Source organism: Spongiactinospora sp. TRM90649, assembly GCF_029382225.1.
Classification (GTDB): domain Bacteria; phylum Actinomycetota; class Actinomycetes; order Streptosporangiales; family Streptosporangiaceae; genus Spongiactinospora.
Genome location: NZ_JARLTC010000032.1, coordinates 57,672 through 114,695 on the forward strand (window position 1 = coordinate 57,672; position 57,024 = coordinate 114,695).

Below are 57,024 nucleotides of genomic sequence, written 5' to 3' on the forward strand. Positions count from 1 at the left end.
CGCAGCCACTCGGCCTGCGCGGGCCCGCGCAGGTGCGCCTCCGCCCGTACGGCCAGCGCCACGTAACACTCCACGTACGCCCGGCGGATCCGCTCGGCCTCGCCCGCGTCCTCCAGCCGCCTGCGGCAGTAGGCCGCCACCGACTCCAGCAGCCGGTAGCGCACCCCGGAGGGCCCCGCGACGACGGTCACCAGCGACCGGTCGACCAGCCGGGTGACCAGGTCCATCACGTCGAGCCCTGGGTCGCCGTCGCCGCAGACCACCTCGGCCGACTCCAGGGTGCAGCCGTCGGCCTGCACCGACAGCCGCCGCAGCACGACCCGCTCGGCGTCGCTGAGCAGCGTCCAGCTCCAGTCGATCATCGCGGACAGCGTCTGCTGGCGGGCCGGGGCGCCGCGCTGCCAGCCGGAGAGCACCCGGAAGCGGTCGTCGAGCCGGGCCACCAGCTCTTCAACGCCCAGCGCGCGCACCCGGGTGGCGGCCAGTTCCAGGGCGAGCGGCAGGCCGTCCAGGCGGCGGACGAGCTGCGCGACCACGGGCGCGTTGTCGGCGTTCAACGTGAAACCGCGCGCCGAGGCGGTCGCCCGCGCCACGAACAGCCGGACCGCCTCGGACCCGGCCACCTCGCCGAGATCGCCGCCCTCCGGGAGGACGAGCGGGGGCACGCCGTACAGGACCTCGCCCGCCACGCACAACGGCTCGCGGCTCGTGGCCAGCACGCGCAGGCCGGGGGCCGAGCGCAGCAGCGCCTCGGCCAGCTTGGCCGCCTGGTCAACCACGTGCTCGCAGTTGTCCAGGACCAGCAGCAGCCGCCGGTCGCGCAGGGCGTCCACGAGGCGTTCCGCAGGGTCGCCGGGGCCCGCGCCGTCCCGGATGTCCAGGGCGGCCAGGACGGCGTCGGCCGGCGAGCCGGTGTCGCGGTCGTAGGCCGCCAGCTCCACCAGCCAGACGCCGTCGGCGTGGTCGCCGGCGAGCCGGGCGGCGATCTCCAGCGCGAGCCGGGTCTTGCCGACGCCGCCGGGGCCGGTGAGCGTGACCAGCCGGTCGCCGCCGAGCAGCGCGGACACCTCGGTCACCGCCTCCTCGCGCCCGATCAGGCCGCTGACCGGGGCGGGCAGGTTCGTCGTCCGCCGCGGGGCGGGGCCGCGCAGCGCGGGGTCCTGCCGCAGGATCGCGGCGTGCAGCTCGGCCAGCTCGGGGGAGGGGTCCAGGCCCAGTTCCTCGGCGAGGCGTTCGCGCAGCTCGCCGTACGCGGCCAGGGCGTCGCTCTGGCGTCCGGCCCGGTAGAGCGCCTTCATGTGGACGGCACGCAGCCGCTCGCGCAGCGGATGCTCCGCCACCAACTCCGCGACGTCCATGGTCTCGCCCGCCGCCAGCCGCGTCTCGGCCAGCTCCTCGGCCGCCGACAGCCGGGCCTCCTCCAGCCGGGTGATCACCGGCCGGGCGAACTCGAAGTCGGCGAAGTCCGCGTAGGCGGCACCCCGCCAGAGGTCCAGCGCCTCGGCGAGGCGCTTGTCGGCGAGCAGGCGGGCGAACCGGGCGGCGTCCACGGCCTCGGGCTCGACCCGCAACTGGTAACCGGGCGCGCGGGACACGACGAGAGCCTTGCCGCCCGGTTCGGCCTCCTCCAGCGCGCGGCGGAGCTGGGAGACGCGCACCTGGAGCGCCGCCGCCGGGTTGCCCGGCGGGTCGTCCCCCCACAGGTCCTCGACCAGGCGATCGACCGACACCACCCGGCCCTCGTTGGCGAGCAGGTCGGCGAGCAGCGCCCGGACCTTGACCCCGGGGATCGTGACGATCTCTCCGGCGTCGGTCCAGACGGTGAGCGGGCCGAGGGTCCCAAAACGCATACGACCGACCCTAAGTGGCGGGGGGGGGGGGCCGCCCCCCCCGGGGGGGCCCCCCCCCCCCCCCCCCCCCCCCGCGGCGGGGGGGGGGGGCCCCCCCGCGGGGGGGCGGCCCCCCCCCCCCGCCACCGCGCACCCCTACGGTCGTAGCGGGAGACGCGGCCATCGGCGGATTCCCTTCGCCGCGAGATGCCGGACCGTGGGGGGTAACCAAGGAAAGGAATCCGCACATGAACACGCTCGCCATGGCGCCGCACTGGGGCGGAGGGTTCTGGCCGATCTTCCCGGTCTTCTGGCTGGTCTTCTGGGCAGCCGCCGTGACCCTGTTCGTCCGCGCCCGCCGCCGGGGCTGGAAGCCCCCGTTCCTCGCCACCGCCACCGGGTCGCCGTCCGGCCCGACCGACGCGGCCGAACGCCTCCTCGCCGAACGCTACGCCCGGGGGGAGATGAGCGACGACGAGTACCTTCAGCGGGTCTCGGTACTCAAAACCGGTTCATCCTGATCATCAGGGTGCCGCCGGTGGCAGAATCACACGATGACCTTGGATCCGGATCCACGCTTGCCGGGCCGTGGCGTCCGAGCCGCCTGCGGGGCCGTGGCCGGGATCCTGCTCCTGACCGCCATCGCGGTGTGCGTGATCCTCGGGATGGTTCTCTTCCCCGACATCGCCGGCTGCTGGGACAGCGAGTGCTGGCCGATCTACGCCCAGGCCCGCTGGGCGGCGTACATCCTCATCTGGCCCCTGCTCTACGCCATGTACGTCCGCCCGGCCTGGCCCGTCGCCCTGCTGGGAGCCGCCTTCACCGAGGCCGTCTGGGACATGGCCCGCCCGTTCGCCTGGGACCGCGACCTCAACTCCTTCTACCTGCTCATCGCCCTCAGCGCCATGATCGCCTACCCGATCGCCACCCTTGCCGCCGAGCCCCGCCTTCCCCTCCGCTACAGCGTCCTGCCGCCCGCGGCCTTCGCCGTGCTCTACCTCCTCGCCACCGCCGTGGAGTAGCCGCGGGCCGTAGGCTGAAGTTCGCTCGTGATGGACAGGAGGCTCAGGTGGCCGAGACGACGCTGACCGAGACCGCTGTGGGCGAGGTGCTGGCCGAGCTGGCCGCGCTCGACGACCCGAAGATCCGTGTCGTGAACCAGCGGCACGGCGACGACCACGGGGTGAACCTCGGCAAGCTCCGCGCCGTCGCCAAGCGGCTGAAGACGCAGCAGGAGCTCGCGATCCGGCTCTGGGCGACCGATGACACCGCGGCCAGGCTGCTGGCCCTCCTGATCTGCCGCCCTCGTGCGTTCGGGCGCGACGAGCTCGACGCCATGCTGCGCGAGGCCCGCGCGCCCAAGGTGCACGACTGGCTCGTGAACTACGTGGTGAAGAAGAACCCGCACGTCGAAGAACTGCGGGCGGCCTGGTTCGCCGACCCCGACCCGGCGGTCGCGAGCGCGGGCTGGGCGCTGACCACCGATCGGGTGGCGAAGAAGCCCGACGGCCTCGACCTCAGCGGACTGCTCGACACCATCGAGGCGGAGATGAAGACCGCCCCTGACCGCCTCCAGTGGGCGATGAACCACTGCCTGGCGCAGATCGGCATCGAGCACCCCGAACACCGCGCCCGCGCCCTCGACATCGGCGAGCGCCTTGAGGTCCTCAAGGACTACCCGACCTCCCCGGGCTGCACATCCCCGTTCGCCCCCACCTGGATCACCGAGATGGTGCGGCGTCAGCACGCCTAGACGCCCGTAAAAACTTGATGAACCTTCCCGGGTTCGGTGTGAGGGTGGGCTGGTGAGCGACACGCGTACCGTGGTCCTGGTCGAGGGGGCCAGCGACAAGGCGGCCGTCGAGGCGCTGGCCCGGCGCCGGGGGCGTGACCTGGACGCCGAAGCCGTCTCCGTGGTGGCGATGGGCGGGGCCACGAACATCGGGGCGTACATCGGGAGGTTCGGGCCCCTCGGTCGCGGCTTCCGGCTGGCCGGTCTGTGCGACGCCAGGGAGGAAGGCGTCTTCCAGCGGGCGCTTGGGCGCGCGGGGTTCGGGCCCCTGGCGGGCCGGGACGATCTGGAGGCGCACGGGTTCTTCGTGTGCGTCGCCGACCTTGAGGACGAGCTGATCCGCGCGCTCGGCACGGACACGGTCGAGCGCGTCGTCGAGGCCGGGGGCGAGCTCGGCGCGTTCCGCACTCTGCAGAAGCAGCCCGCCTGGCGCGGCGGCGCCACCCATGACCAGTTGCGCCGGTTCATGGGCTCCGGCTCCGGCCGCAAGCTCCGCTACGCAGCCCCGTTCGTCGAGGCGCTCGACCCCGATCGCGTGCCACGGCCGCTGGACGCCCTGCTGGCCCACCTGCTGGGCAGCAGGCGGTAGCGCCGCCCGCAGCAGGTTCATCGGTGCTGTTGCGGATATGAGGAAAAATGGTGAAATGCGCGAGCCGATGCCAGGGGCGATGCCCCTTCCACCGGGCGGATACGAGAGTAAGGTGAGCGGGTGAGCAGGGCAGGCGGGAACGCGCGGTGACCACGGAGGTGCGTGAGCCGCTCGATCTCCCCGAGCCCCCCGCGAAGGGCGGGCGGCCCGGCAGGAGCCCCCGTGGGCGGGTGCCGTGGATGCTGGTGGTGCCCGCGCTGCTCGGGCTGGTGTTCCTGATCTTCCCGCTCGCGGGGCTGGTGATCCGGGCGCCGTGGTCGACCATGGGGGAGCGGCTGGCCGAGCCGCACGTGCTGGAGGCGTTGCGGCTGTCCCTGGTCACCGCGACCATCGCCACCGCCGTGTGCGTGGTGCTCGGGGTGCCGCTGGCCTGGTTGCTGGCCCGGGTGCCGTTTCCCGGCCGGGGGCTGGTCCGGGCGCTGGTCACGATTCCGCTCGTGCTGCCACCGGTCGTGGGCGGCGTCGCGCTGCTGCTGGTGCTCGGCCGCAGGGGGCTGGCGGGGCAGTGGCTGGAGACGGTCTTCGGGTTCTCACTGCCGTTCACCACCGCCGCCGTGGTCGTCGCGGAGGCGTTCGTGGCCATGCCGTTCCTGGTGATCAGCGTGGAGGGCGCGCTGCGCGGGGCCGACGATCGGTACGAGGAGGCGGCGGCCACCCTGGGGGCGTCACGCTGGACGATCTTCCGGCGGGTCACCGTGCCGCTGGTCGTGCCGGGAATCGTGGCGGGCGCGGTGCTGTGCTGGGCCCGCGCGCTGGGGGAGTTCGGCGCGACGATCACGTTCGCCGGCAACTTCCCCGGGGTGACGCGCACCATGCCGCTCGCCGTCTACCTGGCGCTGGAGACCGACCCCGAGTCGGCCATCGTGCTGAGCCTGATCCTGCTGGTGGTCTCGGTGGCGATCCTCGCGGGGCTGCGCGACCGCTGGGTGGCGGCCCCGTGACCCTGCACGCGCGCCTGATCGTCGAGCGCCCCCGGTTCCGCCTCGATGTCGAGCTGACCGTCGCGGCGGGGCAGGTCGTGGCGCTGCTCGGCCCCAACGGGGCGGGCAAGACCACCGCGCTGCGCGCGATGGCCGGGCTCACCCCGATCACCGACGGCCGGGTCTACCTGGACGGCAGGCCGCTGCACACCATGCCCGTCGAACAGCGCCCGATCGGCGTGGTGTTCCAGGACTACCTGCTGTTCCCCCACCTGTCCGCGCTGGACAACGTGGCCTTCGGTCCGCGCTGCCAGGGCGCGTCCAAGCGGGAGTCGCGCCGCACGGCGGGCGAGTGGCTGGAACGCGTCGGCCTGTCCGAGTACGCCGGGGTCCGCCCGCGCCGCCTGTCCGGGGGGCAGGCCCAGCGGGTGGCGCTGGCCAGGGCGCTGGCCGTCCATCCGCGCCTGCTGCTGCTCGACGAGCCGCTCGCCGCACTCGACGCGCACACCCGCCTGACCGTGCGCTCCCAGCTCCGCGCCCACCTGGCCGACTTCGACGGCGCCACCGTGCTGGTCACGCACGACCCCCTGGACGCCATGGTGCTCGCCGACCACCTGGTGGTGATCGAGGAAGGCGCGATCGTGCAGCAGGGCACCCCGGCCCAGGTGGCGAGGCGGCCCCGCACCGACTACGTGGCCCGGCTGGTCGGGCTCAACCTCTACCGGGCCACGGCGCACGCCGAGGGCGTGACGGCGGGCGGCGTGGTGTTCAGCGTCGCCGAGCCGCTGCCGGAGCCCGCCACGGGACCGGTGTTCGTCGCGTTCCGGCCGTCGGCCGTGGCCCTCTACCGGTCCCGTCCCGACGGCACGCCGCGCAACCTGTGGCGGGCGGTGATCGACGGCATGGAACGCCATGGCGACAACGTGCGGATCCACCTGAACGGGCCGATCGCGGCGGGAGCCGACGTCACCCCGGCCGCCGTGGCCGATCTCGGGCTGGCCGCCGGGCAGGAGGTCTGGGCCGCGGTGAAGGCGACGGAGACGTACGCCTATCCCGCCTGAGATCGCGTGATCTCTGATCATTTCCGACCGCCCGAACCCCGGGATAGCCGCAGAGTCGTTCACGAACACGATCTCACTCGTTCATCATCGATCGAGTGAGCGATCGTTCCAAGCCGCCGCGACATGCTTCCGCAGGGTTCGCCACCTGCGGCCGGACGGTCTATGATCGGATTCGACCGGACCGTGCGGAGCATGACCATTGAAAGACGTGACGACCGTGGGCGAGACCCAGGCGCCGGGCGACGGCCGCCGTCCGGTGTTCGCCGCCGAGCGCCGCCGGCGCATCATCGAACTGCTGCGGACCAACGGAGCCGTGTCGTTGCGCGAGCTGGCCGACGCGGTCGGCTCCTCCGAGGTCACCGTCCGGCGCGATCTGCGCGCCCTTGAGGGCGAGGGGCTGATCAGCCGGCACCACGGCGGCGCGACCCTCCCGGGCGAGTCGTCCAGAGAGCCCTCTCACGCGCAGCGGGCGCAGGTCTCCGCCGCAGAGAAGGGCGCCATCGCCGACCTCGCCGCCTCTCTGGTGGCCGACGGCGACGCCATCGTGGTCGGCCCCGGCAGCACCACCCAGGAGTTCGCCAGGCGGCTGACCCGCCACACCGAGCTGGCCGTGGTCACCAACTCGCTGCTGGTGGCGCAGGAACTGGCCGGGTCGCCGCGCATCGAGGTGGTCCTCACCGGCGGCACGCTGCGCGGCTCGATCCACGCCCTGGTCGGCAGCGCCGCCGAGCACTCGCTCGCGGGGCTGCGGGTGCGCCGGGCGTTCGTCTCGGGCAACGGGCTCACCGCCGAGCGCGGCCTCTCCACGCTGAACATGCAGGTCGCGGGCATGGACCGGGCGCTCGCGGCGGCGGCGGAGGAGGTCGTGGTGCTGGCCGACCACACCAAGATCGGCGTCGACACGCTGGTCCAGACGGTCGCCCTGGAGCAGGTCGGCCATCTGGTCACCGACACCGGCGCCCCTGGCGACGTTCTGGACGAACTGGGCGTCCGAGGTGTCCGCCTGCACGTCGCCCACGCCTGATGTGAGGTAGAAAAGGGGGCTGACGGTAGGTCCGCTGATCGGAATTGATCGTCCGTGACGGGATCATGGCCCTTCCGTTACTGGATCGTTTCCTCGTCGGATCAGCATCGATCCCAGCGAGTCAGGAAAAGAGCGATGAGCGGTACGGTTCTGCAAGCCGCCGGGGTGTCGAAGACGTTCGAAGGGGTTCGCGCCCTTGACCACGTCTCCTTCGCCATAGGGCCCGGTGAGGTGCACGCGCTCGTGGGAAGTAACGGCGCGGGCAAGTCCACGCTGGTCAAAGTGCTGTCCGGGGTCTACCAGCCGGACGCGGGCGAGTTGCGCATGCACGGCGAGCCGATCGAGTTCGCCGCGCCCGCCCAGGCCCGCCGCGCCGGTATCGCCACGATCCACCAGGAGAACACTCTCCTCCCACCGATGAGTGTGGCACGCAATCTTTTCCTTGGAAAGGAACCGCGCAGCCGATTCGGTTTGATCGACTTCGCCCGGATGCACGCCGAGGCCGATCAGGTCATCCAGTCGTACGGCATGCGCCTCGACGTGCGCCGCCCGCTCGACTCCCTGCCGCCCGGCACCCGCCAGCTCGTCGCGATGGCCAAGGCCGCCTGGGCGGACGCCCGCGTGATCATCATGGACGAGCCGACGGTCGGCCTGGATCCGGGGGAGTCGGAGACGCTGTTCCGCGCCATCGCCCGGCTGCGCGACCACGGCCGGTCCGTCATCTACGTCAGCCCCCGGCTGGAGGAGCTCTACCGGATCTGCGACACGGTGACCGTGCTGCGCGAGGGCAGGGTCGTGCACACCGGGGCCCTGTCCGAGATCGACCGCGTCGGGCTCGTCTCGCTGATGCTCGGCCGTCCGCTCCGGCAGGCCCCTCCGGGCACCGGCCCCGCCGACGCGCCCGCCGCCTCGCCCGTCGTGGATCTGGGCTCGAAGCCGGTCACGATGAGCGCTCCCGTCGTCCTCGACACGCCGTCCTCTGGGCTGCACACGCCCAAGCAGACGATGATCCCCACCTGCTGGAGTGCGGGGTGAAATAACCCCGCTCTTTCCCGTATCGGACATGTCGGACGTTGTCATGACCCGCCATGCCGGGACATCCTTGAGTGTGACTGGAAAATCGGGCTCCAGAAGGACTGGAATGACCAGAGTTCAGACTCTCGGAATCATGCGCCGATTAGCCGTCGCCATGCTCGCCCTCCTGTTTATCCCGGTCGCGTTCGCCGTACCGGCGAGCGCGAGCAGCCCCGTAGTGGCCTGCGGCGACGTCCTCACCACCAGCGTCACGCTGACGACCGACCTGATGTGCCCCGGCGCGGGGCTCACCGTCGACGCCGACGACGTCGTGCTCGACCTGAACGGCCACACCGTCACCGGCACGGGCCAGGGGGCGGGGGTGACGGTCGACGGCAACACCGGCACGGTGGTCAAGAACGGCACGATCGTCGGGTTCACCACCGGCGTGAACGCCTGGCGGTCCACGATCACGCTGTCCGCCGTCCGCCTCATCGGCACGAACCTGTACTCCAAGGCCAGCACGGTCCAGGTCGGCGGCACGCTCTCCACCTGCCGCCTGGACGGCCTCGTCTACCGCGAGGGCCAGGGCCTCACCATCGACCGCTGCACCCTGCACGGCGACGCCTGGATCTTCAGCACCCGCGGCCCGCTCGCGATCAAGAACAGCGTGCTGTCCGGCGGCAGGCTGGACATCGGCCAGGCCGACAACGGCGAGTACTCGGGCAACGTCTTCGACAACTTCCCGGTGTCGCTGGGCATCGAGAGCCGCCGCAACGTGTTCTCCGCCAACCTGTTCAGGAACGCGGTCACCGCGCTGAGCGTGGACGCCGTGATCGTCCCCGCGAACGCCACCAGGGTCGAGCGGAACGTGTTCTCAGGCAACGACATCGGCATCCGCGCGGAACGGCGGATCCGCAACATCGTCATCCGCAACAACCTGTTCCGCGCCAACCGCAGCGCAGGGGCGCTGCTGGAGAACACGGTCACCTCGGCCAGCCCCGACCCGATCTCCGGCAACCTGTTCATCGAGAACGGCCACGACCCGAGCGGCATCAGCGACGGCGCCGGCACCCTGGTGCGCGGCGGCCTGCACCTGCGCACCGTCGTCACGGCGCCCGCGCGGATCGCCCTGGAGCGCAACACCGGCTACGGCAACGCCGGCTACCTGATCTGGGCTCCACCCGGCCAGGTCATCGACAGCGGCGGCAACAAGGGATCCTGCCTGCCGCTCCCCAACCCCGACCTGACCTGTTCCTGAACCTCTGGCTCCTCGACTTTCTGGCTCCTGAACTCTCTGGACCGCTTTCCCCGGTCCGCGCGGAAGCGTCGGTCCGGCATGTCCGCCAACAGTAGGAGAAGGAGATCCATGATCCCGTTACGCCTCCGAGCGCTCACACTCGTGTGCGCGCTCGCAGCCGCCCTCGCGGTGGCTCTGCCCGCGAGGGCGCACGCCCTGGTGGTGAACTGCGGTGACACGCTGACCGGCAGCGTCACCCTCACCGCGGACCTGACCTGCGCCGGTCACGCGCTCACCGTAGACGCGGACAACGTGACGATCGACCTGAACGGTCACGAGATCATCGGCAACGGCACCGGCAACGCGATCACCGTCAGAGCACGCAAGGGGATAAGCGTCAGCAACGGGGTGATTCGCAACTTCGCCAATGGGGTGCACGCCTCGTTCGGTTCCACCGTCGTCCTCACCGGCGTCCGGCTCCTCGCGGCGCGGATCTACGCGAATCCCGGCGGCAACGTCACCGCCACGGGAAGCCTCAGCACCTGTGCGGTCAGCGGAGCGTCGATGAGCCTGCGCAGCCTCCTGGTCATCCAGGGCTGTCGCGTGACCGGAACCTTGAGCCTGTCCGAGTCCGGTGGTTCGGCAATCCGCGACAGCGTGCTGACCGATGGCGAGATCACGCTCTTCCAGACCGGCGGAAGCACCTTCACCGGCAACGTCTTCGACGACTTCCCGGTGTACAACGGGCATGATCTTCGTTCCAACCTGTGGAGGGAGAACGAGTTCAAGAACGCCGCCACGGCCTTCATCGCCAGACCGGAGTACCGGCAGGACAGGGCGACCATCGTGGAGAACAACTTCTTCCACGACAACGACATCGGTCTGCACGGCGACGGCACCCGCAACGTGATCGTGCGGAACAACTTCTTCGCGCTCAACGGCACCGCCGGGATGTACCTGACGAACGACTACCCGATGGTGAGCCCGGACGCGTTGTCAGGGAACGTGTTCGTCGACAACGGCCGCAGCCCGAGCGGGCTCACCGACCCCGACGGCAACAGCGTACGGGGCGGCATCCACATCAGGACCACCACCGCCGACCCGGTGCGGCGGATCACGATCGCCGGCAACTCCGGCAGCGGCAACGGCGGGTACATGATCTGGGCGCCGCCCGGCATGGTGGTGGACGGCGGTGGCAACCAGGGCCCCTGCCTGCCGACGCCCAACCCCGACCTGACCTGCTACTGACGCTCAGCTCAGACAGAACTCGTTGCCCTCAGGGTCGCGCATGGTGACCGCGTAGTAGTCGGCCATGCCGCCGTCGGGGACCACCGACACCAGGGTCGCGCCGAGGCCGGTCAGCCGGTCGGCCTCGGCGTCGATCCGCTCTCTGCGGATCTCCACCGGCACCGAGCGGCCCTCGGTCAGCCGCACGTCGAGGTGCAGGCGGTTCTTGACGACCTTGGCCTCCGGGACCTTCTGGAACCAGATGGACGGGCCCACGCCTTCGGGATCGACGATCGCGTCGTAGCCGTCGGGGATCTCCTCGTCGAGCCCCCGGTCGGCCCAGTAGGCCGCCCAGGTGGCGAAGCCGTCGGGCGGCTCCTCCAGCCGGTAGTGCAGCGCCTCGGCCCAGAAGCGGGCCATCCGGTCGGGGTCGGAACAGTCGAACGTCACCTGGAAGCCACGTGCCATGCGACCGATCCTGCCCGGCCGGACCGACATTTCTACGAGCGCCCCCGGGACTTGTCGGTGACGCGCTTGAGGATGCGTTCGAGCGCGGTGCCGAACGGGTTGTCCTGCACCATGTAGGTCCAGGTGGCGCTGGGCCGCTGCAGCCCGGCGCGGTCGAGGTCGAAGCCGTCGGCGGTGATCTCGGCGTCGTCGAAGGCGGCCAGCGACTCCTCCTCGACCTCGGCGAGCAGCCGCTGGTAGGCGGTGACCGCCTCGCGGTGGAACTCGTCGAGCGGGTTCATCCGGCCGAGCACCCGCAGGTGGATGCCCTCACGAAGGTCGGTGAGGAAGGCCATGTGGCGGGTCCAGCCCGCGTCGAGGTGGTAGAGCACGATCTGCCTGGCCGCGTCGTGCAGGATCTCCTCGCCCGCGGTTTCCAGCAGTTCGGCCCAGCGCTCCGGCCTGGCCTCGGCGAGCGCGTCGGCCGCGGTGTCGCCCTGGAGCACCTTGTCACGGCGTTCCAGGACCATCGCGCGCTGGCGTTCCAGCAGCCGCGTGTAGCGCCAGGTGTTGCGGTGGATCTCCAGGTTGGCGCCCTCGGCGACGCGCTGGGCGTGGCCGACGATGTGCTCGCCGCGGCGGTTCCTGACCACGCCGTCGCGGTCGGCGGCGGGCGGGCGCTCGTCCGGGGCGTACCGGGTGATCAGCTCGTCCTCCAGGCTCACGTAGAAGACCGAGCCGCCGGGGTCGCCCTGGCGTCCGGCCCGGCCGCGGAGCTGGTCGTCCAGGCGGCTGCTGCCGTGCCTGCCGGAGCCGAGCACGTACAGGCCGCCCAGCTCGGCGACGCCGTCGCCGAGGCGGATGTCGGTGCCGCGCCCTGCCATCTGGGTGGAGACCGTGATCGCGTCGCGCTCGCCCGCCCTGGCGATGATCGACGCCTCCTCGGCGTCGTTCTTGGCGTTGAGCACCACGCAGTCGATGCCGCGCCCGCGCAGGGTCAGCGCCAGGCGTTCGGACTCGGCCACGTCGAGCGTGCCGATCAGGATGGGACGGCCGGTCGCGTGCACCTCGACGATCTTGTGCGCCAGCGCCATGTCGCGGTCGGTGACGGTGGCGTAGAGGACGTCGGGCTCGTCGGTGCGGACGCAGGGCTTGTTCGGCGATATCGCGGCGACCTGGAGCTCGTAGAACTCGGTGAGCTGCTCGCCGACGGCCACCGCCGTGCCGGTCATGCCGCACTTCTCGGGATAGCGGGTGATGAGGCCCTGGATGGTGATCGAGTCCAGGATCTCGCCGGTCTCGCTGGCGGGCAGCGCCTCCTTGGCCTCGACCGCCGCCTGCAGGCCGTCCGGCCAGCGCTGGAGCAGCGCGACCCGGCCCCGCGATGGGTTGATGAGCTGCACCCGGCCGTCGCGGACGATGTAGTCGATGTCGCGGGTCAGCAGCGCGTGGGCGTGCAGCGCCAGGTTGACCTCGGTGACCTTCTCCGGCGTGTCGTAGAGGTTGACGTCGTCGCCGAGAGCCTCCTCCACCGCGTCGGTGCCGAGCGGGGTCAGGTAGACGTTGCGGCCCTGCTCGTCGATCTCGTAGTGGTAGCCCCGCACGAGCTGCCGCACCAGGGCGGCCATGGACGGCACGCTGGTGCCCGGATCGGCCGCCCCGGCCAGCACCAGCGGCACCCTGGCCTCGTCCACGAGCACCGAGTCGGCCTCGTCGATGAGGGCCACGTTGGGCTCGGGCACCACCAGATCGGCGGGGGAGGTGACCATCCGGTCGCGCAGCACGTCGAAGCCGATCTCGCTGACCGAGCCGTACGTGACGTCCTTGGCGTACGCCTCGCGGCGCTCCTCACGGGTGGAGGACTGGCCGATCCAGCCCACGCTGACGCCGAGGGCCTCGTAGAGCGGGCCCATCCACTCAGCGTCGCGCCGTGCCAGGTAGTCGTTGACGGAGATCACGTGGACCCGCTTGCCGGAAAGGGCGTATCCGGCGGCGGCCATCGCGCCGGAGAGGGTCTTGCCCTCACCGGTGGCCATCTCCGCGACGTGTCCGGCGAGCAGCGCGAGCATGCCGGTGAGCTGCACGTCGTAGGGCCGCAGGCCGAGCGTGCGGTCGGCGGCCTCGCGCATGATCGCGCAGAACTCCGGCAGGTCGTCCAGGGACGGCGCGGGCAGCTCGTCGAGCGCGCCGATCCGGTCGGTGTGCCTGGCCGCGTCGGCGACCACCCGCTCAAACTGGGTGATGTCCAGCGATCCAGGACGCTGCAGGAGGCGGCGGAACAACTGCGGTAAAGAGGCCACGAACCCTCCAACGAGTCGTTCGAGGGACACGTTCCCCGAAGCTTCACCAGTATGCCCTTAGCCCGGGGCCGCGCGCCTCAGCCGCGCTCGCGGAAAACCGCCGGTGCGGGATGCCGCCGGTTTCCCCGGCATACATGACAGTCGCTGACAGGTAACCGGGGCAGCATCGACGCCATGACGACGACCGCCGAACTGATCGCGATGACCATCGACTGCGCCGAGCCCAAGCGGCTCGCCGAGTTCTACGCCACGATCACCGGATTCGAGGTCCAGTACGCCGAGGAAGAGTACGCGGGCATCGGCGACGGCACGACCTCCATCTACTTCCAGCGGGTGCCCGAGCGCGCGCCGGCCGCCTGGCCGGGGCCGGGCAAGCAGTTCCACCTGGACTTCCGCGTCCCCGACGTGGAGAAGGCGGTAGAGGACTACCGCGCCCTCGGCGCGACCCGGCCCGACTTCCAGCCGGGCGAGACGTGGGTGGTCATGGCCGACCCCGAAGGGCATCTCTTCTGTGTCTGTCCGGAGAAGTGAAGTGGCACTTCGGGTGATATTGGGGTTCATGTAAGCCTGAAGTGGGATTGGCCGGGTTCGTCAGTCCCTAAGCTTGTGGAATGCTCACTCGACACCCTGCCTGCGTCATGCCCGCGATCGGAGATCGCCCGGGCGGGCGGCGATGACGTGGCTGGGCGTGTCGATCGCCCTCATCGGTGCGCTCGGATACGCACTGGGCGCGGCGCTCCAGCAGTTCGAGGCGGTTCGTGACGGCGCGACGCTGAAGCTGGTTAAGAGCGTCCGCTGGTGGGTGGGCGGAGTGATCGGCTTCACCGGGGCGTGCCTGCACGCGGTGGCGCTGTCCCTGGCCCCGCTGGTGGCGATTCAGCCGGTCAGCGTGGCGACCCTGGTCTTCGCGGTGCCGCTGGCCGCGCTGATGTACGGCAGGCGCCCGCACCGCGCCGAGATCGGCGGCTCGATCGCGGTCGCCGCCGGATTGCTCGGGCTGATGCTCCTGGTGCCGCACGAGGCCGCCGAACCCGAGCTGAGCGACGCGGGCGGCATCGGCTTCCTGATCTGCGTGGGCGCGATCGTGCTGGTCTGCCACCTGCTGGCCCGCCGGACGTCGGGTCCGGCGAAGGCGCTGCTGCACGCCGTCGGCGCGGGGGCCGTGACGGCCAGCGTCTCCACGTTCGTGCGGGTCGTCGGCGGCGGGTTCGCGGGCGACTTCGGCGCGCTGCTGCACTGGTTCACGCTCGCCATCCCGGTGCTGCTGATCTGCGCGGTGGTGCTGCTGCAGAAGTCGTACGCCCTGGGCTACTTCGGGATCGCCTACGCGGGCGTCCAGGTGGTGGACCCCATCACCTCGGTGCTCGCCGGCGCGGTGCTGCTCGGGGAGCCGCTGCCGACCGGGGCGGGGACCGCGCTCCCCGCCCTGCTCGCCGCCGGGGTGCTGGTGGGCGGCACGATCACGCTGAGCCGGCTGGCGCCGGACCACCATCACGCCGATCCCGTGCCGGCTCCGGCGACGGTGGCGTGACCGCCGGGCGCCAGCCCAGCACATCGTCGAGCCGCCGCAGCATGAGGGTGGGCATGAGCCGCTGGCCCAGCGTCATCGAGGCGTCGCGCAGCCGGACGGCCAGCGGGTTGCGCAGCCGCGTCAGCCGCCCGATCGACCGTGACCCGCGCACGACCTTCGTGGTCCTGGGCAGCCGGGCCGCGGTGTAGGCGGCGAGGCCGTCCGGCCGTCCGGCCAGGCCGGCGAGCACCACGGCGTCCTCGATGGCCTGGCATCCGCCCTGGCCCATGTTCGGCGTCATGGCGTGGGCGGCGTCGCCCAGCAGCGCCACCTTGCCTCGGTGGAAGGCGGGCAGCGGCTCGTCCAGGCAGTACAGGTCGTGCCGGAGTACGGCGGCGGGGTCGGTGCCTCGCAGGATGTCCGGGATGGGGTCGTGCCACTCGCCGAACAGCCGGAGCAGCTCGGCCCGCTCGCTGTCCGCCGACCTGCCGCCCGCCGGGACCGTGTCCGTGGCGTAGCAGTACACCAGGTCGCCCGCCAGCGGCACGACGCCGAAGACGAGCCCCGCGCCCCACGTCTCGGCCGCCCCGAACGTCAGGTCCGGACGGCGGGTCACCAGCCGCCAGCTCGTCGCCCCCGCGTACACCGGCCCCGGATGATCGGGGAACAGGGCCTGCCTGGTCGCCGAGCGGATGCCGTCGGCGGCGACCACCAGGTCGGCCGTCAGCTCGCCGTCGGCGGTGGTCACCGTGCCGGTGCCGGGATCGACTCCGGTCACCGTGGTGCCGAGGGTGAGCGTTCCCGGCGGCAGCAGCCCGGACAGCAGCTCGACGAGCCGCGACCTGAGCAGCACCACGATCGAGGACCCGTAGCGCTCCCTGGCCTCGGCCTCGCTGGTGCGGGTGAGCCAGGCGCCGTCCGTACGGCGGATCCCGGCGTCGCCCTGGATGGCGGCCAGCTCGCGGACCGGCCCGCCCGCGCCGATGGAGTCGAGCGCGTAGAGCGCGTTGGCGGACAGTGAGATGCCCGCCCCCACGGGGTCGAGCGAGGGCGCCCGTTCGATGATCTGGACCGACCAGCCCCACCGGGTGAGTGCCAGGGCCGCCGTCAGGCCGCCGATTCCGCCGCCGATAACCACTGCGCGCATAGCGCCCGCCTCCTTGACTACACCTGTAGTGAGCGTACTACATGTGTAGTATGCCTGGGTGAGCGCACCCAAGACCGCAAGGGCGGACCTCATCGCCGACACCGCGATCGCGCTGCTCGTGGACAGGGGAATGCGCGGGCTGACCCATCGGGCGGTGGACGAGGAGGCGGGACTTCCCGCCGGATCGACCTCCAACCTGGCCCGCACCCGCGCCGCGCTGCTGGAGCTGACCCTGGCGCGCCTCACCGAACTGGAGACCGCCTCGTACGGCGGGGCGATGACGCCGGGCCCCCCGGTCATGTCCGCCGACGCGCTCGGCGCCCTGATCGCCGGAGTGGTGCACCACCAGCTCGCCGAAGGGCGCAGGTACACCATCGCCCGCTACGAACTGGCCCTGGAGGCCACCCGCAGGCCCGAGCTGCGGGTCATCTACGACCGGGCGGGGGCACGTTTCCGCGAGGCGGCCACGGTCGTCCTGGCCGCCGCCGGTTCGCCCGACCCGGCGCGCCACGGACGCCAGGCGGTCGCGTTCCTCGACGGCATGCTGTTCGACGCCATCGCCGGGGCCGGGGGCGACCCCGCTCCGGCCGACGTCAGGGCCGCCGTGGACGACCTGCTGCGCGGGATGCTCGGGTAGGGGAGAGGGGGGCGGTCAGCCGACGGGATCCCTGGGGTCAAGTGAGGCGATGAGCAGATCGGCGTAGTGACGGCCCAGCTCGTGGCCGCTCAGCCGGCCGTCGGCGCGGTACCAGGTGCCGAGATGGTGCACGGAGCCGAGGAAGAAGTCGACAGCGATGTCGGCGGGGACGTCGTCGCGGAACATCCCGGTGTGCTGGCCCTCGGCGACCAGGTCGCGGAACCGCTCGTGGTAGCGGCGGCGCTCGGCGCGGACCGCGAGCTGGGTGTCGGGCGCGAGCAGGTGCATCGACCGGAAGAAGATCTTGGTGTCGTCCAGGTTCGCCACCGAGGTGGCCACGACGTCGGCGGCGGCGGCGTGCAGTCGTTCCCGGACGCTCCCGGGGCCGTCGGCGAATCTGGCCAGGCGTTCGGTCTGAAGCCGCAGGACGCGTCCGTAAATCTCCTTCAGGAGGTCATCCTTGGAGTTGAAATAGTGGTACATGGCGCCCTTGGTGACCCCTGCCGCCGTCACTATTTCCTGTACCGAGGTGCTTTCGAACCCCTGTTTCGCGAACAGCCGGGTGGCCTCCGCGATGAGCCGGCGGCGAACCGGCTCGATGTCGTTCCCCGCGCCGATGATGCCGTTTCTCGTGGCGTTCCGGGGCATGCACGACCTCCCTCGCTTCCCTTGCGGCGCACGGCGTCGCCGCAGGCAAGCATACCGACTGGTCTGTCAAGTCGGGGGGCCCTGGCGCGGCCGGGCTAATACCCTCACCGGTAGGATTCCGGTCCTGTCAACGGGGAATCCAATTTTCTGGCGAGGGTCTTCAGAGTGGCAGATCGCTCGACCATGCCCAAAACCAGTTTGTTTCAACGATTCATTGAGTCGGGGAGCGGCGAGGGACATGCCAGGCGGATCTATCTACGTGCCACAGGACGACAAGTTCACCGGCGCGTCACAGCAACAGATGTACGAGAAGTTCTGGGTGGAGGGAGTCGGGGAGCGCCGCAAGATGCGCGCGGTCAAGGCCGTGATCGGCCTCGCGGCGGGCATCGCCCTGGCGGCCCGCTTCTCGATCCCCGCGCCCGTCGCCTTCGGGATCGGCGTCGCGGCCCTGGTCGCGGCGGCCGACGCCGTCTGGGCCTGGTACGAACACGAGCGCACCGCCGTGTGGCGGGGCAAGCGCAAGGGCGAGGTGCTGACCGGCCGCATCCTGCGGCGCAGGCTCACCAAGGACGGCTACCGCGTGCTGAACGGCCGCGCCGTCCGCGGTGAGGCGTCCATCGACCACCTCGTGATCGGCCCCGGCGGCGTGTGGCTGGTGGACAACGAGGCGTTCAGCCCAGAGACGGAGCTGGCCACCTACGGCGGGCGGCTGTTCTTCGGCGAGAAGTACGGCACCAAGATGGCCGACGGCCTGAACCAGGCGGCCGAGCGACTGGCCGCCGTGCTGACCGAGAAGTCCGGCATCCCGGTGACCATCGAGGCGCTGCTCGCCGTCTACGGCGGCGGCATGCCCCGGGGCGGCATCGTCTCGGCCGAGCGGCTGACCCTCCTCCGCCCCCGGCTGATCCCCCGCCTCATCCGTTCCCGCGCGACCGGCGCCCTGTCCGACGACCAGGTCGAACTCCTGGCCAGAACGGCCGCCAGGGAACTCCACAAAATCACCTGACACCTGATCCTGCACACACAGGGCGCGGCGTGGGGATGCCGCGCCCTATGTGCGGGGAGTGGGCTCTGGGGGCGCGGTGGGGAATCAAGCCGCGGGGGGTCTCGTTCCAGCGAAGGCGGGAGTCAGGGCCGGGCGTGCCATCTCGGGGGTGACCACGACCACGGGGCAGCTCGCCCGAGGCAGGCAGGCGGCCAGGACGGGCCCCATGGGGGCCGGGAGGTCCGGGTCGTAGGGTCTGCTCCCCAGTACCAGCAGTTCGGCCCCCTCCGCGTGCCGTAGGAGCACCTGGACGGCGGGGCCCTGCTCGACCACCGTGGTCACGGCCAGACGTGCGGCGGGGTCCGGTACCAGGTCGGCGATGGCACGTTCGGCCGACTGGCGGACGGCCCGCAGTTCGTCGTCGCGGCATCGCCAGGTGTCCATGGGCGCGTAGGAGGCCCTGCTCTCCCCGGACCACTGCCAGGCGTGCACGGCCACGACGGCCGTTCCGTGCTCCCGGGCCTCGTGGAGAGCCCAGAGGAGGGCCGCGGCCGAGGCCGCCGAACGGCTGAACCCCACGACGATGCGTGGCTGGGATGTCCTCACCGTTCGAGCATCCTGGGATGCGGGTGACGTCCGGGAAAAGTCCGGGGAAACCGGTCACTAAATCATCAGATGATCAGAACTCCGGGCAGAACCACCGCTGACCTGCGAAGGTAGATCTTCTGACCGATTCGTGGTCTTTTGTTTGCTTTGCCCCTGGATGGCTACTACAGTCCTATTTTGTTATCAACGAAGTGACGTGCTCTTCCCCCGAAGAGCGCCGATGACGCCGAGTCCCGCGACGGTCAGTCGCCGTCCGGGAGCCGGGGACCCAACGCGGGGCCCGTTCCGGGCCCTTGGGGTGAATCCGCGATCACAGCGGTAGGGCATCTCCATGTCCGAACCCGACAGCTAACCCGGTAGGCGAGATGGAGAGGAGAAGACGTGGGTCACCCCCACCCTCAAACGCCTTCTACGAGGTCCACGAGACCGCTGTCGGCCGTTCCGTCATCCCAGGTGCCCATGGGCCGCGCGACCGCGTTCCCGCACCGGGCGATCAACTGACGATCTCCGCCGCCATGGCGGTGGCGGACTTTGCCGAACGCGCGCTCCGTGTAGCGATCTAATCACGCTACCACCTTCGCTGACCCTTTCTTGGACGCGCGCAGCCGTGCCGTTGCCCTAGGCGGCCGGTACGGACTCCCCCTGTCGTCTCATGAAGGAACCCCATTTCTTGATGAACGTTTTCTTTGGGCTGCGCCCGAACCGCATTCTGGCCACCTCCCTCCTCGGCGCGATGCTCGTCGGAGGCGCCACCCTCGGCGCGGGCCAGACCGCACAGGCAGACACCATCGAGCAAGAGATCATGCTGAAGGGAACGACCAGGGCGTCCTACTTCTGGGACGACTCCTCCGGCCGTGCAGGTGACACCGGGCTGCCGGCCATCGGCAAGCCCATGCAGAAGGGCATGTTCGCCAGCCCGAGCTGGCCCCTCGGCACCGAGGGATACGTGACCTACAAGGGCAAGACCGCCAAGTTCTTCATCGGCGACCGCGGTCCCGGCATCCCGTCGAACCGGGGCGTCATGCTCGACATCGACGCCAAGACCTTCGCCGACTTGACCGGTGGCCGGTTCAACACCAGCACGCTGATGGTGAACGGCAACGGCGGCATGGGCCACATCCAGATCGACTACGCGATCACCAAGTGGGGCAAGGGCCCGGGCAAGAAGAACTTCCCGGTCGCCTTCTCCACCGGCGCGTGGAGCAAGGTCGACCGCAACCCGGCCGCGCCGCCGAAGGTCGAGAAGACCCGCGAGCTGAAGGCCGCGCCGCCGAAGCCGGCCGAGAAGCCGGACGGCCCGGCCTCCGACGGAGCACCGCTCTCCCTGGGCGGCCCCGCCCCGTACGGCGCCGCGTCCAGCCCCGAGCTCGCGCCGAAGGCCGCCGACACGGACACGTCCACGTCGGGGCAGGCCGCCGCGCCGCGCACCGAGGAGAACGGCCCGCCCACGGCCGGTCTCGTGGCCCTGGTGGGCCTGGGTGCGGCAGGTATCGGCCTGTACGCGGGCCGTGACCGCCTCCGCCGTCTCGTGCGGCGCGACCCTGCCTGATCCGACCCGTCCGATCTGATTTCAAGATCCGACAAACGTCAGATCCGGCTCAACAAGATCCATCCCCGAGGGGGCCGCCCACCCACCATGGGCGGCCCCCACCCCCTCTCGTCGGGGAAATCGAGGAAATCGGGGAAATCGAGCCCCGGCGTTCGCCGCCCCGTGCGATCGCCACGGGACGGCCGTCATCCCGGCGGCCGTGCTCCCCGGTCACGCGACCTCTCCCTTGGCGTGACCGGCCAGGACGGGCGCCCTTCCGCCAAGGGCGCCCGTTCTTGCATGTCATGCCAACCGAATGAGATTCTGGTCTTCATGACGCAGCACGCCCCCGCCAACGGCATCGAGATCGCGTACGACACCTTCGGTGGCCCCGGCGATAGACCGCTGCTGCTCGTCATCGGTCTGGCCACTCAGATGATCTTCTGGGACGACGCCTTCTGCGCGCGGCTCGCCGCCGACGGCCACCACGTCGTCCGGTTCGACAACCGGGACTCCGGCCTTTCCACCCAGTTGACCGGGGCCGGTGTGCCCGATCTGGCGGCCGTACTGTCGGGCGACGGCGACGTGCCGTACCTGATCGAGGACATGGCCGACGACACCGCCGCGCTGATGGACGCGCTGGGCTGGGAGAGCTGCCATGTGGCCGGGGCGTCGATGGGCGGCATGATCGCCCAGTCGCTGGCGATCCGGCACCCGGCCCGGGTGCGCAGCCTCACCTCGATCATGTCCACCCCCGCCGCCTCCATCGGCGAGCCCACCGAGGCGGCGCTGGCCGCCCTGCTGTCCCCGCCAGGCAGGAACCGCGAGGAGGCGATCCGGCAGGCGCTGAGCGTGTGGAGCGTGATCGGCTCGCCCGGCTACCCGCTCGACCGCGAACGGCTGACCCGCCTGTCCTCGATCGCCTACGACCGGGCCGGCGACCCCACGGGCTCCGCCAGGCAGCTCGCGGCGATCCTGGCCTCGCCGGACCGCACGCCCGGCCTCGCCGGGCTGTCGGTGCCGTCGCTGGTGCTGCACGGCCAGGACGACCAGCTCATCCGGCTCGCGGGCGGCCTCGCCACCGCGGCGGCGATCCCCGGCTCCCGGCTGCTCACCTTCCCCGGTATGGGGCACGACCTGCCGTACCCGCTGTGGAACACGATCATCACGGAGATCGGCGAGCTGACGGGAGCCGCGGAACGGCTTCGCGCCGCGTAGCGGACGGGAACACCCGGGGAGCGGCGGGGTCTTGGCCGCTCCGTGAGCGATCGGGCGGCGGCGAGCCCGCGCCGGCACGAATACCGCCTGCGATCCCTCGGTCCGGGGTAGCCCGTCGCGCTCAGCCTAGGAGTAAAGACGGTCAAGATCCCGCGCGGGCCGTCATCCGGTGGTAGGAACGGCCGCCTCAGAGGCAGAGGAATCCCTCCCGGTTATAACAATTCACCGCGAAGCTATTCGAGCCACGATCAGCGGCGCGATCAGGCGTCCTGAATGATCGCCTTCTCATCGCGTTTGAAGATCAGAACATTGTCCACATAGGACCGCACGGCCTCAGGGAGCCCGATGTCGCCACCCGCCGCCTCCGACCGGAACCACCGGTGGTCGAGCACCTCGTGGAAGAGCTGTGCCGGTTCCAGCTTGCCGCGCAGCGCGGCCGGGATGGCCTCGATGGTGGGCTGGAAGACCTCGGCCAGCCAGCGGTGGGCCACGATCGCCTCGTCCTCGTGGCGCAGGCCGTTCTGCACCCGGAAGGAGTCGAGGTCGTTGAGCAGCCGCCTGGCCTGGTTCTCCTCGACGTCCAGGCCGGTCAGCCGGATCAACCGGCGCTGGTGGTGTCCGGCGTCCACGACCTTCGGCCGCACGATCAGCCGGCCGGTGCCCGCCTTGCGGCGCACCATCATCTCGGCCACGTCGAACCCGAGCAGGTTCAGCCGCCGGATGCGCTGCTCGACCCGGTGCCAGTCCACCTCCTCGATGATCTCGTCCTGGGTGAGCTCCTTCCACAGTCGCGTGTAGCGCCCGCAGATCTCACCGGCGATGGTCTCGGGGTCGATCGAGGGGTGCAGCAGGCCGCCCGCCTCCAGGTCGAGCATCTCGCCGAAGATGTTCATGTGCGCGATGTCGATGTCGTGCGCGCGCTGGCCCTCGCTGATCATCGGGTGCAGCTCGCCGGTCTCCGCGTCCACCAGGTAGGCGGCGAACGCGCCCGCGTCGCGGCGGAACAGCGTGTTGGACAGCGAGCAGTCGCCCCAGAAGAAGCCGGTCAGGTGCAGCCGGACCAGCAGCACGGCCAGGGCGTCGAGCAGGCGGGTCAGGGTCTCCGGGCGCAGCGTGCCCGACATCACCGCCCGGTAGGGGAGCGAGAACTGCAGGTGCCTGGTGACCAGGGCGGAGTCCAGCGGCTCGCCGTCCGCGCCGGTACGGCCGGTCACCACGGCGACCGGCTCCACCGAGGGGGCGTCGAGCCTGGCCAGGTCCCACAGCAGGCGGTACTCCGCCTTGGCGTACCGCTCGCTGATCTCCTTGATCGCGTAGACGTCGCCGGACACCCGGACGAAGCGGACGACGTGCCGGGAGATGCCTCGTGGCAGCGGGACGAGGCGGTGCTCGGGCCACTGCTCAAGCGGAACATCCCAGGGCAGGCGGATGAGATCGGGATCGCTCGGCGCGCCCGTCATCTGCAGCGGCAACCCATCGCTCCTCGGGGTGAGATCGGTGTGCTCTCCAAGGAGGAGGTTAGTGGCTTATGTGATGCTTTTTGGTTCGATGGGCGAATGTGTCATGTCTTGTGCCGTCCTGGTGGGAGTCGCCCGCCGCCGGGTGACGGCGGCCAGCTCCGCCTCGCTCAGCACCCTCGGCTCGCCGATCGCCCGCGCCCGGACGTAGACCTCGCACAGCCACTCCAGCAGCCTGGCCGCCTCGAACGCCGCCGCCAGGTCGGCGCCGAACGTCACTCCGCCGTGGTTGGCGATCAGCGCCGCGCGCCGTCCCGCCAGCGCCGTCCGGACGTTTTCGGCCAGCTCGGCGGTGCCGTAGGTGGCGTACTCGGCGACCCTGACCGGGCCGCCGAGCAGCAGGATGTCGTAGTGGATCGGCGGCAGCTCGGTCATCGTGAGCGCCACCGCCGTGCCGTGCGCCGAGTGGGTGTGCACCACCGCCCCGGCGCCGGTGTCGGCGTAGATCCCCAGGTGCATGGGCGTCTCAGAGGACGGCTCCACGTCGCCGTCCACCCACCGCCCGGTGAGGTCGATGACCGGGCAGTCCTCCGGCTCGATCCGGTCCAGAGGGAACCCTGAGGGGGTCACGGCGACCAGCTCGCCCTCGCGCACGCTCAGGTTGCCCGACGCCCCGACCACCATTCCCAGACCGGCGATCCGCCGGCCGTACGCACAGATCTCCCGCCGCGCCTCGGCCATCAGCATGCCCTCAACCTAGCCCTCGCCGCCGCGCGGGCCGAGTGCGGCTACTCCCCGGACGACCATGCCGCCGGGGCATCAAATGGTTACTTTGAGTAGTCATCTCTCGCACCGTGCGGCGAGTTCCACCGGCCGCCCGCAGGTAAGGGTTACCAATGGTTAACGCAGGTAGCGGTCGGTGACCGGAACCCGGGGCCGATCGCTGACACGGAGGGAGACCCCCATGGCCGTTCCGAGCCGTTGCGCCGCGATGCCCGTCCACCACCAGATGCTCGCGGCCCGCCCGGGCTACGCCGTCGCGCTGGCGGCCATCGAGAACGAGACGCTCAACCGCAAGGTCGTGCGTGCCCCCGCCAGGACCGAGGTCGTCACCGTCCCGGTCGTCGTCCACGTGGTGTACGCCAAGGCCGAGCAGGACATCGCTCAGGAGCAGATCGACAGCCAGATCGAGATCCTCAACCGCGACTTCCGTAAGGCCAACGCCGACGCGGGCAAGGTGCCCGATGTCTGGAAGAACCTCGCCGCCGACCCGCTGCTCGAATTCAAGCTGGCGGGCACCGACCCGCAGGGGAAGAAGACCACGGGCGTCGTCCGCACGAAGACGTCCGTGGCGGCCTTCGGCACCGACGACGGGGTGAAGAAGGCGGACCGGGGCGGGGCCGCGGCATGGCCCGCGGACCGCTACCTGAATGTGTGGGTGTGCGCGCTGGACGGCGTGCTCGGCTACGGGCAGTTCCCCGGAGGCCCCGCCGAGACCGACGGGGTGGTGATCCACCACGCCGCCTTCGGCTCGACCGGCACCGCCGCCGCGCCGTACGACCTGGGGCGCACCGCGACCCACGAGATCGGCCACTGGCTGAACCTGCGCCACATCTGGGGCGACGACGACAGCGGCTGCTCGGGCGGCGACTTCGTCGACGACACCCCCAACCAGGCCGGGTTCAACCGGGGGATGCCCACCTTTCCCTCGGTGAGCTGCGACAACGGCCCCAACGGCGACATGTTCATGAACTTCATGGACTACACCGACGACGCGGGCACCTGCATGTTCACCAAGGGCCAGGTCGAGCGCATGGACGCCTGCCTGGCGGGCCCCCGGTCGTCGTTCCTGCCCGGCTCGGTGCGCAGGCAGTTGCGGGTCGAGGTGCCGGCCAAGAGCGCCAAGCGGATGTGACCACTGTGGAAAAGCGTGCGGGAACGCGGATGGCCGGCCACCCATGAGGTGACCGGCCAAGGGGCCCCGATCAGATCGGGGTGATGTTCTCCGCCTGCGGGCCCTTCTGGCCCTGAGTCACGTCGAAGGACACCTTCTGGCCCTCGTGCAGCTCCCGATAGCCCTGGGCGGCGATGTTCGAGTAGTGCGCGAAGACGTCGGCGCCGCCGCCGTCCTGGGCGATGAAGCCGAAACCCTTTTCAGAGTTGAACCACTTGACGACCCCGGTGGCCATTGTTTGTCTCCTTTGTTACCGGGCATAGCCGGAATCCGCACCGTACGGAATTCCGCGTTGCCGTGATGAACCCCATCCGGAGATGACCGGTAAACAAAAATGCACCTGCAGGTTACGTCCCGTCAGGTGCATGCAAAGTCTCATGGGTACCACAACTGCAACTGAGTTAATCGTAGCACAGCGCCGCACCGGTGCCGCGCCTCCCGGGAAGCTTCCCGGACCCGGCCTGTGCATGTCCAAGCAGGTGAGCCAAGCTCATGACCGGTTCGGCCCGGCTCGCCGCCCGGCACGGGCCTCCGGGCGGCGGCTTTCCCCGGAATGCACACCAAATGCGCAGGATGCCGGACGGCGAAGCCACGCAGAGTGCTGCTATTCACGACGTGGTGTGATTTCCGGAGGTAGCTGTAATGGCCGGCGGTCACCGTGTGGTTCTGCTCACAACACCCTCTTGGCGTACGGCAGGGATCTGACCAGATAGGCGAACCCCCAGCACAACGGCAGTGCGAGCAGGCAGACCAGAGCGAACTTCCAGATCGCCGCCGCCTGGAACCCGGCCAGCGCGAGGCTCAGCCCAACGAGCACCACGGGGTGCACGAAGTAGACCGTGTAGGCGTGCCGGGAGAGGAACCCGGAGACCGGCCCCTGGCGGTCGAGACGTTCACGGAAGAGCGCGAGCAGCCCCACGCTCACCCCTACCGCGAACACCGCCTCCCAGGTGGAAAGCGCCAGCGACTGCCACACGCCGGGGGCGCGCCCCAGGGCGAACGGCGCCAGCAACGGTGTGACGACGCCCGCGACGGCGAACCCGGCCCAGCCCGCCCGGCGCGGCAGCGCCTCCAGCCAGCCCCGGCGATGGGCGGCCACGCCCACCGCGAACATGGCGGCGTACTGCGGCAGGTACGCAGGTGTCGGCAGCCCGAGCACCGGCACGTAGAGGCCGACCGGCACCAGGAACCGCCACAGGAACGTCGCGACGGCCAGCGCCAGCGTGAACAGCGCGACCGCCCGCAGGCCCGGCGCTCGCGGAGTGGCCGCAGGCCCGGCGGGGGAGCGCCGGCCGCGTGCGCGGTAGACCACGTAGATCGCGCTGAAGACGAGCAGCACCTCCACGAACCACATCGGCCCCGGATCCCAGGTCAGCAGGTAGAACAGCCAGTACGGCACGTCGGGCAGCCCGGTCGCGGCCCGGACCGCCGGATAGGCGTTGAAGTTGACCAGCGGGCGCAGCACCACGAGGAACACCAGCAGCGGCACGCCCAGCCGCAGGAGCCGGTCGCGGAAGAAGGCCCGCCCGCCCTTGCGGTCGAGGGCGCCGGGGGTGAAGTAGCCGGAGATCAGGAAGAACAGGCCCATGAAGAACGCCTGGTCGAGGGCGACCATCAGGTCCAGTAAGCGGCCGGAGGCGTCCTCGGCGGGCTCGAAGTAGTACCAGGCGTCGATGCCGCCGTAGGTGACGGCCACGTGGTGCACCACCACGAGGGCGGTCAGCGCGACGCGCAGGTTGTCGACGTATCGCAGGCGGCTTCCCGTCACGTGGCGTTCGGTCAAGGGGGATCCCCTCCACGGGTGGCGCGGTCGAAGTGGTCGGCCAGTTCCCTGGCGTGGGTGTCGATGTCGTGGCCCGGGTGGGTCACCCAGTAGGCGAACATGTGCTCGATGGCGGCGTTGTGGGTGACCGCCATCACCCGAATGTCGAAGTCGCGGAACTCGCCGGTGCTCTGCCCTAGCCGGTAGATGTCCTCCAGGGACCGGTACAACCCTTCGTTGGCCTCCATGCCGTAGCGCAGACCGCCGCCGGGGGCGCGCATGTGATTGAAGATCTCGTGGAGCGCCTGGATCTGCTCGCGATGGTCGCGCATGTGCTCGGCGGCGCCGAGGATCTGCGTGCGCAGCAGCACCGCGGCCGACCGCTCGCCCTCCATGCGTTCGAGGACGAACGCCACCGTCTCGGCGTAGATGCTGTCCACCACCTCCTCCATCAGCTCGTTCTTCGAGGTGAAGTGGTAGGAGATGACCCCCTTGCTGATGCCGGCCCGCTTGGCGATCAGGGTGAGTGAGGCGGCGCCGTAGCCCACCTCCGCGAGGACCTCGATGGCCGAGGCCACGATCTGGGCACGCCTGGCCTGCTCTATGAACGAGCGCTTGGGTGGGTCGTCGTCCCGACCCTCTGCTTGAGCCATCTGGCCCTCCGATCAATTTTCTGGCCGCATGGCCAAAAAATAGCACACGCGGTCTGGCCGGGTAGGCGCGAAATCGGGATGGCGGCGAGGAGGTCACGGCTCGGTTGAGACGCCGGGATGGGCTTGACGCTGGGACGTGGGGCTACGTACCTTCGGGCAATCGGTTAGGAAACTTTCCTATTCTGGAAACCCCCCATACACGGGAGCATTGATGTCCTCTTCCGCTGACATCAACCGGCGTGCTCTGCTGCGCCGTATCGGACTCACCGCATTCGTCGCAGGCCCGGGGGCCGGTCTGCTGGCCGGTTGCGCCACCGCCGGAAGCGGATCGGGCGCCTCGGCGTCCCCCGCGGCCTCGGCGCCCGCCTCCGGGCTCGCGAACGCCGCGAACCCCTTCTCCGTGCAGGCCAACGCGCCGCTGGAGGTGGTCATCTTCAGCGGTGGATACACCGATGCGTACGCCACCAAGATCCACGAGCCGCTCTACAAGAAGAAGTACGCGCAGGCGACGATCAAGCACACCGCCACACAGCGGATCGGCACCCAGCTTCGCCCGCGGTTCGTCAGCGGCGAGGCCCCCGACGTGGTCAACAATTCCGGATCCGACCCCCTCGACCTCGTCGCGCTCCAGGGGGAGGGCCACCTGGCCGACCTGACCGCGCTGTTCGACGCTCCCTCGGTGGACGACCCCGCCAAGAAGGTCAAGGACACCCTCACCGGCGGTGTCCTGGAGAACGCGCTCGTCGCGGGCAAGCCGCATGTGCTGAACTACACGGTGTCCCACCGCGGGCTCTGGTACAACGCCAAGCTGTTCGCGGAGAAGGGCTGGCAGCCGCCGACCACCTGGGACGCCTTCCTGGCGCTGTGCGAGCAGATCAAGGGCGCCGGGATCACGCCGTTCGCCTACCCGGGGCAGGTCGGCCCGTTCTACCAGACCTGGAACATCCTCTACACCGCCGCCAAGATCGGCGGTAACCAGGTGATCCTCGACATCGACAACCTGGTCGACGGAGCCTGGACCAAGGACGCCGTCATCAAGGCCGTGTCCGTCTGGGTGGACCTGCAGAAGCAGTTCGGCGACAAGGCGTACTTCGGCCTCGACCACACCCAGACCCAGCTCAAGCAGCTCCAGGGCAAGGTCGCGTTCTACCCGACGGGCTCGTGGCTTGAGAACGAGATGCAGAAGGAGATCCCGGACGACTTCGAGTACGCCGTCATGCCGATCCCGGCCGTGACCGGGGGCGACGTGATGCCCGCCGAGGCGTTCTTCGTCGGCGTCGGCGAGAACTTCTTCGTCTCCGCCCGGGGCAAGAACCCGCTGGGCGGCCTTGAGTACCTGCGCCTGATGCTCTCCAAGGAGGGCGCGCGCGGCTTCACCCAGGAGACCAAGAACCTCACCGTGGTCAACGGCTCGGCCGAGGGCGTGGACCTGCCGCCCGGCCTGAAGAGCGCGGCCAAGGTGCAGGACGCCGCCGGGCAGAACATCATCACCGACGCCCGCTACGAGGGCTGGTACAAGAAGCTCTACGACTACTCCCAGGCGCAGACCAACTCGGTGATGGCCGGTCGGATCACGCCCCAGCAGTTCGCCGAGAACATGCAGAAGAAGGCGGACGAGACCAAGAACGACAAGCGGATCACCAAGCAGACTCGGACCGTCTAGGGATGCGGCGGCTACGCGCCCATCTGTTCGTCGTCGGGTTTCTCGCCGCCCCGGTGGCCCTCTATGTCGTCTTCGTGATCAGTCCGTATCTGCAGACGTTCCAGATCGCGCTGACCGACTGGCGAGGGGTGTCGGCCAACCCGAACTTCATCGGGCTGGAGAACTTCACCGCGCTCTTCAGCGACGAGGTCTTCTGGCAGGCGGTGCGACACCACGGCGTGCTCCTGGTCGCCCTGCCGCTGCTGACCATCTGCATCGCGCTGGCCTTCGCCTTCCTGCTGAATCTGGGCGGCGGGCAGCGCGGCGGCTCCATGCGAGGGGTCTGGGGGTCGAACTTCTACCGGGTGGTGTTCTTCTTCCCCCAGGTCCTCGCCGTGGCCGTGGTCGGCGTGCTGTTCCAGGCGGTCTACCGCCCGGACGACAGTGGCGTGATCAACGGCCTGCTGATCCGGGCCGGGATGGAACCGGTCGGCTGGCTGACCGAGCCGAACATCGCCTTCTGGGCGATCATCGCGGTGATGGTCTGGCAGGCGGTCGGCTTCTACGTGGTCCTGTTCTCCGCGGGCATGGCGGCGATCCCCAAGGACGTCTTCGAGGCCGCGGCCCTGGACGGGGCCGGCCGGTTCCGGCTGTTCTTCAACGTCACCCTGCCCCTGCTGTGGGACACCCTCCAGGTGGGGTGGGTGTACCTGGGCATCGCGGCGTTCGACGGCTTCGCCCTGGTGCAGGTCCTCTCGGTGGACCGGGGCGGCCCGGACAACTCCACCACCGTGCTGCCACTGGAGATCTGGAAGACCGCGTTCAGCTACTCCGAGTTCGGCTATGCCTCGGCGATGGGTGTCGCGCTGTTCTTCCTGACCCTCACCTTCGCCGCGCTGACCCTGCGGGTGTCCAGGCGCGACCGGATCGAGCTGTGAGAGGAGGGTCATGGCCACGCGCACAATCGTCAAAGGAGAGACGGACGGCCAGGTGACGCACCGCAGGCCTCGCGCCCGCCGCAGCGACACCGGGGTCTTCGGCACGCTCTCTCATGTCGCCCTGTTCGTCTGGGCGCTGCTGGTGATCGTCCCGCTGGTGTGGACCTTCCTGGCGTCCTTCAAGGACAACACCGAACTGTTCGGCGACGCCTGGTCGTTGCCGGCCGAGCTGCGCTGGGACAACTGGGGCCGGGCCTGGGACCGGGCCCACGTCGGCCAGTACATGCTCAACAGCGTGATCGTGGTGGCCTTCGGCACGGCGGGCACCATGCTCCTCGGCTCGATGGCCGCGTATGTGCTGGCCCGGTACCGCTTCCCCGGAAACCGGGCCGTCTACTACCTGTTCGTCTCCGGCATGGCGTTCCCGGTGTTCCTGGCGCTGGTCCCGCTGTTCTTCGTGGTGAAGCAGCTCGGCCTGCTCAACAGCCACGTGGGACTGGTGCTGGTCTACATCGCCTACTCGCTGCCGTTCACCGTGTTCTTCCTCACCGCCTTCTTCCGTACGCTGCCGACCTCGGTGGCCGAGGCGGCGATGATGGACGGCTGCTCGCACACGAGGACGTTCTTCCAGGTCATGCTGCCGATGGCCAAACCAGGCATGATCAGCATTGGCATCTTCAACGTGCTCGGCCAGTGGAACCAGTACCTGCTTCCCCTGGTACTGCTCTCCGGTGACCGAGAGAAATGGGTGATAACCCAGGGCATCGCCGACATCTCCACGATCGCCGGATACGAATCCGACTGGCCGGCGCTGTTCGCGGCGCTCAGCATGGCGATCATCCCGGTGCTGGTGGTCTACATCATCTTCCAGCGGCAGATCCAGTCCGGACTGACGGCGGGCGCTATCAAGTAGGGCCCGACCAGGGCCCAAGTAGGGAATGTGGACAATAGGGAGAGTCGCGCTTAGTGATGGAATGATTACGCTTTAGAGTGGGTGGTGCTCGACCTTCGACTCCAGGGGAGATCCCGCGATGCGCCGCCCACTCAGTCGCCCACTCAGTCGCTCATTCGGTCGCTCATTCAGCCGCCGCCGTCATGTCCATGTCGTCATGCTCGCCGTCCTGGGGGCCGCGGCCGCCACGGCCTGCTCCCCGCAGCAGGGGGCGCCGCAGGCCCAGGGGGCGGGCGCGGCCGCGACCGAGTCGCCGACGGCCTCGCCCACGGCCTCGCCGAGCGGCGCCACGATCCGCCTGTCGGGCGAGGGCACCTTCGCTCCCTACAAGGAGGGCGAGAAGGCGATCGTCTATGACGAGAAGCTGGTCCCCTCGGGCGCGAAGGCCGATGTCTCGGTCAAGACGGAGGGCGAGGAGACGATCTCCAAGCTCGACGTGGAGGGCCTCCTGCCCGACCGCCAGTACGGCGCGCACCTGCACGTCAACCCGTGCGGCCAGACCCCGGACAGCTCCGGCCCGCACTTCCGCGGCGAGGAGCAGGGCGGCACGGCCTCGCCGTCGCCCAGCGGCGGCACCGAGAGCCCCACGGTGACCCCGGAGGGCAGCCCGACGGGCGCCACCGAGAGCCCCGCGGAGAGTCCCGCTGAGAGCCCCACCGGCACGCCCGAGGGCAGCCCGACCGGCTCGCCCACCGCGGAGGGCCCGGCCAACCCCACCAACGAGGTGTGGCTCGACTTCAAGACCAACGGCGAGGGCGACGCCGAGGCCAAGGCCCGCCAGCCCTGGGCGCTCACCGCGGGCCGCCTGCCCGGCTCCCTGGTCATCCACGCCAAGCCCACCACCACCTCCGGCGCCCACGCCGGCGAGGCGGGCGACCGCGTGGCCTGCCTGACCCTCAGCCCCACTTCCGGCGACTGAGACCCTCAGAGGGCCCTGCCAGGCTCAGAGGGCACGGAGGAACCGGGCGGCGATCGGGAGGGCCGACTTGCGGGCCGGGCCGCCGTCCTTGACCAGTACGGCGAAGGCCACGTCCTCGTGGTAGCCGATGAACCAGGCGTCGGGGGTGTCGCCTGGGGATGTCTGCGTGACGCCCGCGTGCCCGGCGGATCCCTTCACCAGCCGGTGCGCGGCCGCCTCCGCGCGGAGCATGGAGCGGAGTCCGCCCAGCACGCCCTTGGGCACCCGCGACTCGCGTGGCCCGGCCTTGTCCAGGGCTCGGGCCGCGCGTGCCGTGAGGAGCCGTGGCGGGTGCCACGTGCCGCTCTCCACTGCCGCAGCGACCAGGGCCATGCATAACGGGGTCGCCTTCACCCCGCCGCCCCCCACCGCGTTGTACGCCAGACGCCGCTCGCCGCGCGGCGGGCTCCCGCAGGTGCCGCCCACTCCCGAGGCGAGCCTGCGCCCGAACCCCAGTGCGGCGGCCTGCCCGGCGAGCTCGCCCTTGTCCAGCCGGTCCACGGCCTGCCGCGCGAAGGCCGTGTCACACGACAGCTCGAACGCCTTGGCCAGGCTCAGCGTGCCGTGCGCGACCTTGCCCGGGTTGGCGATCGGTCCCGCCTTGGTCCCGGCCGGTGTGAAGTCGCGGGGGCAGGACACCTTGCTCTCCGGCGTCATGCCCGCCGACAGCAGAGCGGCGGCGGTCACCACCTGGAACGCTCCGCCCGGCGCGGACGCCTGCTCGAACGCGCCCCGGTCGGTGAGCGCCCTGTCGCGCGTGGGGACGTCGTCTCCCCGGGGGGCGGTGCCGGTGCCGCTGGGCGAAGGCGAACGGGCCCCCGTGGGGCCCGCGGAGGGAGCCACGCCTCTGGCGGGCTCCGGCGGGGGGATGTCCTCGCGGCCCAGGCGGTCGGCGACGGCCAGGACCTCGCCGGTGCCCGCCCGTACCGCGACGATCGCGGCGGCCTGCGGCACGCCGTCCAGGGCCCGTGCCGCGGCGGCCTGGATGGGCCGGGACAGCGTGGTGCGGATTTCGCGGGTCGGCGGCGGCTGGTAGGTGACCAGCCGCCTGGCGCGCCCGCCGCGCACCGCCTCGATCGCCCAGCCGGAGGCGGCGCCGCCCAGGCGGCGGCCCAGCTCGGCCAGGTACGGCTCGGCGGCGTGGTCCCTGGGCATCTGCTCGCCGCCGCTGGTGAGCAGTTCGGCGGTCGGCACCCTGATCGAGGTCAGTCGCAGCGATCCGCCGTCCCGCAGGGCCGGGTGCATGGTCTCCGGGCCCCAGATCACCTTCCACTGCCGGTTCCGCACGCCGAGGCGCACCGTGCCGCCGAACGGCCAGGGCCCGAGGTCGCGCACCTGCCGGGTGCCCTCGAAGGGGATCCGCGCCGACTCCTCGCCCTGCTTGATGACAAGCCGTCCCAGTTGCACAGAGATGGCGGTGACGCGCAGGTCGCGGTCGAAGTAGCGGTGGCGTTCGGTGAAGTCGGCCGGTGGGTCGGCGACGAGCGCGCGCATGGCGGCGAGGTCGCCGGCTCGCCAGGCGGCCAGATAGGCTCGCGCGACGTCGTCAGGGGTGCCCTCGATGGGGCGCAGGCGCGGGTACAGCGCGAAGGCGCCGGCTCCTCCCATGACGACGAGCGCGACGGCAAGCAGCACGAGCAGCCTTCTCATCGGCATACGGTTTCTTCCCAGGGGGTGCTGTCTCCCAGGGGTATACCAGAACGAACACGGCAAAAAGGACCTAACAATGAAAGATCCGGCGTGATGGCCAGGCGTACCGCCCGCGATCCCGAGCCGGGTCGTTACGCGGTGTCCTACGGAGAGGTCGAACTGCTCCGCGACCTGGACCGGCCCAACGGCTGGATCCTTACCTGCGAGGGGGTCCCGCAGTCCTACGTGGATCTGGACGATCCCCTTTATCTCGACTTCGAGTACGTCCGGCTGATGGCCGACGTGATCGACCTGCTCGACGAGGGCCCGCTCGACGCCGTGCACGTCGGCGGGGGAGCCTGCACGATCCCGCGCTACGTGGCCGCCTCCCGGCCCGGCTCCCGTCAGATCGTGGCCGAGCGCGACGCCGCCCTGGTGCAGCTCGTCCGCGACCAGCTACGGCTGAAGTCGGTGCCCCGGCTGAAGGTGCGCATCGACGACGGGCGCGCGGCCGTCGCGGGCATCTGGGACGACTCGGCCGACCTCGTGGTGCTCGACGCCTTCACCGGCGCGGTGATGCCGGTCGAGCTGGCCACCGTCGAGTACCTGGGCGATCTCGCGCGGATCCTGCGGCACCGGGGCACCCTGCTGGTCAACCTGGCCGACGGCAAGGGCCTCGGGTTCGTGCGCAGGTTCGCGGCCACCGTGATCGAGACGTTCCGGCACGCGGCCCTGCTGGCAGATCCCGGGGTGATGCGGGGGCGCCGGTTCGGCAACCTGATCCTGGCCGCGTCGCGCGTCGAGCTGCCCGTGGACGCCCTCGTCCGCCGCGCGGCCGGAGGGCTCACCCAGGCCCGGTGCGTGCACGGCGAGGCCCTGACGCGCTTCGTGGCGGGCGCCGCGCCGATCAGGGACGGCCAGGCCGTCATCACCCCCGTGCCGCCGCCCGCCGTCTTCGGCTCCTAGCGCGGACCGGAGCTCGGTCGTAGCCGAAAATCTTCCCTTTAGTATCCTCGTCAGGCGTAATTTTTCCACATAGGGTCGTATGGAACGGGGAATCATAAGGCGTAGCTACCAGGCGTTCTGGAGGGGACATGGACCTGCGTGACCGGCTGTCCCGGCACATGCTCATCGACGGGTTCCGCCTCGAACCCGACCTCGACCGCAGCCGGGGGTCCTGGCTGCACGACGCGCGCACCGGGCGGCGACTCCTCGACTTCTACACCTTCTTCGCCTCGGCCCCGCTGGGCGTCAACCCGTTCGACGACGATCCGGAGTTCCTGGCCCTGCTGGGCAGGGTCGCGGCCAACAAGCCCGCCAACTCCGACCTCTACACGACCCATCTGGCCGACTTCGCCGACACGTTCGCGCGCGTGCTCGGCGATCCCGCGCTGCCGCACCTGTTCTTCGTCGAGGGCGGCGCGCTGGCCGTCGAGAACGCGCTGAAGACCGCCTTCGACTGGAAGAGCCGGCACAACGAGGCGCGCGGCAGGTCGCCGGAGCTGGGCACGAAGGTGCTCCACCTGACGCGGGCCTTCCACGGCCGCAGCGGCTACACGCTCTCGCTGACCAACACCGATCCGGTCAAGACGGAGCGGTTCCCCACCTTCGGATGGCCGCGTGTGGACGTACCCGCCGTGCACATCTACCAGGACGCCCCGGGCGGCGTGGAGGCCGCCGAACGGCGGGCCCTGGACCAGGCCCGCGCGGCGTTCGCGGAGCACCCGCACGACATCGCGTGCTTCATCGCCGAGCCCATCCAGGGGGAGGGCGGCGACAACCACATGCGGGCGGAGTTCCTGCTGGCCATGCAGGACCTGTGCCGCGAGAACGACGCGCTGTTCGTGCTGGACGAGGTGCAGACCGGCGGCGGCTCCACCGGTACGCCGTGGGCCTACCAGCAGCTCGGGCTGGAGCCCGACGTGGTGGCCTTCGCGAAGAAGATCCAGGTGGGCGGGATCATGGCAGGTCGCCGGGTGGACGAGGTGCGGGGCAACGTCTTCCAGATCAGCGGCCGGATCAACTCCACCTGGGGCGGCGGGCTCGCCGACATGGTCAGGTCGCGGCGGATGCTGGAGATCGTCGAGCGGGACGGGCTGATCGAGCGCGCCGCCGAACTCGGCGAGCGCCTGCTTGCCGGGCTGCACAAGCTGCAGGCCGAGCACCCCGACCTGGTCTCGGCCGCTCGGGGCAGGGGTCTGATGTGCGCCTTCGACCTCCCCGACGGCGCCACGAGAGACGCCCTGCTGGCCCGGATCAGGGACGACGGCGGCGTGCTGCTGCTGCCGTGCGGCGAGCGCTCGCTGCGCGTGCGCCCGGCCCTGTCGGTGAGCGCGGACGAGATCGACTACGGCGTCGCCGCGATGGCCGCCGCGGTGGCCGCGCACCAGCGGTGAACGGCCCTCCGGCGAAGCCCGGAGGCCGCACCGGAAGGCCGCGCACACGGCCCGTCGTGATCGTCACGGCGGGCCGTTCGCGTGCACGAGATGTTCCCGGGGTCACCCGTCCGGGTCGCCCGCTGGAACGGGGTCCTAGGGCCGTGCGCCGCGTGTCCGGACGCGGCGTGCGGCCCTGGTCGGGCGAATGGGTCGCGAGTGGGCAGGTCGCGACCGGGTGTCACAGGGGGCGGGCGGTCAGACCCGCTCCTCCCCGGGTGAGACGCTGCGCCACAGGCCGATCGCGGTACCACGGGAGTCCACGCCGAGCTTGGCGTAGATCCGGTTGACGTGGTTCTTGACCGTCTTCTCGCTGAGGAAGAGGCGCTGGGCGATCTCCCCGTTGGAGTGACCTGTCGCGATCAGCTCCATGACTTCGATCTCACGCTTGCTCAAGCCCGCGTCGAGCCGTACGTCTGTGCGTCCGGCTCCGGTAGCGGGGTCTTCGACTCTCATCCGGCCTCCGGTGGCTGATCAGGTCGCCGCGGCCCCCGCCCTATCCGGCGTATCGGTTGACAGCGAGCATAACTCCCAATATCAAACTTTGGGGGCTAAGTCGGTCAGGTCGCCAGAAAAAGATTGGCGGCCGGTCCCGAAGGACCGGCCGCCATATGGGTGAGCGATGGGACTTGAACCCACGACATCCAGGACCACAACCTGGCGCTCTGCCAACTGAGCTACGCCCACCATGTAACGTCGCGGCGAAGATCGGGCCTGCCGCGAAGGCACGCTAGAAGTGTAGCGGTTTTTCGAGCTGGTTCGTCCCGCCGTATCGCGGCGGCGGGTCAGCTCGACGCGATGATCTCCGCGACCCCCCGCGCGGTGCTGGAGTCGGGGCCGGGCTGGGGCACGAACACCGCGGCCCGGTAGTAGCGCAACTCGCGGACGCTCTCGGTGATGTCGGCGAGCGCGCGATGCCCGCCCTGCTTCTCGGGCGAGGCGAAGTAGACGCGCGGATACCAGCGCCGGACCAGCTCCTTCACCGAGGAGACGTCGATCATGCGGTAATGCAGGTGGGCGTCGACCGAGGGCATGTCACGGTAGATGAAGGCCCGGTCGGTGGCGATGGAGTTGCCGCACAGGGGGGCGCGCTTGGGCTCGGGGACATGGCCCTTGATGTAGTCGAGGACCATGGACTCCGCCTCGGCCAGCGTCACCCCGGAACCCAGCTCCGGCAGGAGGCCGGAGGCCGTGTGCATCTCCCGCACGACCTCCGACATCTGCTCGACCGACTCCGGCGGGGGCTTGATGACCACGTTCACGCCCGCGTCAAGCTGGTTCAGCTCGCCGTCGGTGATGACGCAGGCCACCTCGACGAGCGCGTCTCGGCCGAGGTCGAGCCCGGTCATCTCACAGTCGATCCAGACCAGCAGGTCGCTCATAGAGACAGACTAGTGCCCCGATTCAGGAGATCTTGAGCGAGTCGAGGACCTTCTCCACAACTGATGTGTCCAGATTGTCCGGAACCGACATGTAGAGCAGGGACGGCGGCTTGCCGTTCTCGCGATCGACCAGCACCACGGCGCCGCGCTCCTTGTTCCACTTCCAGTTCTGCCGCTTGGACTGCTCGGTGAAGTCCAGCTCGAACTCGACGACCCAGCCCTTCTTGCCGCCGACCTCCAGCGCCTTGTTGCGCAGGATCTTCGTCTTGTGCGGCGGCTCGTAGAAGTTCTTGAGGTAGAAGGCCGCCACGGTCTCGGTCGTCTTGCCGATGCCGTCGGGGCCCGTGTAGGGGAACGCGGGGTGCAGCTCGGCCGCGTAGATGTTGCCGACCCAGTCCTTCTCCGCCTCGTAGTTCTCCTGCGACATCGCCTGCACGCCGCTGGACCACTGCTGCTGGTTCGGGTTGCCGGGGTCGTTGAGCTCCTCGGGCACCGCCCAGTCGCCGCCGGGCACCGAGTAGGTGAAACCGGAACCGGGGTCGACGATCTCGCCGTTCCGCGGCTGCGGGAGTTCGGTGGCCGTCGGCGTGGGTGTGGGGGTCGGCTCCACGGGAGTGGGGGTGGTCTCGGGGGCGGACGTCTCGACCGGGGCCGGCGACTCGTTCGCCACCGGACGCCCGGCGCCGTTGTTCACCACCACGATCACCGCGATGATCGCGATGACCAGGGCCACCACGCCGCCGGCCGCGATCCACGGCCAGACCTTGCGCCGCGGGGGACGGCCGCCGCCGGGCTGCCCGAAGTCGGGGGAGGGGAGCTGCACGGTGGTGCCGTGCTGTGGATTCCACGGCTGCGACCACGGGCCGGTGCCGGGGGCGGGCGGGACGCGGTTCGTCGCGAAGTCCTGCTCGCCGTGGGAGTAGATCTGGGTGCCGCCCTGCGCCGGGCCCTGGGGAGGCCCCTGTGGAGGTGGGGCCGCGCCGTACGAGCCGCCGCCGTAGGGGGACTGGCCGCCGCTGAACGGCGGAGGCGCGCCCGGCCCCTGCGGCCCGCCCGGCTGCCCGGGGCCGAACTGCGACCCGCTCTGGGGACCCGTCTGCGGTGCCTGCTGCGGCCCGGTCGGCGGGCCCTGCTGCGGGTTGTGCTGGGGGCCGGAGTGCGGGCCGGTGCCGAAGCCCTGCTGAGGGCCGGTGGCCGGGCCCGGCTGTGGTGGCGATTCGAGCGCGTGGGTCGCGTCGGTCCACTGGTTCCCGTCCCACCACCGGAGATTCGGCGACCCGTAAGGGTCTGGGTACCAGCCTGCGGGGGTTTGCGTGGTCATGGCCGCCAGATTAGTAAGAAGGCGGGCGGCCGCGCAGTCGAGGCCGCTCCGGGTTTGCTCAGAGTCACCGGCATCGGTAGGTGAAGGTGGCCTTGTCCTCCCCCCGCTTGCCCGTCGTGACCGGGGACAGCACGCGGAGCGTGGCCGTGCCCTTGAAGGATCCTTCGCCCTTCACCGTCCACTTCAGGCTCACCGGATAGGAGGAGGTGCCGGAGCGCACCGTCTCGGTCTGCTCGATCGGCTTGTCCTGGTCGCTGCGCCGCCACTGGTAGCGGACCAGCCCGTCGGCCCCGTTGGTGGTGATCACGCCGTTGATGGTCACCGTGGTGTCGCAGCCCTGCGTCTTCTTCGGCGCCTTGACGTCCACGCCCTCCACCGCGAGCGCCGGGCCGCCGCTGAGCTGCAGCCAGGCCAGTACGGCGGCCACGATCACCAGCGCGGTCACCGCGGCCGACAGCGCCGCCTTGCGGCGTCTCTTGTTCGCCGCCACCCGCTGCGGGCTGCGGCGGTCGTCGGCGTGGACGGTCTGCTGCCCGGACTGCCAGATCTGCTCGGCCGTGTTGCGCGCGGGGACGCCCGGCCCGAACCGGACGTCGCCCCTGCCCGCGGTGTCGGCGCGCTGCGCGGCGGAGTCGGCGGTGCCCGCCGTGGCCGGGCCGGTCGTCGGAGCAGGGGCCGGAGTGGGTATCGGCGTGGGGATCGGAGTGGGCACGTGCAGCAGCGTGACGATCTCGCCCTCGTCGCGCCCGACGTCGTCGGCCCCCGCGTACGGCGGGCCGGTCACCGCCGCCGGCACCTGGTCGCGGCGCCAGCGGCGCACGGCCTCCACCAGCCGGTCCCTGCCGACGTAACCGCCGGGCAGGTTCTCGCGCCCGTTGAGCAGGGCGTCGCGGGCCGCGGCCAGCCCGAGCGTGGTCGCGGTGGCGGCGGCCTGTTCGAGCAGCGCCGCGCCGGGCGTCGCACGGCCCGCCCAGGCCGCCGCCAGGCCGCGCGCCAGGGAGGCCCAGGCGGTGACGTCGCGGTCGGGCGCTGGTGACCTGCCGCGCAGGGCGTCGGCGAGGCCGCGTTCGGCCAGCAGCGTCGCGCCGTCCTCGCCGATCACCAGCGTGCCCGGCTGCAGCGCGCCGTGCGCCAGGCCCGCCGCGTGCACGGCGAGCAGCGTCTGCGCCGACTCCACCAGCACCGCCGCCGCGCCGGCGGCGTCCGGGCCCGCGCCCTGGCCGCCCGTGGTCTCCAGCAGGTCGGTGAGCGTCGGGACGGCCGGGTGCCCGGCGATCAGCCACACCTCGTCGTCGGCGGCGACCAGGTCGAGCAGCGGCATCAGGCCGCCCAGGCCGCCGGCGACCAGGCGCTGGTCGGAGGTGACCACGGTGACCAGTCGCTGCCGGGCCCAGCCCGCGGCGACCAGGCCGGTGTCGAACCGCAGGACGCTCACCTGCCGCCCGTCCGGGGCGACGGCCTCCCGCCAGGTACCGACGTCGCCCGGGCGTCCGCGCCCGGCCGGACGGTATCCGGCGATCTCACCCCTGTGCGTGCTCATCGCCGCGTCCCCTCGGATTTTCCCTGCGCCTTCGGTGGCCGTCCGCGTCGTGCCGCCGGTGGCGGCTCGTCTCTACCGCCGCCTCCGGTGCCGTCCAGCCACACCTCGCTTCACCGCCAGTGTGACCGGAACCGCGCCGGACGTCACGAGGCCGAAGAGGAGGAGCCCGGCCGGGAGCTTGACGAGACCGGAGTCGTAGGAGGTGAGCGTCGGCTCACCGGACGGCTCCCCGCCACCGTTCGACGGCTCCTGCCCGGTGCCCTCGCCGCCGTCGCTGGGCGTACGGGTCGGCACCGTCCGAGTGGGACTCGGGCGGGTGGTGGTCGGACGGGTCGCGGTCGGCGACACGGGGGGAGTCCGCGTCGGCGTGTGCTCGGGGTTGTCCGGGTTGGAGCTGACCGACGGGTCGTTGGTCGGCTCCGGGTCCTCGCTCGGCGCCCTGGTGGGCCTCTTGGTCGGCTTGCCCGTCGGCTTCGGCTTGGGGCTCGGCCGCTTGGTCTTGGTGGGCTTCACCGTCGGCTTCGGGACGGCCGGCCGCGTGCCGGGCACCGTGGGCACGGCCGGCGCGACACTCACGGTCGGCGTCGGGTCCGGCTCCTTGGTGGGTTCCTCGCTGACCTCTTCGGTAGGCTCCGCCGTCGTCTCCTCCGCCGTGGGCGGGCTCGCGACCGGGGTCACCTCGGCGGTGGGGGAGACCGAGGACCCCTGGGCCTGCAACCGGGGATCGTCGTCCCCGGACCCGTTGATCAGGAAGATCGTCACGATGCCGATCACCGAGATGCAGCCGATGCCCACGGCGAGCTTGAGCCCGAGCTTGCGCAGCGGCGCGTCGCCGATCCGGGGCGCGAGGTCGGACGAGCCGGAGTCGGGGCTCTTGCCACTCCTGCCGCCCCGGCCGCCCTTGCCGTCGCCGAGCACGGTCTCGGCGAGCGAGGTGTCGAACTCGGGAACCTGCTCGGCCATCGGGAACTGCAGCGCCAGCAGGCCCGCGAGGGTCGCCAGCCGGCGGCGGCCCTTGTTCTCCCAGTCGGCCCCGTAGGCGCCGGTCGCGACCGCTTCGAGCTCGGTGAGGAACGCGGCGGCCGACGGTGGACGGTCGCCCGCCTGCTTGGCGAGGCCGCGCTGCAGCAGGCCCTGCAGGGCGGGCGGGACCTCCTCCACGGGAGGCGGCATGGTCTGGTGCTGGTGGGCCAGCGCGGCGGCGTTGGTGGCGCGGAACGGCCGGGTGCCGGTGAGGCACTCGAAGAACACCACCGTCGCGGCGTAGACGTCGGTGGTCGGCGCGGCGGGCGCACCCGCCCACTGCTCGGGCGCCATGTACGGCGGCGTTCCCGCCGGGTTCTCGCCCTCGCCGGAGCGGACGGCGATGCCGAAGTCCACCAGCTTGCTGGTGCCGTCGTCGCCGACGACCACGTTCTCCGGCTTGAAGTCGCGGTGCACGACCCCGGCCGCGTGGGCCGAGGCCAGGCCGAGCAGCGCGCCCTTGAGCACAGTGAGCGCCGCCTCCGCGCCGGTCGGGCCCTGGGAGCGGAGCAGCGCGCGCAGCGCCACGCCGTCCACCAGCTCCATGATGATCGCCGCGCCCTCGGCGCTTTCGACGTACTGGTAGAGCCGGGCCACCTGCGGGCTGTCCAGCGTCTCCAGCAGTCGGGCCTCGTGCCGGAACCTGGCGACGAACCCGATGTCCGACCAGAGTTCGTCGGAGAGGTACTTGATGGCGACCAGCACACCGTCGTCGTTGTGCCGCGCCATGACCACGCGCCCGGACGCACCTGAGCCGAGTTCGCGCAGTTCCGTGTAGCCGGGGACCTGCCAGGGTGACGGCATCCCGAACATGACGGTCTCCTTATGCCTGGGCCCCCACCCGGATAAAGACGGACGTAGCCTATTGAGCCGGGAGCCATTCTGGCACTGGAATTAGCTGATTATTTGCGGGAATGTCGCGAAGGTCACTCTGCGCTGTCGTCGCCGGTGGGGGTCTTGGGCGCCGGTTGCTCCGGTTCGGCGGTCGGCGGCTTCTTCTCCGAGGGCGGCTCGCTGGGCGGCGGGCACTTCGCGGTGACCCCGGAGAAGGTGGCCGCGCCGCTCGCCGCGCCCGGCACGGTGACCGCCACGACCCGCCACGCCGTGCCGCAGGCGACCTCTCCCAGCGGGAACGCGAACGAGCGGGAGTAGGACTCCGCGCCCGCGAGCGCGGCCGTGCGGACCACGGCGCGCTCACCGGCGGTCAGCGTCACCCGCAGCCGGACCGGCCCGGAGCCCTCGGTCGCCACCCGGACCAGCGCCAGGCCCCTGCCGTTCGGGGAGACCGAGGCGCGCGCCACCTCGACGCTCCGCACGCGGGTCGGGCACGTCACGCGGACCTGGGCGGTCGCGGTCCGGCCGCCCGCGGCGACCCGCAGGCCGACCACCGAGCCGCAGGGCCGCTCGCCGAACGTGTAGGTGATCCGCCTGGCGTAGGAGGTGCCGCCGCTCAGCACCGCGCGCCGGGTGGCCACGGTACGGCCCGCCACCAGGACCTCGGTGCGCAGCGTCAGCTCCGACCCGTTCGTCGCGGTCAGGTCCACCTGGGCCTGGAGGGTACGGCCGGGCGCGCGTCCCAGGGACGCCCAGGCGATCCGCAGCTCGGTGACCGTGGCGGGCGGCTCCGTCGTCGGTGTGACAGACGGTGTGACGGATGGTGTGACAGACGGCGTGACGGTCGGGGTGGTGGTCGGAGGCGTCTTGGTGGGCGATGGCGACGGAGACGATGAGGGCGGGGTGGCCGGGGGCTTCGTCGTCGCCGTGGGCGTCGCGGGCCCGGTCCCCCCGGTGGTCGCCGTCGGCAGAGTCGTGGGACCGGTACCACCGGTCTCCTCGTCCGTGCCGGTGACACTGGGCACGGACGCGGGCAGGGTCGGTGTGGAGGTCGCCTCCGCGGGCCCGGTCACCGGTGTGGTGGCGGGGCTCTCCGGAGGCAGGCTCAGCAGCCCGGCCGGGCTCGGGACGGCCGAGCCGCCCGACGGCGCCGCCGCCACCACGTCGATCTTCTTGGGATCCCGGTCGGCCGCGAGCACCCAGGTGGTCACCCCCGCCGCGACGATCGCGGCGGCGGCCCCCGCGGCCACGCGCGTGCCGTTGCGGCGCGCGCCGCGCGCCAGGCCGTCCAGCACGGTGCGGAACAGTGAGGTGCCTCCGGCGGGCGGCGCGGGCTCGCCCGCGGGGGCCGGCAGCGCGAACAGCGCGGCCAGTTCGGCCAGCCGCCTCCTGCCGTGCGTCTCCCAGTCGGCGCCATAGGCGGCGCGGGCCGTCCGCTCCAGGTCGGCCACGAACGCCGCCGCGCTCGGGGGCCGCCTGGCGGGGTCCTTGGCCAGGCCCCTGGTCACCAGGTCGCGCACCGGCTCGGGCACGTCGCCGAGCGGCACGGGCGCGTGCTCGTGCTGGAACCTCAGCACCACCGAGGCGGTGGCCTGGAACGGCCGGTGCCCGGTCAGGCACTCGTAGAAGACGGTGGTGGCCGCGTATACGTCCGCCGCTGCGCCGGCGTGCCCGCCCTCCCACTGCTCGGGGGCCATGTACGGCGGGGTCCCCGCCGGGGCGCCGTCGTCGCCCGATCGCACGGCGATGCCGAAGTCCACCAGCTTGCTCGTGCCCTCGCCGGTGACCAGGACGTTCTCCGGCTTGTAGTCGCGGTGGACGAGCCCGGCCGCGTGCGCCGAGGCCAGGCCAAGCAGCGAGCCCTTGAGCACGGTCAGCGCCGCCTGCGGCCCGGTGGCGCCGTGCTCGCGCAGGATCGCGCGCAGCGAGACGCCGTCCACCAGCTCCATCACGATGGCCGCGCCGCCGTCGGCCTGGAAGTACTCGTAGAGCCTGGCGATGTTCGGCTCCCCGTGCAGCCCGAACAGCAGCCGGGCCTCCTCCTGGAAGCGGTCAAGGAATCCCGGCTCGCCGCGCAGGCTCTCGGCCAGGTACTTGATCGCCACCCTGGTGCCCGACCGGTCGTGGACGGCGAGCACGACCCTCCCCCCGCCGCCCGAACCGAGCGTCCGGACCTCGGTGTACCCGGGCACGTGCCATCCGCCGTCAGTCGCCATGACCGACCTCCAGTCGCGCGGCGAAACTGGGGTTCCGCTATTTCAGACGCCTGAATCGCGCGACCGGTTGGCGGGAGTATCAGGTTGTTCGCGGAGTAACGCCAATAGGAGTACGTTCCGTAACGTGTGGTGGCGGTGTGTACCGTCCAGCCGTCTCCTCGTCGGGCTCCGGCTCACCCCACACCATGCGGGCCGGGAGCACTCCCGCCCAGATCGGCAGGGCGTGGTCCTCCAGGTCGTCGATCGGCGGCCCCGTGCGCGTCTTCACCGACGCCTCCGCCAGCGGGACGGCCAGCACCCCGGTCGCGGCCAGCTCCTTGCGGGTGGGAGGCCGCGCCGTGTCCCACTGGCCCGGGGCGAGCTGCTCGGCCAGCGCCCGCAGCCCGGCCAGGTGCTCGTCCGGGTCGTCCACGACGCGGGCCGTGCCGTAGATCATCGCCGACCGGTAGTTCGCCGAGTGGTGGAAGATCGAGCGGGCCAGCACGATCCCGTCCAGGTGCGTCACGGTCACGCAGACCGGGGAGCCCGTGGCGACGCGCAGCGACCGCGCGCCCGTCGAGCCGTGCAGATAGAGGGTGTCGCCGATACGCCCGTAGCCGGTCGGCACCACCATCGGCGCGCCGTCCCAGACGACGCCGAGGTGGCAGATCACTCCGGCGTCGAGCACGGCGTAGAGCTCTTCCCGGTCGGTCAGCCCGCGTTCCTTGTTGCGCTTCAGGGTGGTGCGGACGGTGGACGACAGTGGTGAGGACATGCCTCTAAGGTGCCGGAAAGTGGACTGGGATAATACATCCACTATGCGGGAATTAGTGGAGACCACTTCACGTCCGGCGGCCGATCTGCCGCTGGCACTCGAACGGGACTCGGCGGTCTCCATGGCGGCCCAGCTCGGCGACCAGTTGCGCGCCGCGATGCGGTCGCGGACGCTGCCGGCGGGGGAGCGCCTGCCCTCGACCAGGGGGCTGGCCGCCCGGCTCGGCGTGAGCCGTACCGTGGTGACCGAGGCGTACCAGCAACTCTACGCCGAGGGCTGGCTGGAAGGACGCCACGGCTCCGGCACCTACGTGGCCGACCTCCCGGCGCGGGCCGGCGGCCACCCGGCCGGTCTCAGGCACGACGAGCCGGGCGGCGGCGCCGAACCGGAGGCGGAGGAGCCCGGCGCGCCCGAGGGGGCGATCGACCTGCGTCCGGGGTCCCCGTGGGTGCGCGACTACGACCACGCCGCCTGGCGCCGCGCCTGGCGCAAGGCCGCCGACCTGCCGCCGCGCGCCAACCCCGACCCGTACGGCCTGCCGCGCCTGCGCGACGCGCTCGCCACGCACCTGCGCCGGACCAGGGCGGTGCTCTCCGACCCCGGCGGCGTGCTCGTCACCCGGGGCACCGGCAACGGCCTGGACCTGGTCGCCGCCACCGTGCTGCGCCCCGGCGACCGCGTTGGCGTCGAGGAGCCCGGATACAGCAAGGCGCGCAACATCTTCACCGCCCGGGGCGCGCGGATCGTGCCCTGCCCGGTGGACGAGGACGGCCTCATCGTGGACGACCTCCCGGACGACCTGCGCCTGATCCACACCACCCCCGCCCACCAGTTCCCCACCGGCGGCCGGATGCCGATCTCCCGCCGGGAGCGCCTGGTCGCCTGGGCCCGCAGGACCGGCGCGCTGATCGTCGAGGACGACTACGACGCCGAGTTCCGCTACGACGTCGCGCCGCTGCCCGCCCTGCACGGCCTGGACCCGGAGTCCGTGGTGCTGCTCGGCACGCTGTCGAAGTCGCTGGCCCCCGACATCGGGGTGGGCTGGCTGCTGGCCGGCCGGTCCCTGCTCGACGCCGTCGCGCGGACCCGGATCCGGCTCGTGGACCGTACCTCGGGCCCGGTGCAGGCCGCCGTGGCGGTGCTGATGGAGCGCGGCGACCTCGACCGTCACCTGCGGCGCATGCGCCTGGAGTACGCGCGCAGGCGCGCCGCGATCGTGGAGAGCCTGGGCCCGCTGGTGCGGGGCGACACCGCCGGGCTGCACGTCATGGTGGAACTGCCGGAGGGCCTCGCCCCGCGCGTCGCCCGGGACGCGGTCGAGCGCGGCGTGCTGCTCGACACCACCGTGCGCCACCACCACGGGCCCGTCCGCGTGCACGGCCTGGTCCTCGGGTACGGCTCGGCCACGCTGTCCGACGTCAGGAAGGGCTGCGCGGTGATCGCCGGGCTGATCGGTGACAGCGGTACCAGAATCACGTTCTAATGGGACCATGAGCATCCCCGGCATCGACTGGCCAGGGCTGGCCGGATGGATGGCCACCGCCGTCCCCTCGGTGGGCAGGCCGCTCTCGGCCGCCCTGATCGCCGGAGGGCGGTCGAACCTCACCTACGTGGTCGAGACCGCCGAGGGGCGCCTGGTGCTCCGCCGTCCGCCGCTCGGGCACGTGCTGCCCACCGCGCACGACATGCGGCGCGAATGGACCGTGATCTCCGCCCTGGCCGCCACCGACGTGCCGGTCCCCGGTCCCGTGGCGTTCTGCGCGGACGAGGACGTGATCGGCGCGCCCTTCTACCTGATGCGGCACGTGGACGGCGTGGCCGTGCGCGGCCCCGCCCAGGCCGACGGCACGACCCCGCCCCAGGTCCGCAGGCTGTCCGAACGGCTGGCCGAGGTCCTGGCCGCGATCCACGCGATCGACCACCGGGCCGCGGGTCTCGCCGGGTTCGGCCGTCCCGAGGGCTACCTGGCCCGCCAGCTCGACCGGTGGAACCAGCAGTGGGAGCGCTCGAACACCCGCGACGTGCCCGAGTACCACGGCCTCGCCGCCCGGCTGCGCGAGCGCCTGCCCGCCCGCTCGGCGACGGCCCTGCTGCACGGCGACTTCCGGCTGGACAACACCCTGGTGACCTTCGGCGCCGAACCGGAGATCGCCGCCGTGGTGGACTGGGAGATGTCCACTCTCGGCGACCCGCTGGCCGACCTCGGGCTCACCCTCGGCTACTGGCACGATCCCGGCGATCCGGACTCCGCCGTCGCCTCGATCACCGGGACGGCCACGCGGCTGCCCGGCTTCCTCGGCCCGCGCGAGTTCGCCGAGCACTATGCCAGGGTCTCCGGCGCCGACATCGATGACCTGGCCTTCTACACCGCCCTCGGGGCCTTCAAGCTCGCGGTGATCGCGGAGGGCATACACGCCAGGTTCCGCCAGGGTAAGACGGTGGGAGAGGGCTTCGAGGCGATCGGCGACGCCGTGCCCGCGCTGCTCGCCCGCGCCCACCGCGGGCTCGACGCCGACACATGGAAGGGACGTGGATGAGCGCCATCGCGTTGATCACGGGAGCGGCCAGCGGCATCGGCGCCGCGGTCGCCCGGCGGCTGGCCGCAGGGGGCGCGCGGTGCGTCCTGGTGGACGTGGACGCCGGCAACCTCGAACGCGTCGCCAAGGAGACCGGCTCGGCCTGGCTGGCGGGCGACGTCGCCGACCCCGAGACGTCGCGGCTGGCGGTGGCGCTGGCCGTCGACCGGTACGGCAGGCTCGACCTGGTCCACCTCAACGCCGGGATCTCCGGCTCGATGGGCCTGGACGACTTCGACCCCGTCCGCTACCAGCGGCTGGTCGAGATCAATGTGGACGGCGTGGTCTACGGCCTGACCGCGGCCGTCCCCGAACTGCGCCGCGACGGCGGGGCCATAGTGGTGACCTCCTCCCTGGCAGGCCTGGTCGCCTACGACGGCGACCCCTTCTACACGATGACCAAGCACGCGGTGATCGGCCTGGTCCGGGCCTTCGCCGGGCCGCTGGCGGCCGACGGCGTCAGGATCGCGGCGGTCTGCCCGGGATTCACCGACACCCCGCTGATCGGCGCGGCCAAGGAGACCTTCTCGGGAGCCGGGTTCCCGCTGCTGACCGCCGACGCCGTGGCCGCCGCCGTGGAGTCGGCCTTCTACTCGGAGGACGAGCCGGGGGCCGTGCTGGTGGTCCAGCCGGGACGCCCGCCGGTGCCGTACCGCTTCGCGGGGGTGCCGGGACCGGCCGGCGGGCAGCGCCCGCCCGACGTGCGCCGCTGACCGGCCCTCAGTCCTTCACGGGCTCGGCGGGCTCGGCGGGCTCGGCGGCCTTCTGATCCTTCTCCGGGGGAGCGGGGGCCGTATGGGACGCCGCGCCCGCCTTGGCCCTCCTCGCGCGCATCCACGGCCGGGTCACCAGCGCGCCGAGCGCCCCGGCGGAGGTGATCGAGGCGAGCGTGATGACCGCCCGCTGCATGGTGAACGTGCCGGTCATGTAGTAGCCGGCGGTGACCAGCATGCCCAGGGCCACGCTGATCGCGAACGTCAGCGCCGCGCTCTCCATGGCGTCACCGCTGTGGTCGCGCGGCCCGAGCAGCGGGCGCACCAGGGCCAGTACCGCCGCCCCCGGGCAGAGCAGCAGGAACAGCAGCGTCGCGGTGACGCGCACCGGCGACTCAGGAGCCAGCCCCGTCGCCGCCAGCGCCAGCCAGCCCGTCGTCGCGAGGAGCACCAGCGGCCAGCGGGCCCGCCTCGTCGCACGCATCAGTTCCCCGCCTTCGCCCGCTTGGGCAGCAGTTCGTACACCACGCCGCCGCCGTTGCGCAGCACCGCGCGGAACCGGTCGGAGGCGGCGATCTCCCGGTCGAGCCGGTCGATGGTCCCCTTGGGGAAGATCCCCGCCGTCTCCGTGGCCAGCCGCTGCGCGCGGTTCAGCACCAGATACGCCTTGGCCCCCGGCGGCGCCTGGCTCATCAGGTCGATCAGCGCGGGCCGCGGATCCTCCACGAACTCCGGCAGCGTCGGCACGTGGTCGGGGAGATCCGGGACGGCCGCGCGCGACGGCGGCAGCTCGTCCAGCCACACATGGTCGTAGCGCTCGTAGTAGTCGTAGGCGGCGGGCAGGAAGAACGTCGGGGCCACGATCAGCGAACGGTTCGGCGCGGTCCGCTGCAGCTCCCTGACCAGCAGCACCTCTTCCCTGGTGAAGTAGTTCGACTGCTCCTTGCCGTAGTTGCCGAAGAAGAAGCCGGTCACCATCAGCAGCAGGACCATCGGCAGGACCACCAGCCGCACCCACGCGCGGCGGGCGGGCAGGAACAGCGAGGCGGCCAGCATCGCGGTCAGCGGCAGCGCGAACAGGTAGACCCGGAAGATGATCTCCCCGCCGTAGCTGCCCCCGGCCAGGAACATCAGCGGCGCCACACCGATCATGACCAGCGGCAGCCCGGGACGGCGCAGCCACCGCCGTCGCACGAACGCCCCGCACATCGCCAGGATCCACAGCCCCACCGACAGCGCGCGGTCGGCGTAGGCGACGATCACCTGGCCGGGCGAGGCCGTGCCGAGCGCGATGAGCCCGGACTGCAGGTTGCCCCCCGCGTCGCCAAGCGACTCCATGATGTCGTTGAACCGGCTCTCCAGGACCTGCCAGGCGATCACGATGTCCCAGCCGCCCACGATGACGGCGGTGACCACGAGGATCCCCAGGTTCCGGTACCTGCGCAGCACGAACAGCGCGGCCAGCGAGCCCACCAGCATCAGCGGCGTGAGCTGGTGCGCCGACGTGATCGCCAGGATCGGCAGCAGCAGGATGAGCGTCCAGACCAGCCGGTCTCGGGTGGAGGTCATCGGCGGCGGCTCGGCGCCCAGCCCGTCGGAGTCGTCGCCCGCCCGGATCGGCCCTCGCCGGAACCTGCGGACCATCACCGCCAGGATGATCAGGTACAGCGCCAGGGTGGTGGCCTGGGGGGAGAAGTAGTCCTGCCCGACCCAGGAACACGAGAAGAACACCCAGACGCCGCCCCACAGGAGCTGGCGGTTGCGGGTCACCGTGCGGAACAGCAGCAGCAGCGGCAGCAGCGTGGCGATGTTGAAGACCAGCGGTCCCCAGCTCGCGATCGTCAGCGCGTCCGGCAGCCCCGCCATCTGCGTCATCGTGGCGAAGAAGGAGAAGAAGCCGGGCCACTGGTGGTACGCCGACAACGGGCCCGGGTTCGGGTCCGTCGCGCCGTGCCTGATCAGGTAGTCGATGACCGACACGTGCTTCCACGCCCAGGAGTAGCGCAGCGTGGGGTACAGCAGCGCGGGCGTGGCGTGCAGCACCGCGATCAGCACCAGCACGTAGCCCGCGTGCCACAGCTCCAGCGCGAACTTGTCGCTGAGCAGCGCGACGAAGCCGATCACCATGACCACGATCGCCGCCCAGAACGTGGCCGGTAAGACCGTGATGAGCCCCAGGTCGGTCATCCGGTCGAGGTGCACGTCGCGCAGCGAGAGCCCCCACAGGATGGTGGCCACCGGCAGCGCCGTGCGGGCCACGAACCAGGTGAGCGTGCTGGTCTGGCGGATCTCGTCGGTACGGGTGGACTGCAGGCGGCCGTTGAGGTAGCCCAGCGTGGTGGCCACCAGCGCGATGATCATCGCGACCAGCGACTTCCACGCCTTGACGTCGCCGGGGCCGGTGGCGGTGAGCGTACGGAAGATCGTCTTGGGCAGCGCGGCACGCACCGGGGCCAGATGCTCGGCGAGCGCCTCCCGGCCCTGCTCGCGCTGCCGGACGGCGGCCAGCGACTTGCCCTCAGCGGCGCACCTGGCCAGGAAGTAGCCGATCGCGCCGCGCCTGGACGGCAGCGCCACCCGGAGCGTCGCCGTCGCCTGGTGGACGATCGTGGCGTCGGGGGCCAGGTCGCGCAGGGCCAGCCGCAGCTCGGTCTTGGAACCGGCGGGCGGCTCGGCGAGCATGCCGCCCGCCTGGTGGTCCAGGCTCTCGGGGAAGCCGCCGGCGGCGAACAGGGTCTCGCGACGGAACGACAGGCCGGCGCCGTACAGGTCGTCGATCGGGCCGCCCTGCTCCGGCGCGCCCGTACAGGGCGCCCCGACCACCCAGCCCAGCTCGGGCGGGAACCACTTCGGCTTGCCAGCCTCCCACCGGATCGCCAGGTGACTGCGCACGGCCACCACGCCGGGGTCGGCGTACGCTTCGAGCAGCCGCTCGCTCCAGTCGGCCTCGGGCGTGGTCTCGTCGTCGAGGAACGCCACCACGTCGCCCCGGGCCACCGCCAGCGCCCGGTTCCGCGCGGCGGCACTACCCCGGGTCCCCTCGTGGTGCAGCACCCTCACATCGTCGAACTCGGCGGCGGACCAGGCGGCCAGCTCCACACTGTGGTCGATGACGAGGATCACCTCGTCGGGGGCGACCCGCTGCGCGCCGATCGCCTCCATCGTCGCCTGCAACCGCCCCCAAGCCTCACGCGCCCCGGCCACCACGACCACCGACAACGTCGGCACCCCGGCGGCGACCCCGTCCAGAACCGCGGTCCCGGCCACACCCTGCCGAGCAGCTTCGCCAGGACGCCTACCCCCCGCCCCATCGGCGCCGCCGTCACGCTCCCGGAAACCGCTCCCCCCAGACGCCGCCTTGCCCCCCCGGACAGGGGTGCTCCCGGGCGTCGCCTTGTTCCCCCGGACGGGGGTGCTGTGGTGGTCCGCGTTCGCGTCCCGAGCGGGGCCCTCGCGCCCTTCGTCGGCCCCCGGCCCGGTGGCGCTCGGCTTCCGCTCGCCGGTCCCCGGCATGGGGGGGCTCGCGGTTTCCCCGACGGTTCGCCGGACGGCGGCGCTGTCGTGTTCCTCTGTGTGGGGGCGGCCTTCGGTGTCCCTGGGCGTCTGGGCTTCCCATGTGGAGGCCTTGCGTGCCTCGCCGGTCTGGACGGGGCCGCTGTCGCGTTCCTTCGTGAGGTCGCGGCTCTCGGCGTCCGCCGGTGTCGTGTTGCCCGGCCGTGCGGGGGTGGGTGGCGGCTTTGGGAGGCGGAATACGGCGGTTGTGGAGTCGGCCTCTTCGGGGGCCGGGCGTCCTGGGGTGGGGCGGCGGAAGGCGGAGGCGGTGGGGGGCTCGTCGGGGGTCTCGCAGGGGGCGAAGGCGCCCTTGCCGGGGTGGCCCGGGGTGTCGCGGCCTGCGAAGGCGCCCTTGCCGGACGGCTCGGCGGGGAAGGTGATGGCCGGGAAGAAGGCGGTGTCGTCGTCGTTGTCGTCCGTGTCGTGGCCGGGGTCGCCGGACAGGGCGGCGGCGTCGGCCGCGCTGAACATCACGACCTCGCTCGCGGGCGGGGGCCCGTCCCCTTCGTCGCCCGTGCCCTCATCGTCTGAGTCGTCCCCATCGTCCGACTCGGCCACCACGACGACGCTGTCGTCGGGCGGGACGGTGCCCGCCGCGCGGAAGGCGACCACGCCGGACTCGGACTCGGCGTCGGCCAAGGCCGCGAGGTCGGAGAGGCGGATCACCTGGGTGTCGTCGGGATCGGAGGCCGGTTCGCCGGTCCCCGGGGCGGAGGGCGGGGAAGAGTCCTCGGGACGGGAGCCGGGCGGTCCGGGTACCCCGTCGGTGTTGCTGCCCGCCACTTTCACCCTTTCTCGGTCCGGCCACACGAAATGCCTGCCTGCGACTGTACTCGTCTTCGACGGCATCCCCCGCCAGACCGGGAGGTGAGCGTCAGGAGACCTTCTTCGGCAATTCCTGGTTCAGGTACGGATCCTTGCCGACCTTGCCGAAGGTGCCGAGCACCCCCGGCCCCTGCAACCGGAAGTCGCACCCCTGGGAGTCGACCGCGTTCCACTGCAGCACGGCCTTGATCCGCGGCAGCTTCTTGAGCACCTTCGGCACGTCGGCGTACCACCGCCCGCGCGCCTGGGGACGCTCGGGGTCGGACTCGGTGCCGTACTCGCTGATGATGAACGGCTTGTCACCGAACCCGTTCTTCACGAACCAGTCGTAGGCCGGCTTGACGGTCTCCTCGAAGTCCTGCCAGGCGGCGTCGCGGCACTGGGCGAAGTTGTACGGGTCGTAGCTGATCCAGTCCACGTACTTGTCGCCGGGGTAGAACGCCTTCCATTTGTGCTGGTAGTCCAGCCACCCGGTGACGCCCCAGACCCAGGCGACGTTGGTCACCCGCAGCTTTTTGAAACGGTCCACAATGTGCCGGTAGGCGGCGACGTACTCCGCGGGGGTGCCGCTGTCGCGCCGCAGTTCCATCTCGCCGTCGAAGCCGAGCAGCACCGGCTTGCCGTACGCCTTGATCCGCTTGGCCTGGCGGTCGATCACCGTCGAGTCGATCTCGCCGTCGGCGATGTCACGCCACGGGACGTTGCTCCCGGAGTCCCACTGCTCCGACTCCCAGCCGAGCAGCAGCAGGCGGTCGCGGCCGATCCGGGGCTCCTCGTCCCTGAGCATGTCGCCGTTCTCGGTCCGGGACATGTCGTGGTAGGTGAACACCACGTCGAACTTCCGGCCGACGCCGTCCTCCAGCGCCTCCAGCGGTTCGAGCAGGCTGCCGTCGCTCGGCGGCACGTAGACGCCGAACCACGTGCCGCAGGCGGGCCCGGTCACGAGGACGGGGGCGGCGGCGCAATCCTTGGCGGGGACGGCGGCGGGCCGCTCGGGCTTGCCCTGCTGGGCGGGGACGGACGGCGCCTCGCGCTCGTCGGCGGCGAGCCACTGGCCGGTGTCGGCGTTCGCGTACAGCGCGCCGCCTCCGGCGAGCAGCGCCGCGACCGCGGCGATCGGGGGCCACACGCGCCTGCCGCTCCTGCCGGGCGCGTGGGGGGATGCGAGCCTACGTCGGCCAGGCGGCATGTGGAGCTCCGTGTTGTTCCAGCGGGTGTTGCGAAGATCGTAGAAGTTTAAAGTGATTCGTATAAAGAAGGGGTATCTACCGGCGAACGGCTGGAACAAGTCCGCGTAGCACGGGCAGCGCGCGCCGGGCCTGCAGCGGGTCCACGGGGAGGGCGTGGCGCGTCCACCAGCGGGCGATGTCGGGGGTGGGGCCGGGGTCGGCGACGGCGGGGCCGAAGTCGTCGTCCAGCGGCGGGGTGTACAGGCAGGTGGTGATCACGCCGCGGCGCTCCAGGGCCTCACGTGCGGCGTCGCGGTCGGCCACCAGCAGCGGGACGCGGAACAGCGGCTGGTCGGCGAAGCGCGCGACCCCCTCCGCGACCGTGGGCAGCCCGCTCAGCAGCCGCATGCCGTCGAGCCGGCGACGCCGCGCGCCCGCGCTGTCGATCATGCGGACCCGCCGGGCGACGGAGCCGCGCAGCAGCCCGCCGTGCGCGGCGCGGTATCCGTGCCCGCCGACGGACATCCACCGGTCGAAGCGGGCCAGGTCGTTCTCCCCGGCGGCCGGAGCGGCCGCCGCCGCCTCCGCGAGGTCGCGCACCCGGGACTCGTCGTGCTCGTGCGGCACCTCGATGCGCAGCGCCCGCGCCGCCCGCCAGGCGGGCCCGCTGAGCCGCAGCGCGAACACCGCGTCGCGGACCACGGGGGCGAGTACGGCGGGCAGTTCGCGCCCGGTGGCGGGCGCGGTGAGCAGTTCGTCGCGGACCTTCGCCAGCCGGTCGGCGAGCGCGTCGTCGGCCAGCGCGAGCAGGCCGCCGCCCCCGGCCCTGGGGTGCTTGGCCAGGCTGAAGACGCCGGCGTCGCCGAAGGTGCCGACGTGCCGTCCGCCCACTTCGGTCTGGAAGGCGTGGGCGCAGTCCTCGACCAGCACGACGCCCCGGCGCTCGCACTCGGCGGCGAGCCGCTCGATGTCGCCGGGCAGGCCGTACAGGTGGGTGGCCAGGACGGCGCCGACGCCGTCCCAGTTCACCGCGCCGACGTCGATGGTGCCGTCGGCGGGGGAGACGGGGGCCATCACGGGGCGCAGCCCGGCGGCGACGGCGGCGAACAGCACGGTCTCGCAGTTGACGGGGGACATCAGCACGTGCGAGCCGCGCGGCACCAGGCCGGTGAACGCGAGGTAGAGGCCGAGGCGGGCGGAGGGGACGTACAGGCAGTGGCGGCCGATGCGCCGCTCGGTGGGCAGGGTCACCGGGGCGTCCTCTGCCATCGTCGGATTCATTTCGGCGGACCCTCCATACGCTGACCACGTTGTACCCTCAGCCAGGGTAGATCCCTTTGCAAAACGCTCGTGTCACGCATTGTCGTGATGTTCAGAAGGAATGGTTGTCTAATGGGAGAGTCTGGCGCCCAGTCGTGGCCGGAGATCGGCGTCGTCGTGTGCACCCGCGGTGACCGCCCTGAGATGATCAGGGAGACGATCAAGGGAATCACCGAGCAGGACTATCCCGGCAGGGTCACCACCATGATCGTCTTCGACGGGTCGGAGCCGGACGCCTCGCTGGCCTCCGACGACGCCGCCCGTCCGGTCCGGCTCACCACCAACGCCCGCACCCGCGGCCTGCCGGGCGCGCGCAACAGCGGCATCCTCGCCCTCGGCGACGCGGTGACCTGGGTGGGCTTCTGCGACGACGACGACACGTGGCTGCCCACCAAGCTGACCGCGCAGATCGAGGCCGTCCGCGAGCACCCCGACGCCACGTTCTGCACCGTCGGCTCGCAGATCGTGCACGCCGACTGGACCAGGCACATCCACCTGGAGAAGGCGCGCGTCCCCTTCGCCGACCTCCTGGACGGCCGGCAGCCCGCCATGCACCCCTCCGGCTTCCTCGGCCGCCGCGACGCCCTCACCGGCACCGCCATCGGCCTGTTCTCCGAGGTCATCCCCAAGGGCTACGGCGAGGACTACGAGATGCTCCTGCGCGCCGCCAAGAGCGCCCCGATCGTCCACGTCGCCGACCCCCACCTGCTCGTCCGCATGCACGCCCAGTCCCACTTCGCCGGGCGCTGGGACGTGATCGCCGAGGCCCTGCAGTGGCTGCTCGACCGCTACCCGGAGATCCGCACCTCACGCCGGGGCTTCTCGCGGCTGGCCGGGCAGGTCGCGTTCACCCGCGTGGCGGTGGGCCGCCGGGGCGAGGCGCTGCGCTGGGCGCTACGCGCTTTTCTGACCGACCCCAGGGAGGTCAGATCGTACGGCGTCGCCGCCGTCGCCGTGCTGCGCCTGAGCCCCACGTGGGTCGTGCGCACGATGGAGGCGCGTGGGCTCGGCGCTCCCTGACCGCCCGGCGGGCGGGGCCGAGGGGAACGCCGCGTAGGCGGCCAGCAGCGCCGCGTACGGCGCCGCCAGCGCCAGCACGGTGCCCAGCGGGATCTCCACGGCCCCCGTCGCCGCCGGTACGGCCAGCGGCACGCAAGCCAGCGCCAGCACGCCCGCCGTCCGGCCGGACAGCCCGGCGCGGGCACGACGCAGCGCCCCGGCCCCGCAGACGACCGCCACCGCGGCGGTGACCCCGAGCAGCGTCATCGGGGCCGCCTCCCCCCGGGCGGGCGGCAGAGCGTGCGCCAGGCTCACCGCGAGCGCGGCCAGCGCGCCGATGACGACCGGCCAGCCGCCCGGCCACTGGCCTGGCAGCCGCCGCGCGGAAACCAGCGAGAGTGCGGCGGCCAGCATGCCCACCGGCCCGAACGGGTGCAGCGCCGCCGCCGCCACCGCGAGCCCGGTCAGCAGCAGCGAGACCGACACCAGGTCCAGCGTGGCGATCGCGCCCACCGGCCCGCCGGGTTCCCCCCGCACGAGCCACCGGGTCACCACCGCCGCCCACAGCACGTGTGCGAGCACGAGGAGTTGCAGCGCGGGTGAGGCCGGGGCCAGCGCCCAATGGGCCGCCACGAACA

49 protein-coding genes, 1 tRNA gene, 1 pseudogene and 1 riboswitch (1 of these 52 cut by a window edge) are annotated in these 57,024 nt (G+C 71.5%); of the genes and pseudogenes, 27 read left to right on the plus strand and 24 right to left on the minus strand.

From position 1 onward, the window contains the following. On the minus strand, nt 1–1,850 hold the 5' portion of the coding sequence (locus tag P3X83_RS31820) for a BTAD domain-containing putative transcriptional regulator (RefSeq protein ID WP_277308996.1). Its footprint begins 1,237 nt before the window's first position; 1,850 of the gene's 3,087 nt are visible here — the first part of the coding sequence; its start codon is at nt 1,848–1,850; its stop codon lies off the left edge, out of view. Nucleotides 1,851–2,077: 227 nt separating this feature from the next. Between P3X83_RS31820 and P3X83_RS31825 the strand changes: the two genes are divergently transcribed. The 10 genes from P3X83_RS31825 to P3X83_RS31870 all read left to right on the plus strand — a co-directional run bounded on the left by P3X83_RS31825 (nt 2,078) and on the right by P3X83_RS31870 (nt 10,777). Continuing rightward, nucleotides 2,078–2,350: an SHOCT domain-containing protein gene (locus P3X83_RS31825; RefSeq protein ID WP_277308997.1), complete on the plus strand. Its 273-nt coding sequence runs from the start codon at nt 2,078–2,080 to the stop codon at nt 2,348–2,350. 33 nt (nt 2,351–2,383) lie between these two features. After that, nucleotides 2,384–2,851: a hypothetical protein gene (locus P3X83_RS31830; protein WP_277308998.1), complete on the plus strand. Its 468-nt coding sequence runs from the start codon at nt 2,384–2,386 to the stop codon at nt 2,849–2,851. A gap of 62 nt (nt 2,852–2,913) precedes the next feature. Continuing rightward, nucleotides 2,914–3,582, plus strand: a complete 669-nt coding sequence (locus tag P3X83_RS31835) for a DNA alkylation repair protein (protein WP_277309085.1) — start codon at nt 2,914–2,916, stop codon at nt 3,580–3,582. 52 nt (nt 3,583–3,634) lie between these two features. Beyond that, the gene (locus tag P3X83_RS31840) at nt 3,635–4,210 is read left to right on the plus strand and encodes a TOPRIM nucleotidyl transferase/hydrolase domain-containing protein (protein WP_277308999.1); all 576 of its coding nucleotides are present in this window, start codon (nt 3,635–3,637) and stop codon (nt 4,208–4,210) included. 239 nt (nt 4,211–4,449) lie between these two features. Then, the gene (locus P3X83_RS31845; protein WP_277309086.1) at nt 4,450–5,211 is read left to right on the plus strand and encodes an ABC transporter permease; all 762 of its coding nucleotides are present in this window, start codon (nt 4,450–4,452) and stop codon (nt 5,209–5,211) included. Then, nucleotides 5,208–6,251 (plus strand): ABC transporter ATP-binding protein, encoded by a 1,044-nt coding sequence (locus P3X83_RS31850; RefSeq protein ID WP_277309000.1) that lies wholly within the window; start codon nt 5,208–5,210, stop codon nt 6,249–6,251. Before P3X83_RS31845 ends, P3X83_RS31850 begins: the two co-directional genes overlap by 4 nt. Nucleotides 6,252–6,459: 208 nt before the next feature. Beyond that, entirely contained in the window at nt 6,460–7,275 is an 816-nt protein-coding gene (locus tag P3X83_RS31855) for a DeoR/GlpR family DNA-binding transcription regulator (protein ID WP_277309001.1), read from the plus strand. Nucleotides 7,276–7,410: 135 nt separating this feature from the next. Further along, nucleotides 7,411–8,310 (plus strand): ATP-binding cassette domain-containing protein, encoded by a 900-nt coding sequence (locus tag P3X83_RS31860; protein ID WP_277309002.1) that lies wholly within the window; start codon nt 7,411–7,413, stop codon nt 8,308–8,310. 133 nt (nt 8,311–8,443) lie between these two features. Continuing rightward, entirely contained in the window at nt 8,444–9,550 is a 1,107-nt protein-coding gene (locus P3X83_RS31865) for a hypothetical protein (protein WP_277309003.1), read from the plus strand. Nucleotides 9,551–9,658: 108 nt separating this feature from the next. Continuing rightward, nucleotides 9,659–10,777 carry a right-handed parallel beta-helix repeat-containing protein gene (locus P3X83_RS31870; RefSeq protein WP_277309004.1) on the plus strand — a complete coding sequence of 373 codons (1,119 nt, stop codon included), beginning with the start codon at nt 9,659–9,661 and terminating at the stop codon, nt 10,775–10,777. A gap of 3 nt (nt 10,778–10,780) precedes the next feature. Here the strand turns inward: P3X83_RS31870 and P3X83_RS31875 are convergent, their stop codons facing one another. After that, on the minus strand, nt 10,781–11,224 hold the full coding sequence (locus P3X83_RS31875; RefSeq protein WP_277309005.1) for a VOC family protein: 444 nt from the start codon (nt 11,222–11,224) through the stop codon (nt 10,781–10,783). 32 nt (nt 11,225–11,256) lie between these two features. Beyond that, a complete protein-coding gene (gene secA2 / locus P3X83_RS31880; protein ID WP_277309006.1) occupies nt 11,257–13,503 on the minus strand; it encodes an accessory Sec system translocase SecA2 in 2,247 nt (748 codons plus the stop codon). Between the two features lie 174 nt (nt 13,504–13,677). Between secA2 and P3X83_RS31885 the strand changes: the two genes are divergently transcribed. After that, the gene (locus P3X83_RS31885) at nt 13,678–14,034 is read left to right on the plus strand and encodes a VOC family protein (RefSeq protein WP_277309007.1); all 357 of its coding nucleotides are present in this window, start codon (nt 13,678–13,680) and stop codon (nt 14,032–14,034) included. A 142-nt stretch (nt 14,035–14,176) separates the two neighbouring features. Further along, nucleotides 14,177–15,034: a DMT family transporter gene (locus P3X83_RS31890; protein WP_277309008.1), complete on the plus strand. Its 858-nt coding sequence runs from the start codon at nt 14,177–14,179 to the stop codon at nt 15,032–15,034. Here P3X83_RS31890 and P3X83_RS31895 read toward each other — a convergent pair. Next, nucleotides 14,964–16,160: an FAD-dependent monooxygenase gene (locus tag P3X83_RS31895; RefSeq protein WP_277309009.1), complete on the minus strand. Its 1,197-nt coding sequence runs from the start codon at nt 16,158–16,160 to the stop codon at nt 14,964–14,966. The two genes, P3X83_RS31890 and P3X83_RS31895, sit on opposite strands and share 71 nt — an antisense overlap. A 58-nt stretch (nt 16,161–16,218) precedes the next feature. On the opposite strand from P3X83_RS31895, the gene P3X83_RS31900 reads away from it, so the two are divergent. After that, a complete protein-coding gene (locus tag P3X83_RS31900; protein WP_277309010.1) occupies nt 16,219–16,797 on the plus strand; it encodes a TetR/AcrR family transcriptional regulator in 579 nt (192 codons plus the stop codon). A 15-nt stretch (nt 16,798–16,812) separates the two neighbouring features. Here P3X83_RS31900 and P3X83_RS31905 read toward each other — a convergent pair whose 3' ends face one another. Beyond that, nucleotides 16,813–17,445, minus strand: coding sequence for a TetR/AcrR family transcriptional regulator (locus P3X83_RS31905; RefSeq protein WP_277309011.1), 633 nt, complete (start codon nt 17,443–17,445; stop codon nt 16,813–16,815). 238 nt (nt 17,446–17,683) lie between these two features. Between P3X83_RS31905 and P3X83_RS31910 the strand changes: the two genes are divergently transcribed. Continuing rightward, the gene (locus P3X83_RS31910; RefSeq protein ID WP_277309012.1) at nt 17,684–18,451 is read left to right on the plus strand and encodes a nuclease-related domain-containing protein; all 768 of its coding nucleotides are present in this window, start codon (nt 17,684–17,686) and stop codon (nt 18,449–18,451) included. A gap of 84 nt (nt 18,452–18,535) precedes the next feature. On the opposite strand, the gene P3X83_RS31915 is transcribed toward P3X83_RS31910, so the two are convergent. Then, nucleotides 18,536–19,036 (minus strand): universal stress protein, encoded by a 501-nt coding sequence (locus tag P3X83_RS31915; RefSeq protein WP_277309013.1) that lies wholly within the window; start codon nt 19,034–19,036, stop codon nt 18,536–18,538. A 214-nt stretch (nt 19,037–19,250) separates the two neighbouring features. Beyond that, a riboswitch (cyclic di-AMP (ydaO/yuaA leader) is annotated at nt 19,251–19,414 on the plus strand. A gap of 295 nt (nt 19,415–19,709) precedes the next feature. On the opposite strand from P3X83_RS31915, the gene P3X83_RS31920 reads away from it, so the two are divergent. Beyond that, complete coding sequence (locus P3X83_RS31920) at nt 19,710–20,585, plus strand: hypothetical protein (RefSeq protein WP_277309014.1); 876 nt, start codon at nt 19,710–19,712, stop codon at nt 20,583–20,585. Between the two features lie 312 nt (nt 20,586–20,897). Continuing rightward, on the plus strand, nt 20,898–21,782 hold the full coding sequence (locus P3X83_RS31925; protein ID WP_277309015.1) for an alpha/beta hydrolase: 885 nt from the start codon (nt 20,898–20,900) through the stop codon (nt 21,780–21,782). Nucleotides 21,783–22,042: 260 nt separating this feature from the next. Here P3X83_RS31925 and P3X83_RS31930 read toward each other — a convergent pair whose 3' ends face one another. Beyond that, nucleotides 22,043–23,254: a DUF4032 domain-containing protein gene (locus tag P3X83_RS31930; protein ID WP_277309016.1), complete on the minus strand. Its 1,212-nt coding sequence runs from the start codon at nt 23,252–23,254 to the stop codon at nt 22,043–22,045. Nucleotides 23,255–23,308: 54 nt separating this feature from the next. After that, nucleotides 23,309–23,986 carry a class II aldolase/adducin family protein gene (locus tag P3X83_RS31935; protein ID WP_277309017.1) on the minus strand — a complete coding sequence of 226 codons (678 nt, stop codon included), beginning with the start codon at nt 23,984–23,986 and terminating at the stop codon, nt 23,309–23,311. A 217-nt stretch (nt 23,987–24,203) separates the two neighbouring features. Between P3X83_RS31935 and P3X83_RS31940 the strand changes: the two genes are divergently transcribed. Then, the gene (locus P3X83_RS31940; RefSeq protein ID WP_277309018.1) at nt 24,204–25,154 is read left to right on the plus strand and encodes a zinc metalloprotease; all 951 of its coding nucleotides are present in this window, start codon (nt 24,204–24,206) and stop codon (nt 25,152–25,154) included. 70 nt (nt 25,155–25,224) lie between these two features. Here the strand turns inward: P3X83_RS31940 and P3X83_RS31945 are convergent, their stop codons facing one another. The 3 genes from P3X83_RS31945 to P3X83_RS31955 all read right to left on the minus strand — a co-directional run bounded on the left by P3X83_RS31945 (nt 25,225) and on the right by P3X83_RS31955 (nt 27,608). Continuing rightward, nucleotides 25,225–25,428, minus strand: coding sequence for a cold-shock protein (locus P3X83_RS31945; RefSeq protein WP_277309019.1), 204 nt, complete (start codon nt 25,426–25,428; stop codon nt 25,225–25,227). A gap of 435 nt (nt 25,429–25,863) precedes the next feature. Continuing rightward, complete coding sequence (locus P3X83_RS31950; RefSeq protein WP_277309020.1) at nt 25,864–26,976, minus strand: acyltransferase family protein; 1,113 nt, start codon at nt 26,974–26,976, stop codon at nt 25,864–25,866. Beyond that, nucleotides 26,973–27,608: a TetR/AcrR family transcriptional regulator gene (locus P3X83_RS31955; protein WP_277309021.1), complete on the minus strand. Its 636-nt coding sequence runs from the start codon at nt 27,606–27,608 to the stop codon at nt 26,973–26,975. Before P3X83_RS31955 ends, P3X83_RS31950 begins: the two co-directional genes overlap by 4 nt. 211 nt (nt 27,609–27,819) lie before the next feature. Between P3X83_RS31955 and ngcE the strand changes: the two genes are divergently transcribed. From ngcE to P3X83_RS31975, 4 genes are all read left to right on the plus strand, one after another. Beyond that, nucleotides 27,820–29,271: an N-acetylglucosamine/diacetylchitobiose ABC transporter substrate-binding protein gene (gene ngcE / locus P3X83_RS31960; protein WP_277309022.1), complete on the plus strand. Its 1,452-nt coding sequence runs from the start codon at nt 27,820–27,822 to the stop codon at nt 29,269–29,271. A 2-nt stretch (nt 29,272–29,273) separates the two neighbouring features. Beyond that, nucleotides 29,274–30,188 (plus strand): sugar ABC transporter permease, encoded by a 915-nt coding sequence (locus P3X83_RS31965; RefSeq protein WP_277309023.1) that lies wholly within the window; start codon nt 29,274–29,276, stop codon nt 30,186–30,188. Nucleotides 30,189–30,198: 10 nt separating this feature from the next. Beyond that, nucleotides 30,199–31,101, plus strand: a complete 903-nt coding sequence (locus P3X83_RS31970) for a carbohydrate ABC transporter permease (protein ID WP_277309024.1) — start codon at nt 30,199–30,201, stop codon at nt 31,099–31,101. A gap of 196 nt (nt 31,102–31,297) precedes the next feature. Continuing rightward, nucleotides 31,298–32,059: a hypothetical protein gene (locus P3X83_RS31975; RefSeq protein ID WP_277309025.1), complete on the plus strand. Its 762-nt coding sequence runs from the start codon at nt 31,298–31,300 to the stop codon at nt 32,057–32,059. Between the two features lie 24 nt (nt 32,060–32,083). Here the strand turns inward: P3X83_RS31975 and P3X83_RS31980 are convergent, their stop codons facing one another. Beyond that, nucleotides 32,084–33,748, minus strand: coding sequence for a penicillin-binding transpeptidase domain-containing protein (locus P3X83_RS31980; protein WP_277309027.1), 1,665 nt, complete (start codon nt 33,746–33,748; stop codon nt 32,084–32,086). A 93-nt stretch (nt 33,749–33,841) separates the two neighbouring features. Here P3X83_RS31980 and P3X83_RS31985 point away from each other — a divergent pair, with 93 nt between their 5' ends. Then, nucleotides 33,842–34,693, plus strand: coding sequence for a fused MFS/spermidine synthase (locus tag P3X83_RS31985; RefSeq protein WP_277309028.1), 852 nt, complete (start codon nt 33,842–33,844; stop codon nt 34,691–34,693). Between the two features lie 128 nt (nt 34,694–34,821). Then, nucleotides 34,822–36,123: an L-lysine 6-transaminase gene (lat, locus tag P3X83_RS31990; RefSeq protein WP_277309029.1), complete on the plus strand. Its 1,302-nt coding sequence runs from the start codon at nt 34,822–34,824 to the stop codon at nt 36,121–36,123. 237 nt (nt 36,124–36,360) lie between these two features. Here lat and P3X83_RS31995 read toward each other — a convergent pair. From P3X83_RS31995 to P3X83_RS32030, 8 genes and pseudogenes are all read right to left on the minus strand, one after another. Beyond that, nucleotides 36,361–36,561 (minus strand): annotated as a pseudogene (locus P3X83_RS31995) (LuxR C-terminal-related transcriptional regulator); the annotation flags it as partial. 215 nt (nt 36,562–36,776) lie between these two features. Then, nucleotides 36,777–36,849: transfer RNA gene (locus tag P3X83_RS32000), tRNA-His, on the minus strand. A 98-nt stretch (nt 36,850–36,947) separates the two neighbouring features. Beyond that, complete coding sequence (gene orn, locus P3X83_RS32005) at nt 36,948–37,544, minus strand: oligoribonuclease (protein WP_277309031.1); 597 nt, start codon at nt 37,542–37,544, stop codon at nt 36,948–36,950. Nucleotides 37,545–37,566: 22 nt separating this feature from the next. Beyond that, nucleotides 37,567–38,865: a DUF2510 domain-containing protein gene (locus P3X83_RS32010; RefSeq protein WP_277309032.1), complete on the minus strand. Its 1,299-nt coding sequence runs from the start codon at nt 38,863–38,865 to the stop codon at nt 37,567–37,569. 64 nt (nt 38,866–38,929) lie between these two features. Beyond that, a complete protein-coding gene (locus tag P3X83_RS32015) occupies nt 38,930–40,405 on the minus strand; it encodes a hypothetical protein (RefSeq protein WP_277309033.1) in 1,476 nt (491 codons plus the stop codon). A gap of 72 nt (nt 40,406–40,477) precedes the next feature. Continuing rightward, nucleotides 40,478–42,241, minus strand: a complete 1,764-nt coding sequence (locus P3X83_RS32020; RefSeq protein ID WP_277309034.1) for a serine/threonine protein kinase — start codon at nt 42,239–42,241, stop codon at nt 40,478–40,480. Between the two features lie 113 nt (nt 42,242–42,354). After that, nucleotides 42,355–44,478 carry a serine/threonine-protein kinase gene (locus P3X83_RS32025; RefSeq protein ID WP_277309035.1) on the minus strand — a complete coding sequence of 708 codons (2,124 nt, stop codon included), beginning with the start codon at nt 44,476–44,478 and terminating at the stop codon, nt 42,355–42,357. 79 nt (nt 44,479–44,557) lie between these two features. Further along, nucleotides 44,558–45,232 (minus strand): pyridoxamine 5'-phosphate oxidase family protein, encoded by a 675-nt coding sequence (locus P3X83_RS32030; protein WP_277309036.1) that lies wholly within the window; start codon nt 45,230–45,232, stop codon nt 44,558–44,560. A gap of 43 nt (nt 45,233–45,275) precedes the next feature. Between P3X83_RS32030 and P3X83_RS32035 the strand changes: the two genes are divergently transcribed. From P3X83_RS32035 to P3X83_RS32045, 3 genes are read left to right on the plus strand one after another with little or no spacing between them, the layout of a single operon-like run. Next, nucleotides 45,276–46,715 carry a PLP-dependent aminotransferase family protein gene (locus P3X83_RS32035; RefSeq protein ID WP_277309037.1) on the plus strand — a complete coding sequence of 480 codons (1,440 nt, stop codon included), beginning with the start codon at nt 45,276–45,278 and terminating at the stop codon, nt 46,713–46,715. Between the two features lie 7 nt (nt 46,716–46,722). Beyond that, a complete protein-coding gene (locus P3X83_RS32040; protein ID WP_277309038.1) occupies nt 46,723–47,769 on the plus strand; it encodes a phosphotransferase family protein in 1,047 nt (348 codons plus the stop codon). Further along, nucleotides 47,766–48,521 carry an SDR family NAD(P)-dependent oxidoreductase gene (locus P3X83_RS32045; protein WP_277309039.1) on the plus strand — a complete coding sequence of 252 codons (756 nt, stop codon included), beginning with the start codon at nt 47,766–47,768 and terminating at the stop codon, nt 48,519–48,521. The genes P3X83_RS32040 and P3X83_RS32045 overlap by 4 nt, the downstream gene beginning before the upstream one ends. 7 nt (nt 48,522–48,528) lie before the next feature. Here P3X83_RS32045 and P3X83_RS32050 read toward each other — a convergent pair whose 3' ends face one another. The 4 genes from P3X83_RS32050 to P3X83_RS32065 form a co-directional block, all read right to left on the minus strand. Beyond that, entirely contained in the window at nt 48,529–49,005 is a 477-nt protein-coding gene (locus P3X83_RS32050; protein ID WP_277309040.1) for a DUF1616 domain-containing protein, read from the minus strand. Further along, complete coding sequence (locus tag P3X83_RS32055; protein ID WP_277309041.1) at nt 49,005–52,856, minus strand: glycosyltransferase family 2 protein; 3,852 nt, start codon at nt 52,854–52,856, stop codon at nt 49,005–49,007. The genes P3X83_RS32050 and P3X83_RS32055 overlap by 1 nt, the downstream gene beginning before the upstream one ends. 91 nt (nt 52,857–52,947) lie before the next feature. Beyond that, the gene (locus P3X83_RS32060; RefSeq protein WP_277309042.1) at nt 52,948–54,027 is read right to left on the minus strand and encodes a glycosyl hydrolase; all 1,080 of its coding nucleotides are present in this window, start codon (nt 54,025–54,027) and stop codon (nt 52,948–52,950) included. Nucleotides 54,028–54,163: 136 nt separating this feature from the next. Further along, complete coding sequence (locus P3X83_RS32065) at nt 54,164–55,336, minus strand: DegT/DnrJ/EryC1/StrS family aminotransferase (RefSeq protein WP_277309043.1); 1,173 nt, start codon at nt 55,334–55,336, stop codon at nt 54,164–54,166. A gap of 123 nt (nt 55,337–55,459) precedes the next feature. On the opposite strand from P3X83_RS32065, the gene P3X83_RS32070 reads away from it, so the two are divergent. Beyond that, nucleotides 55,460–56,407 (plus strand): glycosyltransferase family 2 protein, encoded by a 948-nt coding sequence (locus P3X83_RS32070; RefSeq protein WP_277309044.1) that lies wholly within the window; start codon nt 55,460–55,462, stop codon nt 56,405–56,407. The last annotated feature ends 617 nt before the right edge of the window (nt 56,408–57,024 follow it).

Coding starts and splice junctions, on each gene's coding strand:
- P3X83_RS31920 (WP_277309014.1), top strand. CDS start 19,710: ATGAACGTTTTCTTTGGGCTGCGCCCGAACCGCATTCTGGCCACCTCC.
- P3X83_RS32020 (WP_277309034.1), bottom strand. CDS start 42,241: ATGTTCGGGATGCCGTCACCCTGGCAGGTCCCCGGCTACACGGAACTG.
- P3X83_RS32015 (WP_277309033.1), bottom strand. CDS start 40,405: ATGAGCACGCACAGGGGTGAGATCGCCGGATACCGTCCGGCCGGGCGC.
- P3X83_RS32050 (WP_277309040.1), bottom strand. CDS start 49,005: ATGCGTGCGACGAGGCGGGCCCGCTGGCCGCTGGTGCTCCTCGCGACG.
- P3X83_RS32045 (WP_277309039.1), top strand. CDS start 47,766: ATGAGCGCCATCGCGTTGATCACGGGAGCGGCCAGCGGCATCGGCGCC.
- lat (WP_277309029.1), top strand. CDS start 34,822: ATGGACCTGCGTGACCGGCTGTCCCGGCACATGCTCATCGACGGGTTC.
- P3X83_RS31895 (WP_277309009.1), bottom strand. CDS start 16,160: ATGCGCGCAGTGGTTATCGGCGGCGGAATCGGCGGCCTGACGGCGGCC.
- P3X83_RS32040 (WP_277309038.1), top strand. CDS start 46,723: ATGAGCATCCCCGGCATCGACTGGCCAGGGCTGGCCGGATGGATGGCC.
- P3X83_RS31890 (WP_277309008.1), top strand. CDS start 14,177: ATGACGTGGCTGGGCGTGTCGATCGCCCTCATCGGTGCGCTCGGATAC.
- P3X83_RS32025 (WP_277309035.1), bottom strand. CDS start 44,478: ATGGCGACTGACGGCGGATGGCACGTGCCCGGGTACACCGAGGTCCGG.
- P3X83_RS31830 (WP_277308998.1), top strand. CDS start 2,384: ATGACCTTGGATCCGGATCCACGCTTGCCGGGCCGTGGCGTCCGAGCC.
- P3X83_RS31925 (WP_277309015.1), top strand. CDS start 20,898: ATGACGCAGCACGCCCCCGCCAACGGCATCGAGATCGCGTACGACACC.
- ngcE (WP_277309022.1), top strand. CDS start 27,820: ATGTCCTCTTCCGCTGACATCAACCGGCGTGCTCTGCTGCGCCGTATC.
- P3X83_RS31980 (WP_277309027.1), bottom strand. CDS start 33,748: ATGAGAAGGCTGCTCGTGCTGCTTGCCGTCGCGCTCGTCGTCATGGGA.
- P3X83_RS31955 (WP_277309021.1), bottom strand. CDS start 27,608: ATGGCTCAAGCAGAGGGTCGGGACGACGACCCACCCAAGCGCTCGTTC.
- P3X83_RS32065 (WP_277309043.1), bottom strand. CDS start 55,336: ATGGCAGAGGACGCCCCGGTGACCCTGCCCACCGAGCGGCGCATCGGC.
- P3X83_RS31940 (WP_277309018.1), top strand. CDS start 24,204: ATGGCCGTTCCGAGCCGTTGCGCCGCGATGCCCGTCCACCACCAGATG.
- P3X83_RS31860 (WP_277309002.1), top strand. CDS start 7,411: ATGAGCGGTACGGTTCTGCAAGCCGCCGGGGTGTCGAAGACGTTCGAA.
- P3X83_RS31825 (WP_277308997.1), top strand. CDS start 2,078: ATGAACACGCTCGCCATGGCGCCGCACTGGGGCGGAGGGTTCTGGCCG.
- P3X83_RS32035 (WP_277309037.1), top strand. CDS start 45,276: ATGCGGGAATTAGTGGAGACCACTTCACGTCCGGCGGCCGATCTGCCG.
- P3X83_RS32010 (WP_277309032.1), bottom strand. CDS start 38,865: ATGACCACGCAAACCCCCGCAGGCTGGTACCCAGACCCTTACGGGTCG.
- P3X83_RS31845 (WP_277309086.1), top strand. CDS start 4,450: ATGCTGGTGGTGCCCGCGCTGCTCGGGCTGGTGTTCCTGATCTTCCCG.
- P3X83_RS31865 (WP_277309003.1), top strand. CDS start 8,444: ATGCGCCGATTAGCCGTCGCCATGCTCGCCCTCCTGTTTATCCCGGTC.
- orn (WP_277309031.1), bottom strand. CDS start 37,544: ATGAGCGACCTGCTGGTCTGGATCGACTGTGAGATGACCGGGCTCGAC.
- P3X83_RS31885 (WP_277309007.1), top strand. CDS start 13,678: ATGACGACGACCGCCGAACTGATCGCGATGACCATCGACTGCGCCGAG.
- P3X83_RS31975 (WP_277309025.1), top strand. CDS start 31,298: ATGCTCGCCGTCCTGGGGGCCGCGGCCGCCACGGCCTGCTCCCCGCAG.
- P3X83_RS31985 (WP_277309028.1), top strand. CDS start 33,842: ATGGCCAGGCGTACCGCCCGCGATCCCGAGCCGGGTCGTTACGCGGTG.
- P3X83_RS31965 (WP_277309023.1), top strand. CDS start 29,274: ATGCGGCGGCTACGCGCCCATCTGTTCGTCGTCGGGTTTCTCGCCGCC.
- P3X83_RS31970 (WP_277309024.1), top strand. CDS start 30,199: ATGGCCACGCGCACAATCGTCAAAGGAGAGACGGACGGCCAGGTGACG.
- P3X83_RS31870 (WP_277309004.1), top strand. CDS start 9,659: ATGATCCCGTTACGCCTCCGAGCGCTCACACTCGTGTGCGCGCTCGCA.
- P3X83_RS32070 (WP_277309044.1), top strand. CDS start 55,460: ATGGGAGAGTCTGGCGCCCAGTCGTGGCCGGAGATCGGCGTCGTCGTG.
- P3X83_RS31935 (WP_277309017.1), bottom strand. CDS start 23,986: ATGCTGATGGCCGAGGCGCGGCGGGAGATCTGTGCGTACGGCCGGCGG.
- P3X83_RS32030 (WP_277309036.1), bottom strand. CDS start 45,232: ATGTCCTCACCACTGTCGTCCACCGTCCGCACCACCCTGAAGCGCAAC.
- P3X83_RS31905 (WP_277309011.1), bottom strand. CDS start 17,445: ATGCCCCGGAACGCCACGAGAAACGGCATCATCGGCGCGGGGAACGAC.
- P3X83_RS31875 (WP_277309005.1), bottom strand. CDS start 11,224: ATGGCACGTGGCTTCCAGGTGACGTTCGACTGTTCCGACCCCGACCGG.
- P3X83_RS31910 (WP_277309012.1), top strand. CDS start 17,684: ATGCCAGGCGGATCTATCTACGTGCCACAGGACGACAAGTTCACCGGC.
- P3X83_RS31945 (WP_277309019.1), bottom strand. CDS start 25,428: ATGGCCACCGGGGTCGTCAAGTGGTTCAACTCTGAAAAGGGTTTCGGC.